This window comes from Thiobacillus sp. (assembly GCA_024235835.1).
In the GTDB taxonomy this organism is placed as follows: Bacteria; Pseudomonadota; Gammaproteobacteria; order Burkholderiales; family Thiobacillaceae; genus PFJX01.
In genome coordinates this window covers 911773-969443 of the sequence record JACKLQ010000001.1, presented here as the reverse complement: position 1 = coordinate 969443, position 57671 = coordinate 911773, and the positions used below count along the sequence as shown (strand labels likewise).

The following is a 57671-nucleotide window of genomic DNA, read 5'->3' as shown; positions in this document are numbered from 1 at the left end:
AGGTCCTCGTGGTCAATATCCAGGCGTGCCGAGGGGGAGGCGTCCCGGGTGGCATGGAGGTTTGACTTGCCTGGGCGGATGGCAAGGGGATAGCCACGTCGGAGGATGAGGTTGTTGACCAGCATCGCGGCCAGCAAAAGGGCGGCCACGTTGAGTAGGACCAACAGCAGTGTTGAGCCCGCCTGGGCGATGCTGGGCGGACCTTCAAGCACAATGAATAACGCAAGTGCGCCGCCTGCAGGGTGGAGGCAATTGAAACGGGCCATGAGCCAGATGCTGGCCGCGACCGCTACCGCGGCAGACAGTTCTGGCATGGGTATCCATGCAGCACTGGTCAGGGCCGCCAGGGCAGAAACCAGGTAACCGCCCAGCACGGACCAGGGCCTGGCCAGGGGAGCATGGGGCAAGGCGAACAGCAGGACAGCGCTGGCACCCAACGGGGCCAATATCCAGTGGGAACCCACGGGCATGGCATGCAGGGCGATGGCGCAAATCGCGATGCCCACCAGGGCGCCAAGCGCGGAGCGGAGCCGCTCGGCAGGGGACAGTGGAGGGGTGTCCGCCAGCAGAAAACGGCGGGCGATGGCGTGAAACCTGGGATGCATGTCTGGGGAAGGGGGCGGGCAGGATATTCCCGGCTCAAGCCTGTCTCTTCTCCACCACCCATACCGCCGCCTCCACCCGGGACCGCAGGTTGAGCTTGCGCAGCAGGTGCTTGACGTGGACCTTCACTGTGCCGTCGGCGATGCCGAGTTCCCGGGCAATGAGCTTGTTGCTCTTGCCCTGGGCAATGAGGGCCAGGATGCGGCTTTCCTGGTCTGTCAGGCCGGCCTCGTCCACCGGTTTTGGCAAGGCGTCCTCCCGCAGGGAATGGGCCAGCTTGCGGGTCAGGCGCTCGGTGAGGGTGACCTGGCCGGAGGCGGCCTCCTTGAGTTTGCCCAGCAGGTCCTCGGGTTCCATTTCCTTCAGCAGATATCCGTCGGCACCGGCCCGCAGGGCCGCTACCAGGTCGCTGGTCTCGTCGGAAACGGTGAGCATCACCACGCGGCTGTCCAGGTCCCAGGACTTGATCACCTTGAGTACCTCGATGCCGCTCATGCCTTTCATGTTCAGGTCCAGCAGGATCATGTCAGGCTTCAAGGTCTGGGCAATTTCCAGGCCTTCCTCGCCAGAGGAGGCTTCGCCCACCACCTCGAAGTCGCCGGTCATGTGCACCAGTTGCAGCACGGCCCTGCGGAACATGGGATGGTCGTCGATCACCAGGAGGGTTTGGGGGGTATCGGGTCTCATGCTTCGAATCTCCGGAGTGGCGCGGTGGTACTGGTGTTGTTGGCGCGGCGGCTGGTGGGCCTGAAGGAAAGAGTGACCCGGGTGCCACCTTGGGTGCGGGGTGTGACGGCAATCACGCCGGCCAGGGTGCGGGCCCTTTCCTCCATGATGGTCATGCCGTAGTGGTGCACGTCCGCGCTTTTCTCGATACCCACGCCGTCATCCTTGACAGTTACCTGAACCTCTCCCTCTTCCTGGCAGGCCAGGCTGATCCATGCGTGGCGGGCTTGAGCGTGGTTGAGCACGTTGGACAGGGCCTCCCGCACGATATGCAGGACATGGATCTCTTCATTGGGGGAGAGGGGACAGCCGTCAAGGTCGATGGTCAGGTCGATGGCCAACTCGCCGCGCTCGATAAATTCCTCCACGGTCTGGCGCAGGGCGGAGGACAGGTCCTGGCCTTCCATCTTGAGGCGGAACGTGGTGAGCAGTTCCCGCAATTGGCGGTAGGCGCTGCTCATGCCTTCCCGCAATTCCAGCAGCACCTGATCCGCCTCGCCGCGCTTGGATGGGTCTTTCAGGGTCAGTTGCAGGCGGCTGACCTGGATGCGCATGTAGGCCAGGGACTGGGCCAGGGAGTCGTGCAGCTCACGGGCGATAACCGCCCGTTCCTCTAGGAGGGCCACGCGGCGGTTCTGCTCGATGCGCCGCTCCGCGCCGATGGCTACCCCGATGTGGCGGGACAGGGCCTCCAGCAACTGGATTTGCCAGGCCTCCAGCTGGCGGCCTTCCGGGATGTCCAGGATGAGTACGCCGTACTGTTTTTCCGCATCCGCCAGGGGCAGGGTGAGGCGGCGGTGGAAATCGCTGACAATGCTGAAGCGGGTCTGGTCCGCGCCATGGCACCACAGGCATTCGGCCTTGTCGCAGGGGCTGGCCTCGCCGTTCTGCATGGTGCTGGCCACCGCCACGCCGCTGCCGCCGCCCTGATCACCCAGACAGATGATGCCGTGGCCCAGGCCCAGCAACTGCTCGATGTCCCTCAGCAGGGCCAGGTAGACGGCCTTGCCTGGGGGGGCGCCATGGAGTCGGGCGATGGAGTGGTAGAGCAGTTCCAGGGATTGGTTGCTGCGGGTGAGCTCCGAGGTCTTTTGCTGCACGCGGGACTCCAGGTCCTGGTAGAGCTTGGAGAGGTCTTCCGCCATGAGGTTGAAGGCCCGTCCCAGTTCGCCCAGCTCGTCCTCCCCCGTGTGCTCGGTGCGGGCAGTCAGGTCGCCATGGCCCACGCTGGCGGCCAGGGCCAGGAGTTTGCGCAAGGGCTGCACCAGCTGGGTATGAATGAGCCATATGGTGAGCAGCACCACCAGCACGGTGATGAGGAGGGCACCCCCCAGCACCATGCGCATGACCAGGATCTTGGCCTCGGTGGAGTCCTCCATCTGCTTCACCAGTTGGTTGATGCGGCCAACGAATAGGGAGGTGTCCCGCAGCAGTCTGTCCCGTTCGGCACCATCGGCTGGCAAGGCAGCGCCCTCCGCCACCCCCATGAAGCGGGGCCGGAAGCTTGTCCGCCATTCATCCCGTATCTGGCCATAAGTGTGGTTGACGACTGATTCGCCCACCCGGGGAAGCATGGACCTGATGGCCGGGTCGTCCAGGGTCTCATCAAACCTGTGGATGGTTTCCTTGAGTTGCCACCGGGCATGGCCGTTGCCGCCCGGGGGTACTGCCACGTACTGGGCGGCCATCTTCCAGGCCTGCATACGCAGGCTGCCGGCACGGTTGATGGCCTCGCCGCTACCCTGGGTGGATTCCGCCACCAGGCCCGAAACCGACATTCCAAGCAGCGCCAGCATGGCGATGGCGGCGATGGCGCCACCCATGCGCAGCAGCAGGGAGCGGCTCAGGGCCTTGCGTGAAGGCAGCCGGAGCACTTGCCTGGCCTTGGTAAACATGCGGTGCCTATGTCCTTTCATGGGCCGGAGGAAGACCAACTCGATCTGATTACCCCTTTTACCCCCCTGTGAAGATATGGGAATACCCACGTTGCCTCCAAGGGGGTGGCCAGGGATATGGGCCTTCTTGGGAGCCCATAGATAACAACAACTTAGGCCGATACCACCATACCCACTTATGGGTAATCGCCCGTTGATTTGGCCGGGAAGCCCCTCTGGCGTGGGGTTTCAGGCTACATAAACTGCGGATCGATGAATTTCGGACATCGAGGTTTTCGATCCAAGGGATATGGCATGACACCTGTCGCCCAGAAGCAGCTTTCAGTCCTGGTCATGAGCACGCTGGCCTTCACCGTGTGCTTTGCCGTGTGGATGATGTTTGCCGTCATCGGCATTCCCATCAAGACTCAGTTGGGACTCAACGAGACCCAGTTCGGCATCCTGGTGGCCACGCCGGTGCTCACGGGTTCCCTTATCCGCCTGCCCCTGGGCATGTGGACTGACAAGTTCGGTGGCCGCATCGTCTTCTTCGCCCTGATGCTGGCCACGGTGGTGCCCATCTGGCTCATCGAGTTCGCCACCGAGTTCTGGCACTTCCTTACCATCGGCCTCTTCGTGGGCCTGGCAGGCGGCTCCTTCTCGGTGGGCATCGCCTACTGCGCCCGCTGGTATGAGAAGTCGCGCCAGGGCATGGCCATGGGCGTGTTCGGCGCGGGCAACTCCGGCGCGGCCCTCACCAAGCTGGTGGCGCCGGCCATTGTCGTGGCCTACGGCTGGACCATGGTGCCCCAGGTGTATGCCGCCGCCATGCTGGTGACGGCCATCCTGTTCTGGTTCTTCACCTACGACGATCCCGCCCACCGGGTGCCCGGCCACATCACCGTGCGCGAACAGCTCCAGGCTCTGAAGGACCCTGCGGTGTGGAAGTACTGTCAGTACTACTCCATCGTATTCGGGGGCTATGTGGCCCTGGCCTTGTGGATGACCAAGTACTACGTCAGCGAGTACGGCTTCGATCTCAAGACCGCGGCTTTCCTGGCGGCCTGCTTCTCCCTGCCTGGTGGCGTGCTGCGGGCCGTGGGGGGCTGGATGTCGGACAAGTGGGGTGCCCACCGCGTCACCTGGTGGGTGCTGTGGGTGTCCTGGATCTGCCTGTTCATCATGTCCTACCCCCAGACCGAGTTTACAGTGAAGACCGTTTCCGGCCCGGTGACCTACAACATCCACCTCGGCCCGGAAATATTCACCGCCCTGCTGTTCACCGTGGGCGTGGCCTTCGCTTTCGGCAAGGCATCGGTGTTCAAGTACATCTCCGACGAGTACCCCCACAACATCGGCGTCATCTCCGGAATCGTGGGGCTCATGGGCGGCATGGGTGGCTTCCTGCTGCCCATCATGTTCGGCGCCCTGGTGGACCTCACCGGCATCCGATCCTCAGCCTTCATGCTCATGTACGGCGTGGTCTGGGTATCCCTGATCTGGATGTACACCACCGAGGTCCGCAAGATGGACCTGATCAAGAAGCCACGCGTTGCAGTGGACACCATGGAATGAGCGCCGTGCATCCGTTCCTTCCCGTCATTTGTTGCCCGAGTGAGGCCACCGGGCAAGTCCGGATCCTTCGGCTCGGTGATGTGCCATATCCGGGCTCGCCAAGCTTCGCCTGGCAGCGTTCCTCCACCCCCCATACCAACCCGCTACGGAGTCCCCAATGAGTGTAAATATCGAAAAATGGGACGTGGAGGACCAGAAGTTCTGGGAATCCACGGGCAAGAACATCGCCAACCGCAACCTGTGGATTTCCATTCCCAGTCTGCTGCTCGGATTCGCCATCTGGCTGATGTGGGGCATCATCACCGTGCAGATGCTGAACCTGGGCTTCCCCTTCACCAAGGATGACATGTTCGGCCTCACCGCCATCGCGGGCTTGTCCGGTGCCACCCTGCGCATCCCGTCCTCGTTTTTCATTCGCCTCTCCGGCGGTCGCAACACCATCTTCCTGACCACCGCGTTGCTGATGATTCCGGCCATCGGCACCGGTATCGCATTGCAGGACAAGACCACGCCTTTGTGGGTGTTCCAGTTGATGGCGCTGCTCTCCGGCATTGGCGGCGGCAACTTCGCCTGCTCCATGTCCAACATCAGCACCTTCTTCCCCAAGCGCCTGCAGGGTACGGCCCTGGGCCTGAACGCGGGTCTGGGCAACTTCGGCGTCACCACCATGCAGATACTGATTCCCCTGGTGATGACCGCCGGCATCTTCGGCGCCTTCGCCGGCGGCTCCATGGAACTGGTCAAGGATTCCGGCTGGATCATGGGCAAGATCGTCGCCGGCACGCCCACCTGGATTCAGAACGCCGGCTGGGTGTGGATGCTGGCCCTGATTCCGCTGGCTTTCCTGGGCTTCTTCGGCATGAACAACCTGAAGCCGATTTCGCCCGCCATCGGTTCCACGCTCAGCGCCTTCATCAAGATTCTGTGGCTGTACGGCCTGGCCGCCAGCGTCGCGGCAGTGGGTCTGTACCTTTACCTGCCGGTGAAGGCAGGCGGCCTGGAATTGCTCAACATGTGGGTGGCGCTGCCGCTGATCATGATCAGCACCCTGTTGCTGATGCGCCTATTCGCCATCGGTGAAATGAAGGCGGGCATCCAGAAGCAGTTCGCCATCTTCTCCAACAAGCACACCTGGTCGATGACCGCGCTGTATGTTGTGACCTTCGGCTCCTTCATCGGATTTTCCGCCGCCGTGCCGCTGGCCATCACGGTGATCTTCGGTGATACCCATGTGCTGGATGCCGCCACCCAGACCTGGGTCCACACCAAGAACCCCAATGCGCCTTCCGCGCTGACCTATGCCTGGATCGGCCCCTTCGTCGGTGCCCTGATCCGTCCTGTAGGCGGATGGATTTCCGACAAGGTGGGCGGCTCCATCGTCACCCAGATCATTTCCGTGGTCATGGTGGTGGCATCCGCCTACGCCGGCCACGTCATGATGCAGTCATATCAGTCGGCTACCCCGGAGATGTACTTCACCCAGTTCATGGTGGTGTTCGTCGTGCTGTTCGCTGCTTCCGGCATCGGCAACGGCTCCACCTTCCGCACCGTGGGGGTGATCTTTGATCGCGCCCAGGCCGGCCCCGTGCTGGGCTGGACCTCCGCCGTGGCCGCCTACGGTTCCTTCATCGCCCCCGTGGTCATCGGCGGCCAGTTGAAGGCCGGCACGCCGGAAAACGCCATGTATGGCTTCGCCCTCTTCTACGCCCTGTGCCTGGTGCTGAACTGGTGGTTCTACCTGCGCAAGGGGTCGGAGATCCGGAACCCCTGAGGAATGAGGAACGGGGAATGGGGGATGGGAATTAACCCACTCTCAGTTCCCCCATCCCCCATCCCCCATCACCCATCCCAAGGAGTCAAGCAATGAGTCACTTTCTGGACCGACTGACCTACTTCACCCATCCCCGGGAGCCTTTCTCCAACGGCCACGGCACCATGACCATCGAGGACCGCAAGTGGGAGGATGCCTATCGCAACCGCTGGCGCCACGACAAGGTGGTGCGCTCCACCCACGGCGTGAACTGCACCGGCGGCTGTTCCTGGAAGATCTTCGTGAAGAACGGCCTGGTGTCCTTCGAGATGCAGCAGACGGACTATCCCCGCACCCGGGACGACCTGCCCAACCATGAGCCCCGGGGCTGCCAGCGGGGCGCCTCCTTCTCCTGGTACCTGTACTCGCCCCACCGCATCAAGTACCCCATGATCCGGGGCCGCCTGCTGGATCTGTACCGGGCCGAGCGCAAGTCGGGCAAGGACCCGGTGGAAGCCTGGGCCGCCATCCAGGCCGACAACGCCAAGCGCGACAAGTATGTGCGGGTGCGGGGCCTGGGCGGCTTCGTGCGCACCACCTGGGACGAGGTGCTGGAGATCACCGCCGCCGCCAACGTGCATACCATCCAGAAATGGGGCCCGGACCGTATCTACGGCTTCTCCCCCATCCCGGCCATGTCCATGATCTCCTACGCCGCCGGCAGCCGTTACCTCAGCCTCATCGGCGGCTACTGCGGCTCCTTCTACGACTGGTACTGCGACCTGCCCGCCGCCAGCCCCCAGACCTGGGGCGAGCAGACCGACGTGCCCGAGGCGGCGGACTGGTACAACTCCACGTACCTGATCATCACCGGCGCCAACCTGCCCATGACCCGGACGCCGGACGCCCACTTCGCCATCGAGACCCGCTACAAGGGCACCAAGATCGTGTCCATGGCGCCAGACTACGCCGAATACGTGAAGTTCGCCGACCTGTGGATGCCCGTGCGCCAGGGTACGGACTCCGCCGCCTTCCTGGCCATGGGCCATGTGGCTTTGAAGGAGTTCTACATCGAGCAGCAGAACCCCTACTTCCAGGAATACGCCCGCAAGTACACCGACATGCCCATGCAGGTGGTGCTGCGCAAGCACGGCGAGGGTTATGTGACGGACCGCAACCTGCGGGCCTCCGACCTGGGCGGCATGAACGAGACCAACAACCCGGAATGGAAGACCATCGTCTGGGACGAGTTTTCCGGCGGCTTCGTGGTGCCCAACGGTTCCATCGGTTTCCGCTGGGGCGAGGAGGGCAAGTGGAACCTGCTGGAGAAGCAGTCCGATGGCGCCAACATGTGCGCCGAGCTCACCTGCCAGGGCAAGACCGGCAGCGAGGTGGTGTCCGTGGGCTTCCCCCACTTCAACCCGGACGAGCCTGAGCTGCTGTTCCGCAACGTGCCCGCCCGCAAGATCAAGCTGGCGGACGGGAGCGAGGCCTATGTGGCCTCCGTGTTCGACCTGACCATCGCCCAGTACGGCATCGACCGGGGCCTGGGCGGCGGCAACGTGGCCAAGTCCTACGGCCAGGCCGATGTGGCCTATACCCCCGCCTGGGCCGCCAAGGTCACCGGCGTGAAGGCCGCCGACATCGAGCGCACCGGCCGGGAGTTCGCCGACAACGCCGCCAAGACCAAGGGCAAATCCATGGTCATCATGGGCGCGGCCATCAACCACTGGTACCACAACGACATGTCCTACCGCAGCATCATGAACCTGCTGCACATCTGCGGTTGCGTGGGCCAGACGGGCGGCGGCTGGGCCCACTACGTAGGCCAGGAGAAGCTGCGGCCCCAGGCGGGCTGGGCGCCCATCGCCTTCGGCCTGGACTGGAACCGTCCGCCCCGGCAGATGAACTCCACCTCCTACTGGTACTTCCACACGGACCAGTGGCGCTACGAGGCGGTGAAGGCGGACGAGCTGCTGTCTCCCGCCGGCAAGAACCGCAACAAGGGCTATTCCCTGGCCGACTACAACGTGGCCGCCACCCGCATGGGCTGGTTGCCATCCGCGCCCCACTTCAACCGCAACCCCCTGGACCTGGTGGCGGATGCCGAGAAGAACGGCGCCACCGACGAGGCCGGCGTGGCCAAGCACGTGGTGGAACAGCTCAAGTCCGGCGCCCTGGACGTGGCCTTCGCCGACCCGGACAACCCGGTGAACTGGCCCCGCAACCTCATCGTCTGGCGCGCCAACCTCATCGGCACCTCCGCCAAGGGCCACGAGTACTTCCTCAAGCACCTGCTGGGGGCCCAGAACGGCGTCCTGCAGGAGGGCGGCGACGGCAAGGACAACAAGGAGGTGAAGTGGCACGAGCAGGGCCCCACCGGCAAGCTGGACCTGATGGTGGACATCAACTTCCGCCTCAATTCCACCGGCGCCTACTCGGACATCATCCTGCCCACCGCCACCTGGTACGAGAAGCATGACCTCAACACCACGGACATGCATCCCTTCATCCACCCCCTCTCCGAGGCGGTGAGCCCGGGCTGGGAGTCCAAGTCCGACTGGCAGATCTTCAAGGCCCTGGCCAAGAAGTTCTCCGGCCTGGCGGGCAAGCACCTGGGCGTGAAACGTGACCTGGTGGCCCTGCCCATGCAGCACGACTCCCCCTTCGAGATGGCCCAGCCCCTGGGCCAGGTGAAGGACTGGAAGAAAGGCGAGTGCGAACCCGTCCCCGGCAAGACCATGCCCCTGTTGAAGGTGGTGGAGCGGGACTTCGCCAGCACCTACAGCAAGTTCATCGGCCTTGGCCCCCTCATGGTCAAGATCGGCAACAACGTCAAGGGTATCGACTGGAACACCGAGCAGGAATACAAGGAGCTGGCCAGCCTCAACCGCACCGTCACCGAGCCCGGCGTCTCCCTGGGCATGCCCAGCCTGGAGGAGGACATTGCCGTGTGCGATTCGGTGATGCGCATGGCGCCGGAGACCAACGGCGAGGTGGCCCACAAGTCCTGGTCGGCCTTGAGCAAGAAGACCGGTATCGACCACCACCACCTGTATGCCGGCCGCCACGAGGACAAGATCACCTTCCGCGACATCCAGGCCCAGCCGCGCAAGATCATCACCGCGCCCACCTGGTCCGGGATCGAGTCGGAGCACGTGTCCTACACCGCCGGCTACACCAACATCCACGAGCACATCCCGTTCCGCACCCTCACGGGCCGTGCCCACTTCTACCAGGACCACGAGTGGTTCCTGGACTTCGGCGAGGGCTTCTGCGTGTTCAAGCCGCCCGTCGACATGAAGGCCAACGAGAAGGTGCCGGCCGGCGTGCTGAAGAAGCCTCACCTGAAGTTGTCCTGGATCACCCCCCACTCCAAGTGGGGCATCCACTCCACCTACCAGGACAACCTGCGCATGCTGAACCTGTTCCGCGGCGGCCCCTACGTGTGGATCTCCGAGGACGACGCCAAGAGCGTTGGGATTGCGGACAACGACTGGGTGGAGGCCATCAATGCCAACGGCGCCACCATGGCCCGGGCGGTGGTGAGCCAGCGGGTGCCCAGGGGCATGGCCATGATGTACCACGCCCAGGAGAAGAACGTGAACGTGCCCGGTTCACCTTCCACCGGCAAGCGCGGCGGCATCCTCAACTCCGTCACCCGGGTCATCGTCAAGCCCACCAACATGGTGGGTGGCTACGTGCAGCTGGCCTATGGCTTCAACTACTACGGCACCGTGGGCTGCCAGCGGGACGAGGTGGTGGTGCTGCACCGGATTGAGGACCAGAGCATCGACTGGCTGGAGCGGCCGCTGACCCCGGAGCGGGAAGGGCAGCGCAACCCGCCTGGTATCGGTCCGAAATGAGCGGTCAGAAGTGATGTCTTCCGCCTTCCCCGGAAGGGGAGGGGAGTTAAAGGGTTCAACCGCCGAGGTTTCAAAAGCGACGGGTCTCATGGCTGGGTCACAACGCCAGCGGGCCTCGGTGGTTAACACAATGAGTCGTAGGGCGGGTTGGCGAAGCGCAACCCGCCGCCATGCAAACGGCGGATTACGGCAGTGCCTGATCCGCCCTACGAGTTAGGAGATTGATATGAAAGTTCGTGCGCAATTCGCCTTCGTATTCAACCTGGACAAGTGCATCGGTTGCCACACCTGTTCAGTGACCTGCAAGAACGTGTGGACCAACCGCAAGGGTGTGGAATACGCCTGGTTCAACAACGTGGAATCCAAGCCCGGCATCGGCTATCCCAAGCAGTGGGAGAACCAGGAGATCTGGCGCGGCGGCTGGGAGCTGAAGAACGGCAAGCTGCAACTGAAGTCCGGCTCCAAGCTGGACCGCCTGCTGAACATCTTCGCCAACCCGGACATGCCGGAGATCGACGACTACTACGAGCCGTTCACCTTCGACTACGCCCGTCTGCAGAACGCGCCCCTGTCCGAAGCGGCCCCCACGGCCCGGCCCGTGTCCCAGATCACCGGCGAGAAGATGGAGAAGATCACCTGGGGTCCCAACTGGGAGGACGACCTGGCCGGCGAGTTCGAGAAGCGAGCCAAGGACCGCAACATGCGCGACCTGGAGAAGGAAATCTACAAGCAGTTCGAGAACACCTTCCACATGTACCTGCCGCGCATCTGCAACCACTGCATCAACCCGGCCTGCGTCGCCTCCTGCCCCTCCGGCTCGCTCTACAAGCGCGAGGAAGACGGCATCGTGCTGGTGGACCAGGACAAGTGCCGCGGCTGGCGCATGTGCATCAGCTCCTGCCCTTACAAGAAGGTGTTCTACAACTGGGAATCCGGCAAGGCGGAAAAGTGCATCGGCTGCTATCCCCGCGTGGAATCCGGCATGCCCACCGTGTGCTCGGAATCTTGCGTCGGCCGCATCCGCTACAACGGCATCATGCTGTACGACGCCGACAAGATCGAAGCCCTGGCCTCGGTCCCCAACGAACAGGATCTCTACCAGGCCCAGCTGGACATCTTCCTCGACCCCAATGATCCCAAGGTCATCGAGCAGGCCCGCATCGACGGCATCCCCGATGACTGGATGGAAGCGGCGCGCAAGTCTCCCATCTACAAGATGGCGGTGGAATGGAAGATCGCCTTCCCCATGCACCCGGAATTCCGCACCCTGCCCATGGTGTGGTACGTGCCGCCCCTGTCGCCGGTGCAGTCCCACATCGACCAGGGCGCCCTGTCTTCCGACCCGGGCAGCGTCATACCGCCGGTGGAAAACCTGCGCATGCCGGTGAAATACCTGGCCAACCTGCTTACCGCAGGCAAGGAGGCGCCCATCGTCTCGGCCCTGAAGCGAATGATCGCCATGCGCGCCTACCAGCGCTCGGTGCACGTGGAAGGCACGCCGGACACCCGCGCCCTGGACGAGATCGGCATGAGCGTGGACATGGCCCTGGAGATGTACCGCTACCTGGCCATCGCCAACTACGAGGACCGCTTCGTCATCCCCACGGGTCACCAGGAAGTGAGCCTGGAGGACTTCTACGCCTTCCAGGGCCAGAACGGCTTCAGCTTCGGCAATGACTCGTCGCCCGGCATCTCCCCCAACTCCCTGTTCCCCGAGCGGCGCAAGGAGACGGTGGAGTCCCTGCAACCGGCCCCATCCGCCGACGAGCGTTGATAAGGAGAAACGTCATGTTCTACAAACTGCTTTCCAAATTGCTCGAGTACCCGAGCCCGGAACTCACGGCCGCGCTGCCCCAGCTGCATGGCGTCCTGCGCCAGGGTTTCGAGGCCACGGAATGGGTGGTGCTGGAACGCTTCATGCGCCGCCTGGCGGACCAGGATCTGACCGAGTCCCAGGCGGCCTATGTGCAGACCTTCGACCTCACGCCGGAGCACGCCCTGCACCTGACCCACCATCTGTTCGGTGACGACAAGAACCGGGGGCCCGCCCTCATCGACCTCACCGAGTACTACAAGCAATACGGCCTGGAGATCGCCGCCAACGACGGCAGTCCCCACGAGTTGCCGGACCACCTACCCCTGTTGCTGGAGTTCGCCGCCCAGCTGGAGGCCGAGGAGGCGCGCATGTTCCTGTCCCAGTGGAGCAAGGTGCTGAACCAGCTGGCCGCCAACCTGGAAAAGGCCGAAAGCCCCTACGCACCCCTGGTGCGACTGGTGGAACAACGCAGCCAACTGGCCCAGCCCGTGGCTGAAGCCGCTGCCTGAATCTGGAGACCATCATGAATATCGACCTGCACACCATCCTCTATGGGGTCTATCCCTACCTTGCCCTGGCCACCTTCGCCCTGGGCAGCTGGATCCGCTTCGACCACGAGCAATACACGTGGAAGAGCGATTCCAGCCAGTTGCTGTCCAAGCAGTACATGCGCTTTGCCAGCAACGTGTTCCACATCGGCATGCTGGGTATCTTCTTCGGACACCTGGTGGGCATGCTCACGCCCCACGCGGTCTTCCAGGCCCTGGGTATTACCGATGAGGCCCACCAGGGTATCGCCATCTTCGCCGGCGGCATCTTCGGCCTGATGGTGATCTTCGGCGGCACCATCTTGTGGATGCGGCGCATGTTCAACAAGCGGGTGCGGGCCGCCAGCCGGTGGATGGACATCAACATCCTGGGCTGGCTGATCCTGACCGCCTGCGTGGGCTTTTCCACCATCTTCTGGTCCTTCGGCCATGCGGAGCACAAGGATTTCACGGTAATGATCCGGCTCACCGAATACGTCCAGAGCGTGGTCATCCTGCAACCCAATCCCGAGCTGCTGCGCCCGCTGGATACGGTTTACAAGCTGCACATCTTCCTGGGCCTGTCAGTCTTCCTGTTCTTCCCCTTTACCCGTCTCGTGCATGTCTGGAGCGCGCCCGTGGGCTACCTGTTCCGTGCCTACCAGATCGTACGGGCAAAGCGGGCTTGAGGAGCCCCTGGTAAGTGACTTTACCGCCGTGCGTGTAACATTTATTCCGTGCCTTCCTCAGCGATGCGTCCCGCATGTTTTCACGGAATGCGCACGGCGGGTTTTATTTAAAAACATGAGGATATGATCATGTATGAGATGCCAAAAATTCATTACCGGGACGATGCGGTGAATACCACCAACCCCTACGCCATCTATACCCGCAAGCTCATGGTGGATGGCAAGGAGGTGTTGACCGATCCGGAAGGCTACATCCTGAACATGGACGAATGGAGCGAGAACTATGCGGTAGCCCTGGCGGCCCAGGAGGGGCTGACCTTGACGGATGAGCATTGGGAAGTGATCCGTTTCATCCGCGAGTATTACGAGGAGCACGGCGTTCAGTCACCAGTAAGGGATATGGTGAAGCATTTCCGTCAATATTGGGGGCCGGAACGGGGTAACAGCCGTTATCTCCATGACATCTTTCCCATGGGAGGGCCCCAGAAGCAGGGCAATCGCATGGCCGGCATCCGCAAGACCAAGGGGGAACACTGAGGCAGGATCAAGGGGCAAGGGCGGCGTTTGGGGCCTGCAGGCACAGGGAAAGCAAACGGTTGCTGTAGGTTGATCAGGCTGGCTTGCCCCTTGCCCCTTGCCCCTGACATTAATCAAGGCAAGACCCAGTAATCCACTCGACTATCCAGGCTCCTCCACTGACTGAATCCCAAGGCATTTCCATGAACATCAACATCCCCGTCCAGCCCATCGTCCACAACCACAACCGCCCCGACGGCATCTACGGCTTCGACGCCCGTGGCATCGCCAAGCGCTTCCGCCATGCCGCCATCTTCGGCGCCCTGGACTCCCTCCAGCCCGGCGAGCGCATGCGTTTCATCAACGACCACAACCCCATCCCCCTGCTGCAGCAGATGCTTGCCCGCTACGGCGACCGGGTGGAAATCAACTATCTGGAGCAGGGCGAGGATGGCGTGATGATCGACTTTGTCGTCAAGGCCGTCTGAAGGAGTAAGCTACGAAACATGATGTTGTCCGATCGCGTGCACACCTTCGGCCAGTGGCTCAAACACAAGCATGGAGAGCGTGTGCACAAGATCGCCCTGGATGCGGGCTTTACCTGCCCCAACCGGGACGGCAGCAAGGGCATCGGCGGTTGCACCTTTTGCAACAACGCCTCCTTCAGCCCCAACGGGCGCCAGCCAGCCCCCCTCCATGACCAGCTGGCTTCCGGCCGCCGGGGCATCGCCCGGCGCACCAGGGCACGCAAGTACATGGCCTACTTCCAGGCCTATACCAACACCTACGCCCACGTGGATTCCCTCAAGAGCATGTACGACCAGGCCATGGCCCTGGAAGGCATGATCGGCCTTTCCGTGGGCACCCGGCCGGACTGCGTGCCTCCCGCCGTGCTGGACCTCCTGGCGTCTTATCAGCACCAGGGGCTGGAAGTCTGGTTGGAACTGGGCCTGCAGTCCGCCTTCGATGAAAGCCTGAAGCGGGTTAACCGGGGGCACGGCCTGCAGGAGTACATCCACACCTGCAAAGCGGCCCGTGCCCGTGGAATTCCCGTTTGCACCCACCTCATCGCCGGAATGCCCGGCGAGGCGGCCTGGCATAGCCTGGAGACCCTGGACATCGTCATGGACATCGGCACCGACGGCTTGAAGCTCCATCCCCTCCACGTGGTGAAGGGCACCCAGCTCGCCAACGAGTGGCGGCGGGGGGAGTATGTCCCCCTCAGTCTTGAGGAATACGTGCAGATTGCCGCCGACCTCATCGAGCGTACCCCCCACGATGTGATCTACCACCGGGTCACCGGCACCGCCCCCGCGCAACTGCTGCTTGCGCCAACCTGGTGCAGCCAGAAGTGGCCCGTGGTGAATGCCATCGTGGCCGAGCTGGAACGGCGGGGCACACGCCAGGGCAGTGCTCTTTCTGGACACAAAAGCGGACTAGAAGGTGTTTATAACGACGATATGCCCGAGCCGGAACCCGAATCTTTCATCGATCTATGAAGCCCCTGCTTGAACTCATCTGCCCCGCTGGCAGCCTGCCGGCCCTGAAGGCCGCCGTGGACAACGGCGCCGACGGCGTCTATCTGGGCCTAAAGGACAACACCAACGCCCGCAACTTCTCGGGCCTGAACTTCGACAACAAGGCCCTGGCCGAGGGCATCCGCTACGCCCATGCCAAGGGCGCCAAGGTGCTCATGGCCCTGAACACCTACCCCCAGCCCGCCACCCTGGCCCGCTGGCATGCCGCCGTGGACACCGCCGCCACCTCTGGCGTGGACGCCATCATCCTGGCGGACCCGGGCCTCATGGCCTACGCCCGCAAGACCCATCCGGAACTGCGCCTGCATCTCTCCGTGCAGGGCTCCGCCACCAGCTACGAGGCGGTGAACTTCTACCGCGAGCGCTTCGGCATCCAGCGTGCCGTGCTGCCCCGGGTGCTGTCCCTGGCCCAGGTGGAGAACGTGGTGCAGCACACGGACGTGGAGATCGAACTGTTCGGCTTCGGCGGCCTGTGCGTCATGGTGGAGGGTCGCTGCCTGCTGTCCTCCTACGCCTGCGGCGATTCCCCCAACACCTTCGGCGCCTGCTCCCCGGGCCACGCCGTGCGCTGGGAGCAGACCCCCCAGGGCATGGAGACCCGCCTCAACGGCGTGCTCATCGACCGCTATGCCGACAACGAGAAGGCGGGCTACCCCACCCTGTGCAAGGGCCGCTTCGAGGTCCAGGGCGAGACCTACTACGCCCTGGAGGAACCCACCAGCCTGAACAGCATGGAAATGCTGCCGGAGATGGCCCGCTTAGGGATAGCCGCCATCAAGATCGAGGGCCGCCAGCGCAGTCCCGCCTATGTGGCCCAGGTCACAAAGGTCTGGCGGGCCGCCATCGACGCGGTGAAGCGCAACGCCGACAGCTTCAAGCCCAATCCCGCCTGGATGGCGGAACTCAACAAGGTCTCCGAGGGCAGCATGCACACCCTGGGTGCCTATTACCGGCCTTGGAAATGACTGTTAGTGAAGGGGGAAGGGTCCGCGCCTCCGGCGCTCAAGGGGGAAGGGTGAAACCCCCGCCCCACGCACCCTTTACCCTTCCCCCTTCCCCCTTTACTGAATCATGAAGATTTCCCTCGGCCCGCTCCTCTACTACTGGTCCCGGGAAGACACCCTGGCCTTCTACGAGGCCGCCGCCGGCTGGCCCGTGGACATCGTCTACCTTGGCGAGACCGTGTGCTCCCGCCGCCACCTGCTGCGCCTGGCGGACTACCTGGACCTGGCGGAGAAGCTGGCCGCCGCGGGCAAGGAGGTGGTGATTTCCACCCAGACCCTCATCGAATCGGAATCCGACCTGAAGGCCCTGCGCAAGCTGGTGGCCGATGAGCGTTTTTCAGCCGAGGCCAACGAATGGGGCGCAGTGCGCCTGCTGGCGGAGGCGGGCCGGCCCTTCGTCGCCGGGCCCACCCTCAACGCCTACAACCCGGATACCCTGGCCATGCTGGCGGACATGGGCGCCAAGCGCTGGGTGCCCCCCGTGGAAATGCCCCGGGATATGCTGGCCGCCATGCTGGGCTCCGAGGCCTATCCCGCCGGCTTGGAAACCGAGTTGTTCAGCTACGGCCGTCTGCCCCTGGCTTTCTCCGCCCGCTGCTTCACCGCCCGCCATTACAACCTGCAGAAGGACGACTGCCAGTTCAAATGCCTGGACCACCCGGACGGCCTCACCCTGCGCAGCCGGGAAGGGGAGGACTTTCTCACCCTCAACGGCATCCAGACCCAGTCCGCCAAGGTCATGAACCTGGCGCACAGGCTGGATGAACTGCGCGATACCGGTGTGGACGTGCTGCGGCTCTCGCCCCAGGCCCGCCAGATGGGCCGGGTGGTTGAGGTGTTCCGCGCCCTGCTGGACGGCAACATCGCCACGCCGGACGCCACCAAGAAACTCGACCGCTTCATGCCCGGCCAGCCTTGCGATGGCTACTGGCTGGGTGAGGCTGGCATGGCTTACCAAGGAGCTTGATGATGCAACTGCCTGCTTTCCTGCCTAGCGCGTTTCCTCGTGCACTCCCTCGTGCGCTCACCGGCAAGTTCCCCGGTCAGTTTCCCAAGCCCTTGGCCCGGATCATCACCAGGCTGCCCCCCTGGCCCGCCTCACGCGCCTTCGCCGCCGCATGCAACCTGGCGGCCTGGCCCGCCTTGCGGGACCTGGACTGGGACCATCTGCGGGGGCGGCGCTTCTGCGTGATGGTGAAGGACATGGGCCTGCGCCTGTATTTTTCCGTGGGTCCTGGCGGCTTCCACGCCGAGCCCAACGGTCAGGCGGACGTGACTTTCACAGCCACCACCCAGGACTTCGCCCGCCTGGCCCTGCGCCTGGAAGACCCTGACACCCTGTTCTTCAACCGCCGCCTGCTCATCGAGGGCGATACCGACCTGGGCCTCACGGTGAAGAACATGCTGGACTCGGTCGAACTGGAAGTCCTGGCGGAAAAGATGCCCGGACCCCTGGGCATGCTGACGCTACGCCTGCGCCAAATGTCATTGAAACCCTGAGGGCCTCGTATCCCCGAGGCCCGTGAACCACTAACGACGCAGCCCATCAGCCCCAACGCCCCAGAGGAAGAGCACCATGATCACCGACCGTATCGACGCCATCACCAAGATCCCGCTGGAATACCAGAAGGCCGAGTTGCCCGCGCCCAAGAGCGTGAAGATCGAGATATCGCCCCGCTGCAACTACCGCTGCGGCTTCTGCGCCCTGCGCACCCGGGAGAAGCAGCCCAAGTGGGACATGGATTTCAACCTGTTCAAGCGCATCACCAGGGAGATGCGCGACGCCGGCGTGGAGGAGATCGGGGTGTTCTACCTGGGCGAATCCTTCATGAACCCCCGCCTCCTGGTGGACTGCATCAAGTATCTGAAGTCCGAGATCGGCATGCCTTACGTTTTCCTCACTTCCAATGCCTCCATGTCATTCCCCGAGGCCGTGGACGCCTGCATGGAGGCGGGGCTGGACTCCCTCAAGTGGTCCTGCAACGCGGCGGACGAGGAGCAGTTCAAGAAGATCATGGCCGTGTCGGGCAAGCTGTTCTACCGTGCCCTGGATAACATCAAGTCCACCTGGGAAATCCGCCAGGAAAAGGGCTACAAGACCGGCCTGTACGCCTCGTCGATCCATTACGACGGCGAACAGCTCGCCAAGATGGAAGCCCTGCTCAACGAGCGCGTGCGGCCCTACGTGGACCAGCACTACTGGCTGCCCCTGTATTCCATGGGCGCCTTCGCCACCCAGCGGGAAGAGGAACTGGGCTACCGCCCCACCGCCGGCAACCAGGGTCGCCTGGAGGCCCTGCGGGAGCCTTTGCCCTGCTGGTCCGCCTTCACCGAAGGCCATGTCACCGCGGAAGGCATGCTCTCGGCCTGCTGCTTCGACGCCAACTCCAAGTGGACCATGGGAGACCTGAACAAGCAGTCCTTCATGGAAGCCTGGAACTCCCCCGCCTTCGTGGCCCTGCGGGCCGCCCACCTGAAGCGGGACGTGACGGGCACCGTGTGCGAATCCTGCATCGCCTATTGATGAACCGGCACCCCGGGGCCGCCGCAGCACGGGGGCCGTCGGGTGGGCTACGCTGGTAGCGTGATCATCCTGCTGCCCGCCCCATCGTGAAGAAGCCCCAGAAGTTCCCCCTGCACCCCAAGCACCCCGAGCGCATCTGCTGGGGCTGCGACAAATACTGCCCGGCGGACGACCTCCAGTGCGACAACGGCTCCGGCCGCACCGAGCACCCCATGGAAGTCCTGGGGGAGGACTGGTACACGTGGGAGGCCTGGGGGTTCGATGCCGTGGATGAGGTAGACAAGGCCAAGCTGGTGAAGCCCTGAAGCCTGGCAGGCACCCTGGTTGCAACACCAGCGCTGTCCCGAATCACCCATCGTACCTGATAGGGCAACCCCAAGTCCCTGAGCTGGAACTTGGGCAACACCGAACCGGCAACAGGCAGCACCTGTTGGGCAAGCCGTCAGACATGGTCGCGGTGAAAAAAGCCAGGCCCATATTACTTTCGTCAAATTGAACCGGCTTGGTTCGCTGGGTATTTTATCGACCACATATTAGTGGTCCCAGAATAATGGCGGCCCGGTAAGGGAAGGCAAATCATGCAGAGACGATGGGTGTATCTGGTGGTGACGCTGGCCATGGCGCCCCTGCTGGCCGCCTGCGACCAGATCCAACAGGGCAAGCGCATCCTGGAAGGCGTGGAAAAAGCCCTTAAAGACCCCGACACCACCACCCTGGTCTGGGACGAGGAGGTCAAGCTCCATGACGGCAGGGTCATCCTCATCAAGCGGCGGGAGGCCTCGGGGGGCGGTGGTTTCCCTGTCTCCGGCATGAACCCGCGGGGTCTCGTCCAGTACTACGAGTTCTGCTACCCCGAGATGGGGGTGTACTGGAAGTCCAAGGGCGGTCCCCGTTACCAGCCGGAAATCCTCGACATTGTGGATGGCAAGGTCTACGTCAAGGTGCCCATCAGTGGTTCGGAGACATGCATGTTCCACGATTACCCGGCCACCAACGCCATCTACTTCGTCTGGGAAAACGGGGGCTGGAAGAAGATTCCCTACGAGCAGTTCCCCAAGGAAATCCGCCGCACCAACCTGCTATTGAGCGCCTGGGGTCGGTACCCCGCGGGGGATGTGCGCGGCCGCTTGTCCGTGGAAATGAAGGAAGGCCGGGACAGCATCTACGTCGCCATGAAACAGACTAACGGGCGGATCCAGAGTCTGACGGACTATCCACACAGGCAAGGTGCTTGTGAAAAGCGCAGGGGCAGCAAGACAGAGACCACCAACACCTCGGAAGTCTTTCTTCCTCCCACTCCTGATCTTTGCCAACTGCCTGAACTGTGGAATTGGGAACCATGACTTCCAGCATCGAATATGCCCTGATGGCTTCCAACGCCTACGCGGTGAAAGACTTAGTCACGAGCGAAAACAACGCCATACCGATACCCAATGGCTGGGTAGATATGGAAGCAGACCGCATCAACAATGACTCCGGCTTTACCGCCCGCGCCTACCGCAACACCGGCACAGGCGAGATCGTCATCGCCTACACCGGCACCACCTTCGAAGGCAACCTGGTGGACAAGACCAAGGACTGGATGCTGGCCAACATCCCCGCCGGCACGGGGGCCTTCCTGGCGCCCCAGGTCACGGATGCCGCCATGTTCTATCTGGATGTCCTCAACGCCAACCCGGGTGCCAGTATCAGTTTCACCGGTCACAGCCTGGGCGGTGGTCTGGCCTCTCTCATGGCGGTGTTCTTCGACCGGCCGGCCACGGTGTTCGACGAAGCCCCCTTCGAGAAGACGGCGGATTCCTTGGAACGCGTCGAGGAATTGAAAAAGGCGTTGCTGGAAGCGCATTACACCCTACCCGCCGCCTTCGCCAACTACGATGCCTACGCCTATCTCAACGTAAACGGTGCTTTCATTCCCAGCCCTACCCGCAGGGACCGGGACGACAAGGTTACCCATTACTACGTCCGGGATGAGGTTCTCTCCCTGATGCAGACGTTTACCGGCCAAGCGGCATTACTGGGTATCGGCGTACTCAATCAGGGCCAACTGCTGACTCTGGCTGCGAACGTTCACCCCATCTACGGCAAGCAATACTACCTGGAAGGCAACGCCACCAGCGGCAACGGCTGGGGCTGGCCGGGCTTCGACGGAAACCCGGTGGACATGCATTCTATGGCACTGCTGGACGCCTTCCTCATGTCTCCGGCATTCCTTGCCGCCAGTCGGGCCCGGCCGGAATTGCTACAGGCGCTGTTTACCTCGGAGTTCAACTACGCGCAACAAAGCGCCGACTACAATCTCCTGAGCCTGCTGGTACGGCGCCAGGTCGCCGGGGAAAAACCACTGGAAACCCTGGTTGCCGATATCGGTCGCGTCCGCGATGAACTGGCAAGCCCGGGCATCGCTGGCCCCGACATCGGCTACATCCTGACGTATTTGGCCCTGAGCCTGTATTACGCCCAGGGGTTTGGACGTGAAACGGGCGCAGAGAGCGGCATCTTCCAGCAGGTGTTCACCCCCCTGGACGGTGGCATCCAGATCAACCGCGATCCGGCCCAGGAGGAGTTGACGGTCCACGGATTCGCCAATCTGGAAGCTTGGCTTCGGGGGCAAGTTGATCTGGCGGCCTACTCCCTGGCCGGCATCGAGCGATATTACTTGTCGGATGGCCGCAGCATGCATGCCACCACCCCCAATGACGCCCGCAATGACTTCATGCTGGGCGGAAACAAGGCCGACGTCCTCTTGGGTGGTGATGGCGATGACTTTTTGTTCGGTGAAGGTGGCGCAGATTGGCTGGAAGGCGGCAAGGGTAACGATGTCCTGGCCGGTGGGTGGGGTCAGGACATCTATCGGTGGCGAACCGGCGACGGCCAGGACAAGATTATCGATGTGGACGGTGGCTGGCTCTACATCAACGATGGCCTCTACGACCTCAATGCCGCCGGCGTCTTCAACCGGCAAAAGGACGCGGCAGGCAATGTCCTGAATGTATGGACTCGTACCCTCCCAGGTGGCACCGTTCTCACGCTCACCCACAACTCGCCTTGGACCCTGGTGCTACCGGATGGCGGCACGCTCCAGTTGGGCGAGGCCCAGGAAGACTTCCAACCTGGCGACTTCGGTATCCGCCTGGTGGAAGACCCCGCTTTTCCGCAAACAACGCTGACCATTACCGGAGACTTGTCTCCCGTGGACCAGGACCCTGTACAGGGCGGTGTGCAGCCCGGCTACGATGTCCTGGACAACATCATCACCGATCCCCGGCAAGCCGATCCCGGCCGGGCCGACATCCTTTATGACAGCGTGGGAGACGACCTTGTCCTGGGGCTGGGCGGTGATGACATTTTGTTTGCTCATCGCGGTGGCCACGATCGACTCGAAGGTGGCGACGGTAACGACATGGTCGATGCGGGGACTGGCGATGACACCGCCCTCGGCAATGCGGGGCAGGATTTGATCTACGGTTTATCCGGCAATGACAGGCTGTTTGCCGGAGACGAACAGGATCTGGATACGGCCCTGATGGCCGGGGAGGGCCAGGCCGGCACCGGCCTGAAGGGCGACCTGCTTGGTGGCGGGGAAGGGGAAGACTGCCTGGTGGGAGAGGCAGGCGATGATGCCCTGGCGGGAGGCGCGGGCGAGGATCGCCTTCTGGGTGGGGGCGGCGATGACATGCTCGCCGGGGATGAAGACCTGACAGGCGCCACCCTTGGCTGGACCCTCACCCGCCTCATCGACCTGGATGCCAACGTTAACACGACCTATGAACGTCAATTCACCAATGCCACCGCGATGGAGTCCGCCAACGGCGGTGCAGATGTCCTCTACGGCGGCGCGGGTGAGGATTGGCTGCTGGGCCAGCAGGGCGATGACATACTGGATGGTGGCAGCGGAGGGGACGTGCTCTTCGGCGGCGCTGACGACGATGTGCTGTTGGGCCAGGGAGGTGATGATGACCTGATCGGCGACGATGCCATGCTCCCGGCGTTTCAGCACGGGGGCGATTTTCTCGACGGCGGCGAGGGAAATGACAAGCTCCTGGGTGGTGGTGGCGCGGATAGACTCGAGGGGGGCGAGGGTGATGACAGGCTCTGGGGGCAGGCCGGCGAGGATCATCTTGATGGGGATGGGGGCCAGGACTGGCTCATGGGTGATGACCTTGGCTTGCCCGGCGAGCAACACGGAGCCGATGCGCTCACAGGTGGCACGGGCGATGACTTCCTGTTCGGACAAGGCGGGGCGGACCAACTGCAAGGCGGGCAGGGCAATGACTATGTGCAAGGGGACGATGGAGGCCTGGCGGGTGAATACCACGGCGATGACCAACTGGAGGGTGGTGCCGGTGATGACAGTCTGATCGGCGATGGCGGTAGCGATGCCCTAGAAGGCGGAGATGGCGCGGATCTTCTGTACGGCGACAATGCGCCCAACCAGCCTCTGGCTGAAGACTTCCAGGGTAACGACACCCTGACTGGCGGCGAGGGCGATGACCTGCTTCTCGGGGGTGGCGGGAACGATGTCCTCCATGGTGGCGCTGGCCAGGACGGCCTGGATGGGGGCGCGGGCGACGATGTATATCTGTTCGATCCGGAGGACAGCCCGCTGCTCAATGGTATAGCCGAGAGCGTCAGCGACTTCGCTGGGAATGACCGCATCGAATTCGGTCCCGGTGTCAGTCCCGACGATGTCGAACTGCTGAAGTTCGACCAGGATATGGCACTCGGATTCGGCAGTGCCGACTGGCTCTACATCCGGGAGGGCTTTTCCGGTTCCATCGAGAATTTCGGCTTTTCCGACGGCACTCGCCTGAGCTGGATGCAACTCGTTGGTCGGGCCTATGGCGCCTCGGCCAATGCCTCGACTGCAGACCGGGACGCAGTGATGGTGGGCGGCTCTGTCAACGACGCGCTCACAGCCACCGGCGGAGGCGCCACGTTCTCCGGGGGCCAGGGCAATGACACGCTCACCGGGGCGGGTGGCGGCAACACCTATTTGTACAGCCTGGGTGATGGCACAGACTGGATCAATGACACGGGCGGGCAACTGGATGCTGATGGCAACCCGAACCCCAACGTACTCAGGTTCGGTGAAGGCATCTCTGAGGTCGTTCTGACGTTGAAGCGTGGACCCCTGGTGATCCAGGTTGGGCCTGATTCCAATGACACGATCTACCTGAACAATTTCCGGAACTGGGATGTGCACGCTAGAAGGGCCATCGACCGATTCGAGTTCTTCGACGGGACATCGTTGACTTATGAGGAACTGCTGGCCAAGGGTTTTGTCGTGCAGGGCTCGGACGAATACGACTCCATCTGGGGTACGAATGTCGATGATTGGATCGAGGGTGGAGCAAGCGGTGATAGCTTGGTCGGAAATCCAGGAAACGACACCCTGCATGGCGGCCTTGGCAACGACACCCTGTCCGACAACCAAGGCAGTGACACATTCCTCTTCTCTCTGGGTGGAGGGGTGGACACCATCAATGTGGCTTCTGGCCCGGAGGATACCGATGTGCTCAGGTTTGGCGCGGGAATTTCGCCAGCCGACATCTCCCCGGCCGGCAGCGGCAAGGACTTGGAACTGCGCCATGCCAACGGTACGGACAAGGTCATCATCCAGAACTGGTTTGACGCTACCCAGGGCGAGCACAGGCTGGACCGTGTCGAGTTCGCGGACGGCACGCTATGGGGCGAAGCCCGGCTGAGCGATGCGGTGTTGAACCTGACCGGGTCGGCAGCCGACGATCTATTGGCGGGTTCGGAGCGCGACGAGGTCTTCAATGGCGCCGGTGGGAATGACACGCTTGATGGCGGTGAAGGCAATGACACCTACCTGTTCGATCCTGGGGGTGGTTCGGACACCGTCATCGAAAAACTTGGGGATGTCACCAAGGATGTCCTGAGGTTCGGCCCTGGTATAACCCCTGCGGACATCACGTACGTCCGCATTGGGGATGACCTTGAATTCAGGCATGTCGACGGCGTCGACAAGGTGGTCGTCGCCGACTGGTTCCTAACGAGCAAGGCGCTTTATCAGCTTGATGTCGTCGAGTTCGCGGACGGAACTCTCTGGACCCAGGCTGAAATCAATGCCGAATTCGTAACCATTATTGGAACGGACGGGAATGACACCCTCGAGGGCACCGGCCTCGATGAAGTCATCAGCGGTCTGGCTGGCAACGACGATCTGATCGGCCAATACGGTAGTGACACCCTGAACGGCGGTGATGGCAACGATACCCTGGAGGGTGGGGCGGGCTATGACACTTACCTGTTCGAGTTGGGGGGCGGTCAGGACGTCATCCAAGAGACGCCGGAGGCATACCACTCCCATGGCGTGCTGAAGTTCGGCGAAGGCATCCTGGTATCCGACATTACTGTCCTCCGTGACTGGGAGAATTTGGTATTCATTCACAGGAACGGTACTGACATGGTCACTGCCGTTGGCTGGTTCCGGTATGACCCGTCGCCCTTCGTATACAACTATTACTACCAGCTCGAAAGCGTGGATTTCGCCGATGGTACACAGTGGACAAAAGGCCACCTCAACGCTTTGGGCATGACCATCTCCGGCACCTCAGGGAACGAGTCGCTCTATGGCACTGGCTACAATGAAACCCTCCATGGCCTGGCAGGCAACGACACCCTTGCTGGCGACGAGGGAAACGATACTCTTCATGGCGGCGACGGTGACGACCATCTTTATGGTGGGGAAGGGGATGACCTCATCTCGGGTGGAAAAGACAATGACACCCTGCTCGACGGGCTGGGTAATGACACCTTCGTGTTCAACCTTGGCGAGGGCGTTGACACCATCAGTGTGAGCCATGGCCAGTATTACACCGATGTACTCAAGCTTGGCCCGGGTATACGGTCTGACGACGTTGCAGCGGTTGTTTCCGGCAACAACCTGGAGCTCACCCTTGCCGGTGGGGAAGATAAGATCGTATTCGCCAATTGGTTTCTCGGTTCCACCGGGTACTACCAGCTCGACCGGCTGGAATTTGCCGATGGAACCCAGTGGAACCAGGCGAAGATCAATTCCTTGCCATACACCCTGACCGGCACTGTGGTGGACGATTTACTGATCGGTTCTAGCCCTGATGAAACCCTATATGGCCTTGAAGGAAACGATACCCTCGATGGCGGCGGCGGTGCCGATGGGATGGCCGGTGGAAAGGGTGACGACACCTACATCGTGGACAATCCGGGTGACGTGGCATCGGAAAGTTCCGGCGAAGGCTTCGACACCGTACAAAGCTCCATCGGCTTCACCTTGAGCGCCAATCTGGAAAACCTTGCGTTGACTGGAGGATTGGCCATTGATGGAACGGGCAACGAGCTGGCCAATACACTGGGCGGAAACGATGCCGCCAACACGTTGTTCGGCCTTGCTGGTAATGACACCCTGCGGGGGGGCATGGGTATCGACACCCTGGTCGGCGGTCTGGGCAGCGATGTCTACATGGTGGACCGGCCGGAGGATGTCGTAACCGAGCTCGCCAATGAAGGTACGGATACCGTCAAGGCAGACTTCACCTACGTCCTGGGAGATAACCTGGAAAAACTAGCCTTGACCGGCTCTGCGGCCGTCTTCGGCACCGGTAACTCCCTCAACAACGGTCTCACCGGAAACCGAGGTGCCAACACGCTCCGGGGACTTGGCGGCAACGACACCCTCAATGGCGGCATAGGGGCCGACACCATGATCGGCGGCATGGGCAACGACATCTTTGTCGTCGACGTCGTATCGGATCTGGTTGTCGAAAATCCGGGTAAGGGCTCTGATCTGGTGAAGTCCGCAACGACTTACACACTTCCGGCGAATATTGAAAACCTGATCCTTACCGGCAAAGGGGCCATCAACGGTGCCGGCAACAAACATGACAACGATTTGATTGGCAACACAGCCGGCAACATGCTGAAAGGCCTGGGTGGGAGGGATACCCTGAACGGCGGGGCCGGAAAAGACACCCTCGTCGGTGGCAGCGGCAGCGATGTCTATCTCTTGAACCTGGGCAATGGCTCCGACACCGTGCGTGAGAACGATTCCACTGTTGGCAACACGGACACCGCACGCTTCGGCCCAGGCGTCGGCCATGACCAGATCTGGTTCCGGAAGGTCGGCAACCACATGGAAGCCTCTGTTATCGGCACTACAGACAGGCTCGTTCTGCAAAACTGGTATCGCGGCGCGGCCTATCGTACGGAGCGGTTCGTATCCGGCGACGGCCAGGTCTTGCTGGACAACCAGGTGGATGCGTTGGTTTCTGCCATGGCCGCGTTCGCGCCGCCGGCAGCGGGAAGCACCAACCTTCCGGACCACTACCGTACTGCTCTGGAGCCCGTGCTGGCAGTCAACTGGCAGTAACCGTTGTTATAGAACAGCAGCCCCGGGCATGGACTTGGAGCGCACACAGGGAAGACAGCATGCGAGCTCAAGGCGAAGCCCCCGCCGGGGCAGTTCCACAAGGTTCACCCGACCCTGGCCTGGCCTGCCTGGTGATGCTGGCCCGCTTCCACGGCGTGTTGGCAGAACCAGCCCAGTTGGCCCATGAATTCGGCGAAGGTGGCCCCTTCGGCGTCACGCAAATAATGCTGGCAGCCAAGAAGCTGGGTCTCAAGGCCAGGCATGTAAAGACGGATATTGGCCGCGTGATCACCACACCCCTGCCCGCCCTGGCCATGGATGGACTGGGCGGCTTCTTCATTCTGGCCAAGGCGGAAGGCGAACAGGTCCTCATACATGATCCAGGCATGGCCAGGCCCCAGACCCTGTCGATGGCCGAACTGGAGTCCCGCTGGACTGGCGAGTTGATCCTGCTCGCCTCCCGAGCCTCCCTTGCTGGGGATCTGGCCCGTTTCGACTTCACCTGGTTCGTCCCAGCCATCGTCAAGTACCGCCGGCTGCTGGGGGAGATTCTGCTGGTGTCCCTGGTACTCAACCTTTTCGCCCTGGTCACCCCCTTGTTTTTCCAGGTGGTCATGGACAAGGTGCTGGTGCACCGGGGACTCACTACGCTGGACGTTATTGCCCTCGGACTCTTGGTCGTATCCATCTTCGAGGTGGTGCTTTCCGGGTTGCGTACATATGTGTTTTCCCACACCACCAGCCGTATCGACGTGGAATTGGGGGCTCGTCTGTTTCGCCACCTGCTCCAACTGCCCATGGCCTACTTCCAGGTCCGACGCGTCGGCGATTCGGTTGCGCGTGTGCGAGAACTGGAGAACATCCGCCAGTTCTTGACCGGCAATGCCATCACCGTGGTGTTGGATATCTGCTTTTCCCTCATCTTCCTGGTTGTCATGCTGTTCTATAGCGGTTGGCTCACACTGATAGTGCTGGCCTCCCTGCCCCTGTACCTGCTGCTTTCCATGATCATCACGCCCCTGTTGCGGGCCCGGTTGCACGAGAAATTCAACCGGGGTGCCGAGAACCAGGCCTTCCTTGTGGAGGCCATCGCCGGCATAGACACCCTCAAGTCCATGGCGGTGGAACCCCAGATGACCAGGCAATGGGACAATCAGCTGGCCGGCTATGTGACCGCCGGTTTTCGCGCCGCCAAGCTCTCCAACCTGGCCCATGAAGGCGTCAACCTGGTGGGAAAACTGGTTACCGTGGCCACCCTGTGGCTGGGGGCCCGGTTGGTGATCGACGGGAACCTGACAGTGGGCCAACTCATCGCCTTCAACATGCTTGCAGGGCGGGTGGCCCAGCCCATCATGCGCCTGGCCCAGCTATGGAGTGATTTCCAGCAGACAGGTATCTCCATGCAGCGTCTGGGGGACATCCTCAACACACGCACCGAGGTGGCAGGCAGCAAATCACCGCTGCCAGCCCTCTCGGGTCGCATCGAACTGGACCAGGTGTCCTTTCGCTACCGTCCCGATGGGCCCGAGGTGCTGAGAGGTGTCAGTCTGGTGGTGGAACCCGGCGAGATCATCGGCATCGTTGGCCGCTCCGGTTCCGGCAAGAGCACACTAGCGAAGCTGGTGCAGCGCCTGTATGTGCCGGAAAGCGGCCGGATGCTGGTGGATGGCGTGGACCTGGCCCTGGCGGACGCCGCCTCCCTGCGCCGCCAGATCGGCGTGGTGTTGCAGGAGAACGTGCTGTTCAACCGCTCCATCCGCGAGAACATCGCCCTGGCGGACCCGGGTGCCCCTCTGGAGTCGGTAATGGAGGCAGCTCGGCTGGCCGGTGCCCACGACTTCATCCTGGAACTACCGGATGGCTATGACACTCTGGTGGGGGAACATGGCTCCACCCTGTCCGGGGGGCAGCGCCAGCGCATTGCCATCGCCCGGGCCCTCATCACCCAGCCACGCATCCTAATCCTGGACGAGGCCACCAGTGCCCTGGACTACGAGTCGGAGCGCATCATCCAGCAGAACATGCAGGCCATCTGCCGGGGGCGCACGGTGATCATCATCGCCCACCGCCTCACGGCGGTAAGAAAAGCGGACCGCATCGTCGTCCTGGATAGAGGCCAGGTTGTGGAGTCAGGCAGCCACGCAGAGCTGCTGCAACGCGAGGCAGGTCAATACAGCCGGCTCTACCGCTTGCAGCACGCCTGAGGCATGAAGACGAACATCGCTGCCACCCTGGACCTGCTTGGCCGCTACGCACGGGTACTGCGCCATGCCTGGCGCGGGAGGAAGCGACTGGATGGCCCGTCTCTGCATGGTCACGAGACGGAATTCCTGCCGGCAGCCCTGGCACTGCGGGATACGCCGGTACACCCCGCCCCACGCATCGCCATGGGACTTATCGTATTTTTCGCCCTCTTGACCCTGCTATGGGCCGTATTCGGCAAGCTTGACATCGTTGCCAGTGCACGGGGAAAAATCATTCCGGACGATCGTGCCAAGGTCATTCAGCCCCTGGAGACGTCAGCGGTACGAGGCATCCACGTGCGGGACGGTCAACGGGTGAGGGCAGGGGACTTGCTCATCGAGCTGGATTCCACCCAAGCCCGGGCAGATAGTGCACGGCTGGCCGCCGATCTGGAAATTTCCAGATTGGAGGCCGCCAGGGCCCGCGCCCTTCTGGCCGCACTGGAGAATGGGCAGCGCCCCCGCCTGGTACCCCCGGACGGCGCAGATGCCAATCGCCTGGATGATGCCAGACGCCATTTGGCTGGCCACTTCGGGGAATTGCAAGCCCGGCTGGACCAACTGGATGCGGAAATCGCCCGCCGGGAGGCCGAATTGACCGCCACCTCTGAAATCGTTGCCAAGCTTGCTCGAACCGTTCCCATCGCAAGGCAGAGGGCATGGGACTACCAGGGCCTGCTGGATAAGAATTTTGTCTCCCGCCATGGCTTCCTGGATAAGGAACAGGAGCGTATTGAAATGGAGGGGGACCTGGCCTCCCAGCAGGCAAAACTGGTGGAGATTCGTGCGGCCTTGCTGGAAGGCAAGCGGCAAAAAACGGCACTGGTAGCGGCAACCCGACGCGCAACGCTGGATGCCTTGAATGAAGCGGAACGAAGTGTGAATGGATTGTCACAGGAGTTGCGCAAGGCAGAGCACAGGGATAGCTGCATGCGCTTGCTGGCACCCGTGGAAGGGACAGTGCAACAACTCGCAGTGCATACGGTTGGAGGAGTGGTCACGCCGGCCCAACCGTTGCTGGTGATCGTGCCTGGCGACAGTGCGTTGGAGGTTGAAGTCTTCCTGGAAAACAAAGACACAGGTTTCGTGCATGCAGGGCAGGAATCAGAGGTAAAGGTGGAGACTTTTCCCTTCACCAAGTACGGCACAATTCTGGGCGAGGTTATTCATGTGTCCAGTGATGCCATCCCGGACGAGAAAATGGGGTTGGTCTATTCGGCCAGGGTGAGGTTGAAGCGCGCTTCTTTGAACGTGGATGGCAAGCAGGTAAAACTGACCCCTGGCATGGCCGTCACCGCGGAGATCAAGACCGGCCAGCGCCGCGTCATCGAGTATTTCCTGAGCCCGCTGCTGCAATATGGCAACGAAAGCCTGAGGGAGCGGTGAGGTGGCCTGGTCAAGGCTCTTCCTTGGATGGGGCGGCGCCTTCCGGTATCATTCCGCATCCCTGCATTAGGTATTTTTATGCCTCGCTACGTCTTCGTTACCGGTGGTGTCGTGTCCTCCCTCGGAAAGGGCATTGCCGCCGCGTCCCTGGGGGCCATCCTGGAGTCCCGGGGCCTCACCGTCACCCACCTGAAGCTGGATCCCTACATCAACGTGGACCCGGGCACCATGAGCCCGTTCCAGCATGGTGAGGTGTTCGTCACCGAGGACGGGGCCGAGACGGACCTGGACCTGGGCCATTACGAGCGCTTCACCCGGGCCAAGATGTCCAAGCGCAACAACTTCACCACCGGCCAGATCTACGAGGCGGTGATCAAGAAGGAGCGCCGGGGCGAGTACCTGGGCAAGACCGTGCAGGTCATTCCCCACATCACCGACGAGATCAAGGCCTCCATCAAGCGGGGCGCGGGCGAGGCGGACGTGGCCATCGTGGAGATCGGCGGCACCGTGGGCGACATCGAATCCCTGCCGTTCCTGGAGGCCATCCGCCAGATGGGCATCGAGGAGGGCAAGACGGGCTGCTGCTACATCCACCTGACCCTGCTGCCCTACATCCCCACGGCCGGCGAACTGAAGACCAAGCCTACCCAGCATTCGGTCAAGGAACTGCGCGAGATCGGTATCCAGCCCGACGTGCTGCTGTGCCGGGCGGACCGCTCCATCCCGGCGGAAGAGCGGCGCAAGATCGCCCTGTTCTGCAACGTCATGCCCGAGGCGGTGATCGAGGCCCTGGACGCGGATTCCATCTACAAGATTCCCGCCATGCTGCACGACCAGATGCTGGACGAGATCGTCTGCCACAAGCTGGGGCTCCTGGCCCGGGCGGCTGACCTGTCCGTGTGGAAGCGGCTCATCGACGCCCTGGAGCACCCGGAGCATGAGGTGGACATTGCCTTCGTGGGCAAGTACGTGGACCTGACCGAGTCCTACAAGTCCCTTACCGAGGCCCTGACCCACGCCGGCATCCACACCCGCAGCCGGGTGAAGATCCACTACATCGATTCCGAGACCATCGAGCGGGACGGCTGCGGCAGCCTGGCGGCCATGGATGCCATCCTGGTGCCCGGCGGCTTCGGCAAGCGGGGCACCGAGGGCAAGATCTGCGCCATCCGCTTCGCCCGGGAGCACAAGCTGCCCTACCTGGGCATCTGCCTGGGCATGCAGCTGGCGGTGGTGGAATATGCCCGGGACGTGGCCGGCATGGGCGGTGCCCATTCCACCGAATTCGAGAAGGACACGCCATTCCCGGTCATCGGCCTCATCACCGAATGGCAGGACCGAAGCGGCAAGCTGGAGAAGCGGGACGAGAAGTCCGACCTGGGCGGCACCATGCGCCTGGGCGGCCAGGTCTGCCAGCTCAAGGAAGGCAGCCTGGCGAGGGACATTTACGGCAAGGCCGAGATCACCGAACGCCATCGCCACCGTTATGAAGTGAACAACGACCTGCTCCAGGCGCTGGAGGCAAAGGGCCTGGTGGTGGCCGGCCGTGCTCCCGTCACCGATCTGTGCGAAATGGTGGAACTGCCCCGGGATGTTCATCCCTGGTTCGTGGGCTGCCAGTTCCACCCCGAGTTCACGTCCAATCCCCGGGACGGACACCCCCTGTTCAAGGCCTTCGTGGAAGCAGCATTGGCCCAGTCCAAGAGCAAGGAGGCTCAATCATGAAACTCTGCGGCTTCGAGGTCGGCCTCGACCATCCCCTGTTCCTCATCGCCGGGCCCTGCGTCATCGAGTCCGAGCAGATGGCCCTGGACACCGCCGGCCAGATCAAGGAGATCTGCGCCGAGGTGGGCGTCAACTTCATCTACAAGTCCTCCTACGACAAGGCCAACCGTTCCTCCGGCGGCTCCTTCCGGGGCCTGGGCATGGACGAGGGCCTGCGCATCCTGTCCGAGGTGAAGAAGCAACTGGGCCTGCCGGTCATCACCGACGTGCATACCGAGGCGGAGATTCCCGCCGTGGCCGCCGTGGTGGACGTGCTCCAGACCCCCGCCTTCCTGTGCCGCCAGACGGACTTCATCCAGGCCTGCGCCGCCTCGGGCAAGCCGGTGAACATCAAGAAGGGCCAGTTTCTGGCCCCGGGCGACATGAAGAACGTGGTGGCCAAGGCCAAGGCGGCCAACGGCGGCGCCGACACCATCATGGTGTGCGAGCGGGGCGTGTCCTTCGGCTACAACACCCTCATCTCCGACATGCGCGGCCTGGCCATCATGCGGGAGACGGGGTGCCCGGTGGTTTTCGACGCCACCCATTCCGTGCAGCAGCCCGGCGGCCAGGGCGACCGTTCCGGCGGCCAGCGGGAGTTCGTGCCTGTTTTGGCCCGGGCAGCGGTGGCCAGCGGCATTTCCGGCCTGTTCGCCGAGACCCATCCTGACCCGGCCAAGGCCCTGTCCGACGGCCCCAACGCCTGGCCCCTGCATCTGATGAAAGAATTGCTGTTCACACTCAAGGAGATTGATGCCTTGGTGAAGCAAAAGGGCTTTATCGAAGCCCGTGTATGAGGTTGCTGTGCCCCCGGTTCGGAAAAACAGCCCGAGCCGCCCCCACGAGGGGGCCATTTGTTCATGGGGCGGCCCGGCAAACAACTTGTGAGGCGGTAAACAGCCGCCGTGTTGAGAAGAAAGAAGGAAGATGAGCGCTATCGTTGATGTCATCGCCCGCGAAATCCTGGATTCCCGCGGCAATCCCACCGTTGAAGCCGACGTGCTTCTGGAATCCGGCGTGCTGGGCCGCGCCGCCGTGCCCTCCGGCGCCTCCACCGGCAGCCGCGAGGCCATCGAACTGCGCGATGGCGACAAGGCCCGTTACCTGGGCAAGGGCGTGCTCAAGGCCGTGGAGAACGTGAACACCGAGATCGCCGAGGCCATCCTGGGCCTGGACGTGGAAGAGCAGCACCTCATCGACGCCACCATGATTGACCTGGACGGCACCGAGAACAAATCCCGCCTGGGGGCCAACGCCATGCTGGCCGTGTCCCTGGCCTGCGCCCGGGCGGCCGCCGAGGACGCCCGCCTGCCCCTGTACCGCTACCTGGGCGGCGCCGGTCCCATGCACCTGCCGGTGCCCATGATGAACATCGTCAACGGCGGCGCCCACGCCAACAACAGCGTGGACATGCAGGAATTCATGATCATCCCCGCCGGCGCCAAGTCCTTCCGCGAGGCCCTGCGCTGCGGCGCCGAGATATTCCACACCCTGAAGAAGTTGTTGGACAAGGCCGGCCACCCCACCACCGTGGGTGACGAGGGCGGCTTTGCTCCCAACTTCAAGTCCAACGAGGAAGCCCTGAAGTTCATCGTCGAGGCCATCGGCGCCGCTGGTTATACGCCGGGCTCCGACGTGCTCATCGGCCTGGACTGCGCCGCCTCCGAGTTCTACAAGGACGGCCGCTACGTGCTGGAGTCCGAGGGACTGAAGCTCACCTCCGCCGAGTTCACCGACTATCTGGCCGCGTGGGTGGACAAATACCCCATTGTCAGCATCGAGGACGGCATGGCGGAGGGCGACTGGGAGGGCTGGGCCGCCCACACGGCCAAGCTTGGGAAACGCATCCAGATCGTGGGCGACGACCTGTTCGTCACCAACCCCAGGATCCTGCGCGAGGGCATTGCCAAGGGCATCTGCAACTCCATCCTCATCAAGGTGAACCAGATCGGCACCCTGTCGGAGACCTTCGACGCCATCGAGACCGCCAAGCGGGCCGGCTACACCTCCGTCATCTCCCACCGCTCCGGCGAGACCGAGGACGCCTTCATCGCCGACCTGGCCGTGGGCAGCAACGCCCTGCAGATCAAGACCGGCTCCCTGTCCCGGTCCGATCGCATCGCCAAGTACAACCAGCTCCTGCGCATCGAGGAAGAACTGGCCGAGCGGGCCCGTTATCCCGGCAAGGAAGCGTTCCACCAGCTGCGCTGAGCATACGAGGTAGCCGCTAATTGCGATGAAGGGTCTGGCCTGGGTGATCACCTCTCTCATTGTCCTGCTGCAGTACCCCCTGTGGGTGGGCAAGGGCAGCTGGTTCCGTGTGTGGGAACTCGAGAGGGAGATCGCCGCCCAGAAGACCGCCAACCAGGCCCTGGAGATGCGCAACCTCCAGTTGGCGGCGGAGGCCCAGGACCTGCATTCCGGCTACGATGCCCTGGAGGAACGCGCCCGCTATGAACTGGGCATGGTGCGTTCCAACGAGGTCTTTTTCCACGTGGTGGAACCCGGCACCATTCCCCGGGCAGAGGTGAAGCGCCCATGATGACCACACTCCAGATCGTTCTGGCCATCGTCGGTGTCGTCCTGATCGGCGCCATCGTCGTCTACAATCTCCTGCAGGAACGCCGCTTCCGGCGGGATGCGGAGCGCATGTTCTCGCACCGGCGCGAAGACATCATGCTGGGCGAATCCGTTCGCGCCGAAGTGGAGGGCGACGAGCCCCGTTCCCGTGTCTCCTTCGGCGCGGAGGAGCCCGAAGCCCCCGAGGTGGCCCACGCCCTGAAGGACGTGGACATGGACTTTGCGCCCATGAGCCTGGAACGTGAAGGCAGCGATGCCAGCGAGTCCCGGGTCGATGAGTCCGGAGCGGCGGACGCTGCGGGGCCTGGGGGTGCAGTGGAGGCTGGCTTGCCGGATGAGCCGGAGGATATCCCCCCCGTACCTTCCCCGAAAGCAGTCCAGGAGCCCCTCGTGGAGCCTATGCCGCAACCCGTGCCCGGCGTACGGCCCCCGCCTGCGGAGCCGCCGGAGGCAAGCTGGAGGCCCCAGGCTGTCACCCAGGTTGTCAGCGATACGGAACTGGATGAGGCGGAGCACGCCCCCAGGACCAGCGGCCTGGACGTGGATACGGAATACGTGGCCCGCGTCCGTTTCGCCACCCCTTCCGCCGCCAATTTTGGCCCCATGCTTACCACCCTGCGCCGCATCGGCAAACCGGTGCGGGCCTTCGGCAAGCGCCTGGACGGTGTGTGGGAACCCCTCACCAGCCACCCCCGGGTCAGCTACGACCTGGTGGAGATCGGCCTGCAGCTGGCGGACCGCAACGGTGCCGTGAGCCACGACCAGTTGGACTCCTTCTGCCGGGCCCTCTACGGCTTCGCGGCGGAGGAGGGCGGTGCCGTGAGCTGTCCAGACAAGCAGGACGCCCTCCAGGCGGCCAAGTCCCTGGACATGCTTTGCATGGAAGTGGACGTGCTCATAGGCCTCAACATCATCGCTTCCGACGCGCGCCCCTTCACCAGCGAGGTCATCAACAAGGAGGCCCTGGAGGCCAGGATGACCCTGGAGGCAGACGGCACCTACCATGCCAAGGACCTTTTCGGTCATACCCTGTTCACCCTGGCCAACCAGCAGGACCAGCCCTTCCCACGGGACGGCCGGGGCCTCACGGTCCATGGCCTTACTCTGCTGTTCGACGTGCCCCGGGTAGCCGACGGCCTGGCGGTGTTCGACCGTATGACCCGCTTTGGTTTCGACCTGGCCTGGCGCCTGGAAGGCCGCCTGGTGGACGACAACGGCCGCCCCGTCACCGAGGACAACCTGAACCGGGACCGGGCCCGCCTGGCCTCTTTCTACGGCCGCATGGAGGCGCGGAGCATTCCGGCCGGCGGTGAACGGGCCCTCAGACTGTTCGTCTGATGGGAAGTGGGGAAGAACGGCGTGCCCGTGAACTTCGCGCCCTGATCGACGAGGCCAACTACCGCTACTACGTCCTCGACGCCCCCACGATTCCCGACAGCGAATACGACCGCCTGTTGCGGGAGCTCCAGGAGCTGGAATCGCGGCATCCCGAACTGGTCACGCCGGATTCCCCCACCCAGCGCGTCGGCGCTGCCCCCCTCAAGGATTTCGATCAAGTCACGCATGCGGTGCCCATGCTGTCCCTCAACAATGCCTTTTCCGAGGCGGAAGTGGCAGCCTTCGACCGACGTGTACGGGAAGGCCTGGAACGGGAAGCCCAGGAAATCGAATACGCCGTGGAGCCCAAGTTCGACGGCCTGGCCATCACCCTGCGCTATGAGGACGGCTTGTTCGTGCGTGGCGCCACCCGGGGAGACGGCTACACCGGCGAGGACGTGAGCACCAACCTGCGTACCGTGCGGGCCATTCCCATGCGCCTGGCTGGCGAACAGGTTCCCCAGGCGCTTGAAGTGCGGGGCGAGGTGCTCATGCTGCGCAAGGACTTCGAGCGACTCAATGACCAGGCCCGGGCCATGGGCGAGAAGACCTTCGCCAACCCCCGCAACGCCGCCGCCGGCAGCCTGCGCCAACTGGATTCCCGCATCACCGCCCAGCGCCGCCTGTCCTTCTTCGCCTATGGCATCGGGCAGGTGGAGGGGGTGGAAATGCCGGACACCCACAGCGCCATCATGGACTGGCTGGCCCGCCTGCATTTTCCCGTGGCGCCCCAGCGCGGCACGGCAAAGGGCGTCTCCGGCCTGATGGCCTTCTTCGACAAGCTGGGAGCCAGCCGGGAAACCCTGCCCTACGAGATCGACGGCGCCGTCTACAAAGTCAACCGCCTGGCCGACCAGACAACCTTGGGCTATGTGGCCAGGGCCCCCCGTTTCGCCCTGGCCCACAAGTACCCGGCCCAGGAGGAACTCACCGAGGTGCTGGCCATTGACGTACAGGTGGGCCGTACCGGTGCCCTGACCCCCGTGGCCCGGCTGAAGCCGGTGTTCGTGGGCGGCGTCACCGTCACCAACGCCACCCTCCACAACGAGGACGAGGCGCGGCGCAAGGACGTGCGGGTGGGTGACACCGTAATCGTGCGCCGGGCCGGGGACGTGATCCCCGAGGTGGTGGGCATCCTGCCGGAACGCCGTCCCATGAAGGATTTGGTGGAGCCGGCTAACCCGCCCTTCATGATGCCCGCCACCTGCCCGGAGTGCGGCGCCCCCGTGCTTCGCCTGGAAGGTGAGGCCGCCGCACGCTGTACCAACGGCCTGGCCTGCCCGGCCCAACGCAAGCAGGCGGTGATCCACTTCGCTTCACGCCGGGCCATGGACATCGAGGGCCTGGGGGACAAGCTGGTGGAACAGTTGGTGGACAGGGGGCTGGTGGCCACGCCCGCCGACATCTACGACCTGACCCACGAGCATCTGGCCGGACTGGAGCGCATGGCTGACAAGTCGGCCAGCAATTTAATCGCCGCCATCGATGCCAGCCGGGGTCGTCCCCTGGCCCGTTTCGTATTCGCCCTGGGCATCCGCCACGTGGGGGAGCAGACCGCCAAGGATCTGGCGCGCCATTTCGGCAGCCTGGAAGCCCTGATGGGGGCAGACGAGGAAGCCTTGCTGGCGGTGCCCGACGTGGGCCCCGTGGTGGCGGCCTCCATCGCCGCTTTCTTCAAGGAATCCCATAACCGTGCCGTAATTGAAGCATTGGGCCATGTCCACGCCTGGCAGGATGGGGAGGCGCGGCCTGTGGTCGCAGGCCCGCTCTCCGGCAAGATCCTGGTGCTCACCGGCACACTGCCCACCCTGACCAGGGACGAGGCCAAGGCCATGATCGAAGCGGCCGGCGGCAAGGCGGCGGGCAGCGTTTCCAAAAAGACGGACTACGTGGTCGCCGGGTCCGAGGCGGGAAGCAAGCTCGCCAAGGCCCAGGAACTGGGCATCGCCATTCTGGACGAAGACGGCTTGCTGGAATTGCTGAAAGATTCGGGAGTTTGAAATGCAAAAAGTTACCAAGGCTGTTTTTCCCGTAGCCGGCATGGGCACCCGCTTCCTGCCCGCCACCAAGGCCAATCCCAAGGAAATGCTGCCGGTGGTGGACAAGCCCCTGATCCAGTACGCGGTGGAAGAGGCGGTGGAGGCGGGCATCACCGATCTGATCTTCATCAACGGCCGCAACAAGCGGGCCATTCCCGACCACTTCGACAAGGCCTACGAGCTCGAGTCGGAACTGGAGGCCAAGGGCAAGGCCAAGCTTCTGGAGATCGTGCGCAACATCATCCCGGACCACGTCAACTGCATCTACATCCGCCAGTCCCAGGCTTTGGGCCTGGGCCATGCGGTGCTGTGCGCCGAGCCGGCGGTGATGAACGAGCCCTTCGCCGTCATCCTGGCGGACGACCTCATCGACGCCCGCCCCGGCGTCACCCGCCAGATGGTGGAGCAGTATTCCTACTTCAACTGTTCCCTGGTGGGGGTGCAGGACGTGGCGCCGGAGGAGACGGACCAGTACGGCATCGTCGTCAGCCAGCCCATGGAGGGCCGCCTGTCCCGCATCAGCGCCATGGTGGAAAAACCCAGGCCGGAAGAGGCCCCATCCACCCTTGGCGTGGTGGGGCGCTACGTCTTCACGCCGCGCATCTTCGAGCACCTGCGCCACACCGGCCGGGGCAGCGGCGGCGAGATCCAGCTCACCGACGGCATCGTCAGCCTGCTCAAGGAGCAGCAGGTGCTGGCCTACGAGTACGAGGGCAAACGCTACGATTGCGGCAGCAAGCTGGGCTACCTCCAGGCCACGGTGGAATACGCCCTCAAGCACCCGGAGTTGGCGGGGGATTTCTCTGCCTGGCTGGACGAACTGCAGGCCAGCCGTCACAGGGACTGAACAATCGGTTTGTTATTATCCGGATGTGTTTGTCCGTCATCATTCCGGGCATAGAGATAACGGAGGAGTGAATCAATGAAAAAGGTTACGAAAGCCGTGTTTCCTGCAGCCGGCATGGGCACCCGCTTCCTGCCCGCCACCAAGGCCAACCCCAAGGAGATGCTGCCCATCGTCGACAAGCCGCTGATCCAGTATGCGGCGGAAGAGGCCGCCGCCGCCGGCATCACGGACCTGATCTTCATCATCGGCCGCACCAAGCGGGCCATCGCCGACCATTTCGACAAGGCCTATGAACTGGAAGTGGAACTGGAGACCCGGGGTAAGCTCAAGGCCCTGGCGGACCTGCGCGGCACCCTGCCGCCCAACGTGAACTACATATTCATCCGCCAGGCCGAGGCCCTTGGCCTGGGCCATGCGGTGCTCTGCGCCCAGCCGGCGGTGAACGATGAGCCCTTCGCCGTCATCCTGGCGGATGACCTCATCGATGGCGAGCCCGGCGCCACCAAGCAGATGTGCGACCTCTACGACTACTACCAGTGCTCCCTGGTGGGGGTGCAGCACGTGGATCCCCAGGAAACGGGCTCCTACGGCATCGTTGCCGCTTCGTCCATGGCGGAGCGCCTGTCCCGGGTGAACAGCATCGTGGAAAAACCCAAGCCGGCGGATGCCCCCTCGAACCTGGCGGTGGTGGGGCGCTATATCCTCACGCCCCGCATCTTCCACCACCTGCGCCATATCGAGCGGGGTTCCGGCGGCGAGTTGCAGCTCACCGACGCCATCGCCGCGCTGCTGAACGAGCAGCAGGTGCTGGCCTACGAGTTCACCGGCACCCGCTACGACTGCGGCACCAAGCTGGGCTACCTGGAAGCCACGGTGGAATTCGCCCTCAAGCACCCGGAGCTGGCCGTGGAATTCAGGTCCTACCTGGAAAAGCGCTTCTGCGCGAACTGCGATCCCCTGAGAACCTGAAGCCCCGGGTATCACCAGGTGCGCCGGCGGCTGCAACGGCCCCGGTGGCCTGACGAGGTGGCATGGTTGTTGATCGGCGAATAGACATGACAGGCGGGGATTTCAGCAATGAGGTGCGCAAGCACAAGTCCCTGGTGGTGCGCTGGATATTCGCCATCCTGGGGGCCGTCTTCCTGGCCCTGGGCGTGGCGGGCATCTTCCTGCCGGTGCTGCCCACGACACCATTCCTCCTGCTGTCCGCCGCCTGTTTTGCCCGGGCTTCCAGTCGCATCTACCACTGGCTGCTCCATCACCGGTACCTGGGGCCCATCATCCTGGAGTGGCGCCTTCACCGAAGCATGCCCTATCGCGCCAAGCGCATGGCCCTGCTGCTGATCGTCCTCAGCTTCAGCACTTCCATCCTGTTCTTCGTGACCTACTGGCAGGCCCAACTGGCCATGGGACTGGCCGGCCTGGTCCTGTTCGCCTGGGTCTACCGCATACCTTCCCGGGATGGCCCGGGCACCCCCAAGGATCGGACCGGCGGGGTTTGACGCGTCAGCGGTAGCTGGCCGCCACGGCTTCCTCCACCAGCACCCGCAACTGCTCCCTGCCGAAGCTGGGCATGGGGCGGCCATTGACGAAGAATTCAGGCGTCTTCTCCACGTTCAAGGCCTTGGCGTCTTCCATGTCCTGGGCGATGACGGCCCCGATCTCGGAAGCGTCCATGTCCTGACGCAGCCTCTCCAGGTCCAGGCCCAGGCCGTCCAGATGGGGCCAGACCCGGTCCGCCTGCACACTGTGGTTCTGGACCCAGTCGTCCTGGGCCGCGTAAAGGGCCTCCAGGGTCTCCCAGTATTTGCCCTGCTTGCGGGCCGCCTCCAGGATACGGACCACCTGTTCTGAGCCGTTGTGGAACGGGGTGTAGCGCATGGCCAGCCGGATCTGGCCGGGATGGGCGGACATCAGTTCATGCACGAAGGGAAAGAAGTTGCGGCAGGTTTCGCAGGCCGGGTCGAAGAACTCCACGATGACCACCCTGGCCTCCGCTGGCCCATAGGTGGGGGAATGCATGCGCAGCAGGTTGGCCTGGTTCAGGGCCGTATGCTGGACGGTTTCTTCCTGCTTGGCGTCGGTATAGAGCCGGCTGGCCATGAAAAAGCCCAGCAGGAGAATGGCGGCAGCGATGGCGAAGATGATCTTTTGCTTCATGGGTCAGCCTTTGTACGAGATAGGGCCAGCAGGGCGACGAGGCAGGAAAAAGCCAGCAATGACATCAGGGGCAGGTCGAGGAATCCGAACCACTGCAGGGTGACCTCGCCACAGGGGACTCCCTTGGTGCAGGGGCGGATGGTCTCGGGGATGATGCCCAGCACCAGCAGCCAGTGGAACAGGGCGAAGCCCCAGCCCACCACGGCCAGGAGCAGGGCATAGCGCACCACCCGCAGGTCCAGGGGGAACAGGCCCAGGGGGATCAGGAGCACCAGGGGGAACATGAAGACGCGCTGCCACCAGCACAGTTCGCAGGGAGCCAGCCCCATCACCTCGCTGAAGAACAGGGCGCCCAGGGCGGAAGCCGCGGCCACCAGCCAGGCTAGAAAGAGCTTGTTCCAGGTGCCGGAGAAGGACTTATCCAACACTCAGGCGCCTTCCGGATAATGGACGAGTTGCCCCCGCACCTGGCGACTGTCGGGGCCCATCAGGTAGAGCAGGGTGGCGGCCACGTCGTCGCAGGTGGGCAGTTCGCTCTTGTCCTCCCCAGGATGGGTTTTCGTCCGCTGGGGCGAATGCATGGGGCCGGGGATGAGGAGATTGATGCGCTGGGAGGCATTCGACCACTCGTCCGCCTGGACCCGGAAATAGGCCTCCAGGGCGGCCTTGGAGACGGCAAACCCGCCCCAGTAGGCCTTGGGCGCGTGGCCGTGGGTCTCTCCCACCAGGATCACGGAGGCTTCGCCTGATTTCTCCAGATAAGGCTCCAGAGTGCGGTTGAGGGCGGCGGGAGCGGCGGCGTTGACCCGGAACAGTTCGATCCAGTCCGCCAGGTTTTCCTGTTTCAGGGGCTGCAGGGCCTCGAAGTCCGTGGCGCAGTGGCAAATGCCGTCCAGGCGGCCGAACTGGTAGCCGATGGCCTGGGACAGGCTTTCGAAGGCGGCATCGGTGGCGGCCGCCAGGTCCATGGGGAAAATGGCCGGCTGGGGGCCGCCCGCATCGGTGATCTCGTCGTAGACCTTTTCCAGCTTGTTCACCGAGCGGCCCAGGAGGATCACGGTGGCGCCGTGCCTGGCGAAGGCCAGGGCTGCGCTGCGGCCCAGGCCCTGGCCCGCGCCGGTGACGAGGATGATGCGGCCCTGGAGCAGGTCGGATGTGGGGGTGATGTCGTTCATGCCAAGTAGACAGAGGGTGGATTATTGACGCGGTATTTTCCCATCCCTCATGCCTCATTCCCCATCCCCAGGATCAGGCGCGCGCAATTTACGCCGCTGCGCACGGCCCCTTCAAGGGTGGCCGGGTAGGGTCCCTCCGTATAGTCTCCGGCCAGGAAGAGCCCCGGCAGGGCCGTGGCATTGGCCGGCCGCTCCATGCCCGGGTTACAGGCATAGGTGGCCCGTTTTTCCGTGATCGTCTTCCAGGACAGCAGGCGGGGCAGTGGGCCCAGGACCTTTTCCAGTTGTTTCAGGTAGGTATCCAGCAGCGCCTCGGGTCCCAGGTCCAGATGGGGGCCCTCGGCGCTTTCCACGATGCTGACCACCCCGGGGGCGATGTCGTTGCGCTCGAAGGCCCAGGGGGCCTGGCCCGGTCCCAGGCCCAGCATGGGGAAGGGGAAGGCGGGCGCGGCTTCGAAGCGCAGCCACAGGGTGAGGATGGGCTGCCAGGTGAAGCGGGCCAGGTCAGCGCGGACATCGGCCAGTTCCGGCAGGTTCTCCGTGAGGGCGCTGACCTGGCTGGGGTGGGTGGCCAGCACCACCGTGTGGAACAGCTCCTCCGGGCCATCCAGGTGCAGGCCACGGCTCTTGTCGCGCAGGCCTTCCACCCGGGTGGAGAGGCGGATTTCCGCCCCCGACCGGCGCAGGAAAGCCACGGCTGCAGCCGGCAACAGATGGCCCAGGTCGGCGCGGTTGAACACCAGGTCGCTTCCTTCCCGGGCACCCATGAGGCTGTCCCGCAGCACGTTGCAGAACACCTGGGCGGAAGCCTGGGCCAGGGGGGTGTTGAGGGCCGCGATGCAGATGGGGCCCCAGAGCCTGTCCACCAGGGCGGCGGGCTGGTACCGAAGGAGCGTCGATGCGGCCACGTCCCGATCCAGCCGGAAGCCCTTGCGCTTCAGGCCCTGCATGAACAGGACGGCGGCGATTTTCTCGCTCCAGGAGAGGCCCTTGGCCCGGAACAGACCGGCGGCCAGGTGCAGGGGCGGCGGCAGCCTGGGCAAGGCGAGGCGGAAGCCGGGCACCCGCAGGTCCAGGGGATGGTGTTCGACGAGGTCCCGGGTGCCCAGGCGTTCCAGCAGGGCCAGGGTTTCCCGGTAGGCGCCCACCATCAGGTGCTGGCCGTTGTCCACGGTGAGGTTGTCCCACACCACGGCCCGGGCCCGCCCCCCCAGTTGGCGGGCGGATTCGAACAGGGTCACGGGTACTTCGGCTTCGGCCAGGGTGACGGCGCAGGCCAGCCCGGCCCAGCCGCCGCCCACGATGGCGACGGGTGAACGGTTCACCCGTTGATCCAGCCCGTGCATCGCGTCGGCCCCGCCAAGGCGGGGGCCCAGAACAAACACTGGATTCCCGCCTTCGCGGCAATGACGGGGGCGGAGAATTGTCGGGCCAGCTTGATCACCCCTCTCATGCCGTCATCCAGGTCTTCCAAGCCAGCCACAGTTTGCGCAGGGGGGTGAGGGCGTAGCGCCGGTCCAGCACCTGGCAGCCGTCGGCGCGGATCTCCTTCAGCAGGGTGCGGTAGATGGCGGCCATGATGAGGCCGGGACGCTGGGCCCGGCGGTCCGCCGCCGGCAGCAGGGCCAGGGCCTCGTCGTATGTGGCCAGGGCCCGCTCGCACTGGAAAGCCATGAACTTGCTGAAGGCCGCGCTGTATCGGGCCTGGAGCAGGTCGTCCTCCTTCACGCCGAAGCGGGCCAGCTCGTCCTGGGGCAGGTAGATGCGGCCCCGGCGGGCGTCCTCCCCCACGTCGCGGATGATGTTGGTGAGCTGGAAGGCCAGGCCCAGCTTGTTGGCATATTTCAGGGTGGAACGATCAAGGGAGGAGGTGTCGCCTTGGCCGAAGATCAGGGCCGCCACTTCCCCCACCACCCCCGCTACCCGGTGGCAGTAGAGGTTGAGCTGCTTGAAGTCGGCGTAGCGCACCAGGCCAAGGTCCATTTCCATGCCGTCGATGACCGCCTCGAAGGACTCCTGGGGCAGGCGGAAGGCTGTGATGGCTTCCGCCAGGGCCTGGGTGACCGGGTGGCCGGGCTTGCCGGAGTAAAGATTGCCGATCTCCTCGCGCCACCAGGCCAGCTTGGCGCGGGCCACCTGGGGGTCGTGGCATTCGTCGGCGATGTCGTCCGCTTCCCGGCAGAAGGCGTAGAAGGCGGTGATGGCCCGGCGCCGGTCCGGGGGCAGGAAGCGGAAGGCGTAATAGAAGCTGGAGCCGCTGGCGGCGGCTTTCTCCTGGCAATAGGCGTGGGGATCAGTGGCCACAGCTGGTACCGCCGCCAGTGCCACAGCTGCCGCCGCTGCATCCGCCACCGGTTTGGGGACGCTTGGCGGGTATCAGGGCCTTCCAGGCCATGCCCAGCCAGTCCCGGGTGGTGAGGGTGGGGCGTTGTTTGAACACGTCGCCCTTGCTGTCATGGAGCTTTTCCAGGATGCGGGCGCCTCCCAGGATGATGAGGCGCATCTCCAGGCCCATGCGGCCGGGCAGGGCCCGGCCCAGTGGCGCGCCGGCCTGGAGCATCTTCCTGGCCCGCTCGATCTGGGACTTCATGAACTGCTGCCACAGGGCATCCATGCGGCCCTCGGCGATCTGCCTTTCGGTGACGCCGAACCGGGCCATCTCGTCCTGGGGCAGGTAGACGCGGCCCTTTTGCCAATCCACGGCGATGTCCTGGAGAAAGTTGATCAGTTGCAGGGCGGAACAAACGCCGTCGGACCAGGCCTGGTGTTTTGCGTCGGTGCCCCCGTACAGGGCCAGCAGCAGCCGGCCGATGGGATTGGCGGAACGGCGGCAGTAGCCCATGACCTCGCCGAAATCCGCGTAGCGGGTCTTGGTGCAGTCCTGCTGGAAGGCGGACAGCAGGTCGTGGAACAGGGGGAAGGGCAGCTTGTGGGCGCGAATGTGGGGCGCCAGTGCCTGGAACACCGGATGGTCAACGGTTTCGCCCCGCTCCAGGGCCTCCAGGTGGGCGTGATATTCGGCCAGCCGGGCCAGGCGCCACTCGGCTGGGTGGTCGCCCTCGTCGGCGAAGTCGTCCGCCGTGCGGGCGAAGGCATAGATGGCCTTCACCGGGGCCCGCAGGCGGGCGGGAAGGGCGATGGAGGCCACGGGGAAATTTTCGTAATGGCCGACGGTCTGGGTGGGGGTGTGCATGGCGTGTAGTTTACTGGTCAGCAGCGCTTGCCTGGTATTTGAGGAATGGGAGTCGCGCAGGGACGCCCCAAATCGCCACGGTCCTGAAGATGCAGGAATGATGTGATTGCAAGGATACGAAGCCGATGCGGCAATCCAGTGAATTCCAAATGCGTTCGATTCCGGTCAATGAGGCAGAATGAGCCCGATGAGGAGACATGCGGATGGTTGGGACTAGACGTCTGATCGGATGGTTCATCCTGGCCCTGGCATTGGCCGGGGCGGGGTATTGGCTTTGGAGCCGGCCCGCAGGGAATGGGAAAGTCAAGAAGGACAAGCCGCCCGTGCCCGTCCTGGTGGCCAGGGCCGAGGCCCATGACATGCCCGTGACACTGGAACTGGTGGGGCGGGCCGAGGCCTACGAAAGCGTCACCCTCATGGCCCGGGTGGACGGCCAGGTGGTGGCGGTGGACTTCGCCGAAGGCCAGCATGTGCGCGGTGGGCAGGTGCTGGTGCGCCTGGAGGATGGGGATTTCGTCGCCCGGCAGCGCCAGGCCGAGGCCAACCTGGCCCGGGACCAGGCCAACCTGGGCAAGGCCCGGGCGGACGTGACCCGTTATGCCGCCCTGAAAGACCAGGGCTTCGTCTCGTCAGAAAAGGTGGACGAGGTGCGCGCCCTGCTGGCTGCCGCCGAGGCCACGGTAAGAGCGGACCAGGCTGCGGTGGACCTGGCCAGGCTTCAATGGGGCTACACGGTGATTCGCGCGCCTTTCGATGGCGTGGTGGGCGCGCGCCTGGTCCATCCAGGCACGGCGGTAAAGGTGAACGACACCCAATTGGCCGTGGTGAACCGGGTCCAGCCCCTGCATGTGGGTTTCGCCGTGCCGGAAAAGTACCTGGGCCCGTTGCGCAACCGCCTGGGCCAGGGCGCCCTCAAGGTGACGGTGGGGGTGCCGGGGGAGGCCGGTCCCGTTGTGGAGGGTTCGGTGCGCTTCCTGGACAACGCCGTGGACGCCGCCACGGGCACCATCCGGATGAAGGCAGTGCTGGCCAACCAGGACGAAAGACTTACGCCGGGGCAGTTCCTGGATGTGAACCTGGTATTGGAGACGCTCAGGGATGTGGTGACAGTGCCCGCGGAAGCCGTGCAGCAGGGGCCCGAGGGCAGCTTCGTCTATGTGGTGCAGCCGGACCAGACCGCCAGGCAGCAGCCGGTGAAGCTGGCCCTGACCCGGGACGGCCGGGCCGCCCTCAGGGAAGGCCTGGCGGCGGGGGATACGGTGGTGACCGACGGCCACTCCCGCCTGACGCCCAGGTCCAAGGTGAAGATCAAGGAGCCCAATGGTGCAGTGCCCGGGCCGAAGTGAGCGGATGCCCTTGGATCGGGTGTGCGGCTGGATCGCCGCGTCAGCCTCGCCTTCTCGCAATGACGCCATCGCCAGGCCCGCAGGGCCGTGGCGATCCAGTGAGCATCTTGCCTGGACTCCGGCCCGGGCCAAGCTGACCGCTCCCTCGCGGATCTAGCCATGCAGCTGCCCGAACTCTGCATCCGCCGCCCCGTCATGACCACGCTGCTCATGGCGGCGTTCCTGGTGTTCGGCATCCTGGCCTACCGTTTCCTGCCGGTATCGGAATTGCCCAACGTGGACTTCCCCACCATCAACGTCTCCGCCAGCCTGCCCGGGGCCTCGCCGGAGACCATGGCGGCGGCGGTGGCCACGCCCCTGGAGGCCCAGTTCTCCACCATCGCCGGGGTGGGCAACATGACCTCGGTGAGCGCCCAGGGCAGCACCAGCATCACCATCCAGTTCAGCCTGGACCGGGATATCGACGCCGCCGCCCAGGACGTGCAGTCCGCCATCGCCGCCGCCCAGCGCAAGTTACCGGCGGACATGCCCACGCCGCCCTCCTTCCGCAAGGTGAACCCGGCGGACCAGCCCATCTTCTACCTGGCCATGCACTCCCCCGGCCTGCCCATGCAGGCGGTGAACGAGTTCGCAGAGACCCAGCTGGCCCAGCGCATTTCCACTATCCCCGGCGTGGCCCAGGTGCTCATCTACGGCGCCCAGAAATACGCGGTGCGCATCCAGGCGGACCCCCGCCAGCTGGCGGCCCGGGGCATCGGCCTCGACGAACTCCAGGCGGCCATCAAGGCAGCCAACGTGAACCAGCCCACGGGCACCCTGGACGGGCCCTTGCAGAGCATCGCCATCAAGACCGACGGCCAGCTGGAAACGGCCGCGGCCTACCGGCCCCTGGTGGTGGCCTGGCGCAACGGCGCGCCGGTACGCCTGGAAGAAGTGGCCACGGCCGTGGACGGCATCGAGGACAACAAGCGTTCCAACTGGCTGTGGAACCAGGCGGGCAGCAAGCGTTCCATCATCCTGGCCATCCAGCGCCAGCCCGGGGCCAACACGGTCCAGACCGTGGAGGCCATCAAGGCCGTGCTGCCCGCGTTCCAGGAGAAACTCCCCGCCTCGGTGAGCCTGGAGGTGATGTACGACCGCAGCCTCTCCATCCGGGATTCGGTGCTGGACGTGCAGTTCACCCTCATCCTGGCGGGGTGCCTGGTGGTGCTGGTGATTCTGCTGTTCCTGCGCAACCTGTCCGCCACCGCAATTCCCGCTGTGGCCCTGCCCATCTCCGTCATCGGCACCTTCGCGGTGATGTGGGCCCTGGGCTACAGCCTGGACAACCTCTCCCTGCTGGCCCTGACCCTGGCCGTGGGCTTTGTTGTGGACGACGCCATCGTCATGCTGGAGAACATCATGCGCCACGTGGAGGCGGGGGAGCCTCCCTTCCGGGCCGCCATACAGGGGGCCCGGGAGATCGGCTTCACCATCGTCTCCATGACCCTGTCCCTGGTGGCGGTGTTCATCCCCGTGATGTTCATGGGCGGCATCATCGGCCGCCTGTTGCACGAGTTCGCGGTGACCATCTCCGCCGCCATCCTGGTGTCCGGTTTCGTCTCCCTGACCCTGACGCCCATGCTGGCCAGCCGCTACATCAGGCCGGAGGCGGGGAAGAAGCACGGCCAGGTGTACCGTGCCCTGGAAAGGGTGTTCGAAGCCATGCTGGGGGCCTATCGGGTAAGTCTGGGCTGGGCCATGGCCCACTCAGGAGTGATCCTCCTGGTGTTCTTCGGCACCGTGGTGGCCAGCGTGTGGATGTATGTAGCCATACCCAAGGACTTCCTGCCCAGCGGCGACACCGGCCGCATCCTGGCCTACACTGAAGGCGCCCAGAACACCTCCTTCGCCGCCATGGTGGAGCGCCAGCGCCAGGTGGCGGCCATCGCCGCCCGGGAGCCGGACATCGCCACCTTCATGTCGGTGGTGGGGGCGGGAGGCTCCCGCATCACGGCCAACAGCGGCATCATGCTCTTCACCCTTAAGCCCAGGTCGGAACGCAAGCTCTCGCCGGACGAGCTCATCGAAAAGCTGCGTCCCAGGCTGAATTCCGTGCCGGGCGTCAAGGTCTCTCTGCAGAACCCGCCCCCCATACGCGTCACGGCCCAGATCACCGCGGCCCAGTACCAGTACACCCTGCAATCCACGGACCTGGCGGAGCTGTACCACTGGACCGACGTGATGCTGGAACGCATGCGCCACCTGCCAGGCTTCGAGGACGTGAACAGCAACCTCAACGACAAGAGCCCCGCCATCGCCCTGGACATCGACCGGGACAGGCTGGTGGCCCTGGGCCTGACCTATGGCCAGGTGGAGGACGCCCTGCAGTCCGCCTTCAGCGGGCGGCAAATCTCCACCATTTATGGCAACGCCAACCAGTACCAGGTGATCCTGGAGCTGGCGCCGGAGTTCCTGGCGGACCCCGACACCCTGTCGCGGCTGCACGTGCGTGCCAGCAGCGGCCAACTGGTGCCCCTGGATGCCGTGGCCCGCATCACCCGCAGGTCCCAGGCCCTCACCATCAACCACCTGGGCCAGCTCCCGGCGGTGACCATATCCTTCAACCTGCAGTCCGGAGTGTCCCTGGGAGAAGCGGTGGAGCGTATCCGGGCGGTGGAGCGGGAACTGCGCCTGCCCGCCTCCCTGAACACCGGCATGCAGGGTGCGGCCCAGGCCTTCGAGGAATCCCAGAAGGGGCTGGGCCTGTTGCTGCTGGTGGCGGTGCTGGTGGTCTACCTGGTGCTGGGCATCCTGTATGAGAGCTTCATCCATCCCCTGACCATCCTCTCCGGCCTGCCCTCCGCCGGCCTGGGGGCCCTGGCCACCCTCATGCTGTTCCAGGTGGACCTGAGCCTCTACGCCTTCGTGGGGGTCATCATGCTGGTGGGCATCGTCAAGAAGAACGCCATCATGATGATCGACTTCGCCCTGGAGCGTCAGCGCAAGGCGGGCATGGATCCGGCGGAAGCCATCCGCCAGGCCTGCCTGGTGCGATTCCGCCCCATCATGATGACCACCCTGGCGGCCCTGGCCGGCACCCTGCCCATCGCCGTGGCCTACGGCGCCGGCGGCGAGATCCGCCAGCCCCTGGGCCTGGCGGTGATTGGCGGCCTGGTGGTGTCCCAACTGCTCACCCTGTACATCACGCCGGTGATTTACCTTGCTCTGGAGCGTTTTGTGCGTTTTGGTGCAAAAGCAGGTGAATCTGGCAGGGGGTCGGCCATTAATAGCGACACAATCTAGGTCTTTTGCACGGGGCAAATCGTCCAATTTGGTGCGTGATAAAATCCGTGCTTTATTGGCTTTGCGGAAGTGGCGGAATTGGTAGACGCACTGGATTTAGGTTCCAGCGCCGCAAGGTGTGCAGGTTCGAGTCCTGTCTTCCGCACCATGGCCTGTTTATTGCTGCACATTCGTATGTACAAGGAAAATTCATGACTGCAACCGTAGAAACCCTGGATGGCCTGACCCGTCGCGTGAACCTGACCCTGAACCAGGAGCAGGTGGAGACTGAGGTGAAGAAGCGCCTGGCCCGCATTGCCAAGACCGTGCGCATGGATGGCTTCCGCCCCGGCAAGGCTCCCATGAGCATCGTCGCCGCCCGCTACGGCGGCGAAGTGCGTGGCGAGGTGCTGAGCGACGCTCTCCAGGGCGCCTTCAGCGACGCCATGAACGACAACAAGCTGGCCGTGGCCGGGTATCCCCGCTTTGCCGCCGGCGAGGCGGGCGCCTTCACTGCCACCTTCGAGGTGTTCCCGGAGATTGCCCTGGGTGACGTATCCCAGATCAAGGTGACCCGTCCCGTGGTGGAAGTGGGCGATGCCGACGTGGACCGCACCCTGGACGTGCTGCGCAAGCAGCGCATCCAGTACCACGCCGTGGACCGGGAAGCCCGGGAAGGCGACCGGGTGCACATCGACTATCTGGGCAGGATCGACGGCGAGCCCTTCCAGGGCGGCGAGGCCAAGGACTTCCCGGTGATCCTGGGCGAGGGCCGCACCCTGAAGGACTTCGAGGGCAGCCTGGCGGGGATGAAGGCCGGCGAGACCAAGAGCTTCGACGTGGCCTTCCCCGAGGACTACTTTGCCAAGGAACTGGCCGGCAAGACCGCCACCTTCGAGGCCACCATGAAGTCCGTGCACGAGTCCCACCTGCCCGAAGTGGACGACACCTTTGCCCAGAGCATGGGCGTGCACGAGGGCGGCGTGGCCAAACTGCGTGAAGAGATCGCCAGCAACCTGAGCCGGGAGGCCAAGCGCCGCATCCTGGCCAAGGTGAAGGAGCAGGTGCTCAACGGCCTGCTGGAGACCACGCCCTTCGAAGTGCCTTCGAACCTGGTGGCCATGGAGCGCCATGCCCTGCACGAGAAGGCTGTCAACGACCTGAAGGCCCGGGGCATGAAAGAGTCGGACATCAAGATGAACGACGACATCTTCGAGCCCCAGGCAAAGCGCCGCGTTTCCCTCGGTCTGCTCATGGACCACATCGTCACCAGCCAGGGCATCACCGCCCAGGACGACCAGGTGCGCGTCCTGGTGGACGAGTTTGCCCAGAGCTACGAGGACCCCGCCGAGGTGGTGGCCTGGTACTACCAGGACCCGTCCCGCCTGAAGGAGGCCAAGGCCCTGGTCATGGAAGAAAACATCGTTTCGTGGGTGCTGGACAAGGCCCAGGTGACCGACGAACCCGCAACCCTTGAAAAACTGATGGGGAACGCTTGATGAGCAGCATCCTGATGCAAAATGGCTTTAACACCAGCGGTTGGACCCAGGAGCCTTCCGACCTGGGCTACATCCCCATGGTCATCGAGCAGAGCGGCCGGGGAGAGCGGGCCTACGATATCTATTCCCGCCTGCTCAAGGAGCGTGTGGTGTTCATGGTGGGGCCGGTCAACGACATGACAGCCAACCTGGTGGTGGCCCAGTTGCTGTTCCTGGAGTCCGAGAACCCGGACAAGGACATCCACCTGTACATCAATTCCCCCGGCGGCTCCATCACTGCCGGCATGGGCATCTACGACACCATGCGCTTCATCAAGCCGGACGTGAGCACCCTGTGCGTGGGCCAGGCCGCCAGTATGGGCGCGTTCCTGTTGTCCGCCGGCGCCAAGGGCAAGCGCTACGTGCTGCCCAACTCCCGCGTCATGATCCATCAGCCCCTGGGGGGCTTCCAGGGCCAGGCCACGGACATCGAGATCCACGCCAAGGAGATCCTGTACCTGAAGCAGCGGCTCAACACCCTGCTGGCGGAGCATACCGGCCAAACGCTGGAGACCATCGAGCGGGATACGGAGCGGGATAACTTCATGAGCGCCGAGTCTTCCGTGTCTTACGGCCTGGCCGACAAAGTGCTGGTCAGCCGGAACGATGGGTTGTAAACTTGAGTAAAACTATCGGGTATTGGTCATAGGACGTGAAAATGGCGGACAAACAGGGCGACGACAAACTCCTTTACTGCTCCTTCTGCGGCAAGAGCCAGCATGAGGTGCGCAAGCTCATCGCCGGCCCGTCGGTGTTCATCTGCGACGAGTGCGTGGACCTGTGCAACGACATCATCCGCGAGGACATCAGCAAGGATCCCGAAAAGACCAGCGGCGAGAAACTGCCTACGCCTCTGGAGATTCGAGACGTGCTGGATCAGTACGTCATCGGCCAGTACCTGGCCAAGAAGGCCCTGGCGGTGGCGGTGTACAACCACTACAAGCGCCTGCGCCAGCCCGGTGGCTCAGGCAAGGAAGAAGAGGTTGAACTGGCCAAGAGCAACATCCTGCTCATCGGCCCCACCGGATCCGGCAAGACCCTGCTGGCCCAGACCCTGGCCCGCCTGCTCAACGTGCCCTTCGTCATGACCGACGCCACCACCCTGACCGAAGCCGGCTACGTGGGCGAGGATGTGGAGAACATCATCCAGAAGCTCTTGCAGAAGTGCGACTACGACGTGGAGAAGGCCAAGAACGGCATCGTCTACATCGACGAGATCGACAAGATCTCCCGCAAGTCCGACAACCCCTCCATTACCCGGGACGTGTCCGGCGAGGGCGTGCAGCAGGCCCTGCTGAAGTTGATCGAGGGCACCGTGGCCTCCATCCCTCCCCAGGGCGGGCGCAAGCACCCGAACCAGGAGTACATCCAGGTGGACACCACCAATATCCTGTTCATCGTGGGCGGCGCCTTCAGCGGCCTGGAACGGGTGATACGGAACCGCACCGAGAAATCGGGCATCGGTTTCGGCGCCGAGGTGAAGTCCAAGGACAACCGCAAGGACATCGGCGAAGTGTTCAAGATGGTGGAGCCCGAGGACCTGATCAAGTACGGCCTGATTCCCGAGTTCGTCGGCCGCCTGCCGGTCATAGCCACCCTGGAGGAACTGGACGAAAAGGCCCTGGTGAAGATCCTCACCGAGCCCAAGAACGCTCTGGTCAAGCAGTTCCAGAAACTCTTCAAGATGGAAGGCGCGGACCTGGAGTTCCGCGAGGAGGCCCTGCTGGCCATCGCCACCCGGGCCCTCAAGCGCAAGACCGGCGCCCGGGGCCTGCGCTCCATCATCGAGCATTCCCTGCTGGACATCATGTTCGAGTTGCCGGGCATGAAGGACGTGAACAAGGTGGTGGTGGACGAGAAGGCCATCAGCGGTGAAGGCAAGCCTTTGCTGATGTACGCCGAACAGGCCAAGGCCGCGGGCTGAAGGATTTGCCCTGTTTGCGGTGAATACGCTGCGCTTGTACCCACCATGGCTTGGCTGCGCCAGTTCTGACTAGGGTGGATAGGGCGGTTGTGTCGCATCCACCAAGGCTTTGCCCAGTTCTTTAGACGTTTGGCCGCCCCGCCGGCTTGAAATACAGGCCGGCGGCCTGAGATAGCTTACTCACGTGTGCACGGGCCTGATTGCCCGTCGGAGATTCTAATGAGCCAAACCGCGTTGTTCCTGGAACCCGTTTCCCTGCCCCTGTTGCCCCTGCGGGACGTGGTGGTGTTTCCCCACATGGTAATTCCCCTCTTCGTGGGGCGCCCCAAGTCCATAAAGGCCCTGGAGACCGCCATGGAAGGCGGCAAGCACATCCTACTGGTAGCCCAGAAATCCGCCGCCAAGGATGAGCCTTCATTTGATGACCTTTACCGAGTGGGCGCCATCGCCAGCATTCTGCAGATGCTTAAATTGCCGGACGGCACAGTGAAGGTGCTGGTGGAGGGCAACCAGCGGGTGCACGTGGACGAGTTCATCGACGAGGACACCCATTTCGTGGGTCGCGCCACGCCCCTGGAAGAGAACCTGGGGGACGACTCCGAGATCGAGGCCATGCGCCGCGCCCTGCTGGCCCAGTTCGACAACTACGTCAAGCTGAACAAGAAGATTCCCCCCGAGATCCTGGCCTCCCTGGCCGGCATCGATGATGCAGGCCGCCTCACCGACACCATCGCCGCCCATCTACCCCTGAAGCTGGAGCAGAAGCAGGCCATCCTGGAGATGTCAGACCTGAAGGCCCGCCTGGACCACCTCATGGGCTTCATGGAAACGGAGATTGACATCCTCCAGGTGGAGAAGCGCATCCGCGGCCGGGTCAAGCGCCAGATGGAGAAGAGCCAGCGGGAGTACTACCTGAACGAGCAGGTGAAGGCTATCCAGAAGGAACTGGGCGAGATCGAGGAAGGCGCCGAGCTGGACGAGCTGGAGAAGAAGATCAAGGCCGCCCACATGTCCAAGGAGGCCCTCAAGAAGGCCGAGGCGGAGCTGAAGAAGCTGAAGATGATGTCACCCATGTCAGCCGAGGCCACCGTGGTGCGCACCTATATCGACACCCTCATCAACCTTCCCTGGCGCAAGAAGACCAAGATCAGCAAGGACCTGGATGCCGCTCAGGTGACCCTGGACACGGATCACTACGGCCTGGAAAAGGTGAAGGAGCGCATCGTCGAGTACCTGGCGGTACAGCAGCGCGTGGACAAGCTGAAAGGTCCCATCCTGTGCCTGGTGGGTCCGCCCGGCGTGGGCAAGACCTCCCTGGGCCAGTCCATCGCCAAGGCCACCAACCGCAAGTTCGTGCGCATGGCCCTGGGCGGCGTGCGGGACGAGGCTGAGATTCGCGGCCACCGCCGCACCTACATCGGCTCCCTGCCGGGCAAGGTGTTGCAGAGCCTGTCCAAGGTGGGTGTGAAGAACCCGCTTTTCCTGCTGGACGAGGTGGACAAGATGGGTCAGGACTTCCGCGGCGACCCGTCTTCCGCCCTGCTGGAGGTGCTTGACCCGGAACAGAACCACACCTTCCAGGACCACTACGTGGAAGTGGACTACGACCTCTCCGACGTGATGTTCGTGGCCACCGCCAATTCCATGAACATTCCCGCGCCATTGCTCGACCGCATGGAGGTGATCCGTCTCTCCGGCTACACCGAGGACGAGAAGGTCAACATCGCCCAGCGCTATCTGCTGCCAAAGCAGATGAAGAACAACGGCCTGAAGGAAGAGGAATTGGCCGTGTCCGAGGGAGCGCTGCGGGACATCCTGCGCTATTACACCCGGGAATCAGGCGTGCGGGGCCTGGAGCGGGAGATCTCCAAGATCTGCCGCAAGGCCGTGACGGCCCAGGCCCTGAAGAAAGCCAGGGGCAAGATCAACGTGACGCCCAAGAACCTGGAAAAGTACCTCGGAGTGCGTCGCTATTCCTACGGCATCGCCGAAAAGGAAAACCAGGTGGGCCAGGTCACAGGCCTGGCGTGGACCGAGGTTGGGGGTGAACTGCTCACCATCGAGACCACCACCATGCCCGGCAAGGGCGGCATAACCCGTACCGGACAACTTGGCGACGTGATGAAGGAGTCCATCGAAGCGGCCCGCACCGTGGTACGCAGCCGGGCGAGCAAACTGGGCATTGCCGCCGATGCGTTCGAAAAGCGAGACATGCATATCCACATGCCCGAGGGCGCCACCCCCAAGGACGGGCCCTCCGCCGGCATAGCCATCACCACCGCCATGGTGTCTTCCCTCACGGGTATCCCGGTGCGTTGCGACGTGGCCATGACCGGTGAGATCACCCTGCGGGGCGAGGTGCTGCCCATAGGCGGCCTGAAGGAAAAACTGCTGGCAGCCCATCGCGGCGGCATCAAGAAGGTGCTGATACCCCAGGAAAACGTGAAGGATCTTGCCGAGATTCCAGACAACATCAAGAACCGCCTGGACATCCAGCCCGTGAAGTGGATCGAGCAGGTGCTGGAAGCCGCCCTGGAGCGAGTTCCCGAGCCATTGACGGAAGAAGAGGCGGTGGAGGGCCAGGCCAAGGTCAAGTCCACCGACGAGGCTCCCGCGGTCATCAAGCACTAAACCCTAGAGGGCGGGTGAGTCATGTGCCCGCCCGAGCATAATTCCTTGGGGGTTGTAACACCGCGCCCCGTATTGATATAACGAATAGACCGTGATTGGCCCGTTTACGGACAATTAATAAAGGAGACGTGTGGTGAACAAATCAGACCTGATCGAAGCCGTCGCGGCCCAGGCCGACATCTCCAAGGCGGCCGCCGGCCGGGCCCTGGATGCGGCCATGGATGCAGTCAAGAAGGCCCTGAAAAAAGGCGAGATGGTCACCCTGGTGGGTTTCGGTTCCTTCTATGTGGGCAAGCGCGCGGCCCGTGCCGGGCGCAATCCGCGCACGGGCGCCACCATCAAATTGAAGGCTGCAAAAATTCCTAAATTTAGGGCTGGAAAAGCGCTGAAAGATACTGTACAGTAGCGATCTTTCTGCGGGTGTGAGTGGGTTTCCCGGCACGCTTCGTAGGGTGCTTAGCTCAGTTGGTAGAGCGTCGCCCTTACAAGGCGAATGTCGGCGGTTCGACCCCGTCAGCACCCACCAGAAAACAATATAAGCAATAACAGCAGTACCAGGTTTTAGGAGTGGTAGTTCAGTCGGTTAGAATACCGGCCTGTCACGCCGGGGGTCGCGGGTTCGAGTCCCGTCCACTCCGCCAACACCTCAAAGGCGAACGTGAGTTCGCCTTTTTTTTTGTGGTTGCCATTTCAGGTTTCACCGTCAACAGAGATACGCCATCAGCCATGTTAGAAGCAATCCGCGAACGCGCCCAAGGTTGGATCGCCAAGGTCATTCTGGCCTTGCTCATCGTCCCTTTCGCACTTTGGGGCATCGATTCC

Annotated in this window: 44 protein-coding genes and 3 tRNA genes (2 of these 47 only partly in view); 38 read left to right on the top strand and 9 right to left on the bottom strand. The window is 63.5% G+C overall.

Annotated features, from left to right (window positions below):
• The 3 genes in view from H6935_04670 to H6935_04660 are tightly spaced (at most 34 nt apart) and all read right to left on the bottom strand, a layout consistent with a single transcriptional unit that may run on beyond the window.
• Positions 1-605: the 5' portion of an HPP family protein gene (locus H6935_04670; protein ID MCP5277639.1), read on the bottom strand. Its footprint begins 559 nt before the window's first position; the window shows 605 of its 1164 coding nt (coding positions 1-605); its start codon is at positions 603-605; its stop codon lies beyond the left edge, outside the window.
• 34 nt (positions 606-639) lie between these two features.
• On the bottom strand, positions 640-1290 hold the full coding sequence (gene narL, locus H6935_04665; GenBank protein MCP5277638.1) for a two-component system response regulator NarL: 651 nt from the start codon (positions 1288-1290) through the stop codon (positions 640-642).
• Positions 1287-3224 carry a type IV pili methyl-accepting chemotaxis transducer N-terminal domain-containing protein gene (locus tag H6935_04660; protein ID MCP5277637.1) on the bottom strand — a complete coding sequence of 646 codons (1938 nt, stop codon included), beginning with the start codon at positions 3222-3224 and terminating at the stop codon, positions 1287-1289. The genes narL and H6935_04660 overlap by 4 nt, the downstream gene beginning before the upstream one ends.
• 294 nt (positions 3225-3518) lie before the next feature.
• On the opposite strand from H6935_04660, the gene H6935_04655 reads away from it, so the two are divergent.
• The 27 genes from H6935_04655 (at position 3519) to H6935_04525 (ending at position 41120) form a co-directional block, all read left to right on the top strand.
• The gene (locus H6935_04655; protein ID MCP5277636.1) at positions 3519-4778 is read left to right on the top strand and encodes a NarK/NasA family nitrate transporter; all 1260 of its coding nucleotides are present in this window, start codon (positions 3519-3521) and stop codon (positions 4776-4778) included.
• Between the two features lie 157 nt (positions 4779-4935).
• Positions 4936-6549, top strand: coding sequence for an antiporter (locus H6935_04650; GenBank protein ID MCP5277635.1), 1614 nt, complete (start codon positions 4936-4938; stop codon positions 6547-6549).
• 92 nt (positions 6550-6641) lie between these two features.
• Positions 6642-10394: a nitrate reductase subunit alpha gene (locus tag H6935_04645; protein ID MCP5277634.1), complete on the top strand. Its 3753-nt coding sequence runs from the start codon at positions 6642-6644 to the stop codon at positions 10392-10394.
• Positions 10395-10620: 226 nt separating this feature from the next.
• Entirely contained in the window at positions 10621-12168 is a 1548-nt protein-coding gene (gene narH, locus H6935_04640) for a nitrate reductase subunit beta (protein ID MCP5277633.1), read from the top strand.
• A gap of 14 nt (positions 12169-12182) precedes the next feature.
• A complete protein-coding gene (gene narJ / locus H6935_04635; protein ID MCP5277632.1) occupies positions 12183-12719 on the top strand; it encodes a nitrate reductase molybdenum cofactor assembly chaperone in 537 nt (178 codons plus the stop codon).
• Between the two features lie 20 nt (positions 12720-12739).
• Entirely contained in the window at positions 12740-13426 is a 687-nt protein-coding gene (gene narI, locus H6935_04630) for a respiratory nitrate reductase subunit gamma (GenBank protein ID MCP5277631.1), read from the top strand.
• A gap of 138 nt (positions 13427-13564) precedes the next feature.
• The gene (locus tag H6935_04625; GenBank protein ID MCP5277630.1) at positions 13565-13963 is read left to right on the top strand and encodes a TusE/DsrC/DsvC family sulfur relay protein; all 399 of its coding nucleotides are present in this window, start codon (positions 13565-13567) and stop codon (positions 13961-13963) included.
• 182 nt (positions 13964-14145) lie between these two features.
• Entirely contained in the window at positions 14146-14430 is a 285-nt protein-coding gene (locus H6935_04620) for a DUF2249 domain-containing protein (GenBank protein ID MCP5277629.1), read from the top strand.
• Between the two features lie 18 nt (positions 14431-14448).
• Entirely contained in the window at positions 14449-15441 is a 993-nt protein-coding gene (locus H6935_04615) for a TIGR01212 family radical SAM protein (protein MCP5277628.1), read from the top strand.
• Positions 15438-16445, top strand: a complete 1008-nt coding sequence (locus H6935_04610) for a U32 family peptidase (protein MCP5277627.1) — start codon at positions 15438-15440, stop codon at positions 16443-16445. The genes H6935_04615 and H6935_04610 overlap by 4 nt, the downstream gene beginning before the upstream one ends.
• A gap of 106 nt (positions 16446-16551) precedes the next feature.
• On the top strand, positions 16552-17451 hold the full coding sequence (locus H6935_04605) for a U32 family peptidase (protein ID MCP5277626.1): 900 nt from the start codon (positions 16552-16554) through the stop codon (positions 17449-17451).
• 2 nt (positions 17452-17453) lie between these two features.
• Positions 17454-17984, top strand: a complete 531-nt coding sequence (locus H6935_04600; GenBank protein ID MCP5277625.1) for an SCP2 sterol-binding domain-containing protein — start codon at positions 17454-17456, stop codon at positions 17982-17984.
• Positions 17985-18060: 76 nt separating this feature from the next.
• Complete coding sequence (locus H6935_04595) at positions 18061-19008, top strand: radical SAM protein (GenBank protein ID MCP5277624.1); 948 nt, start codon at positions 18061-18063, stop codon at positions 19006-19008.
• A gap of 86 nt (positions 19009-19094) precedes the next feature.
• Positions 19095-19313 (top strand): DUF3079 domain-containing protein, encoded by a 219-nt coding sequence (locus H6935_04590; protein ID MCP5277623.1) that lies wholly within the window; start codon positions 19095-19097, stop codon positions 19311-19313.
• 273 nt (positions 19314-19586) lie between these two features.
• The gene (locus H6935_04585; GenBank protein ID MCP5277622.1) at positions 19587-20351 is read left to right on the top strand and encodes a hypothetical protein; all 765 of its coding nucleotides are present in this window, start codon (positions 19587-19589) and stop codon (positions 20349-20351) included.
• On the top strand, positions 20348-27382 hold the full coding sequence (locus tag H6935_04580) for a hypothetical protein (protein ID MCP5277621.1): 7035 nt from the start codon (positions 20348-20350) through the stop codon (positions 27380-27382). Before H6935_04585 ends, H6935_04580 begins: the two co-directional genes overlap by 4 nt.
• 59 nt (positions 27383-27441) lie before the next feature.
• A complete protein-coding gene (locus H6935_04575) occupies positions 27442-29586 on the top strand; it encodes a type I secretion system permease/ATPase (GenBank protein ID MCP5277620.1) in 2145 nt (714 codons plus the stop codon).
• Positions 29587-29589: 3 nt separating this feature from the next.
• Complete coding sequence (locus tag H6935_04570) at positions 29590-31011, top strand: HlyD family type I secretion periplasmic adaptor subunit (protein ID MCP5277619.1); 1422 nt, start codon at positions 29590-29592, stop codon at positions 31009-31011.
• 78 nt (positions 31012-31089) lie between these two features.
• Entirely contained in the window at positions 31090-32736 is a 1647-nt protein-coding gene (locus tag H6935_04565; protein MCP5277618.1) for a CTP synthase, read from the top strand.
• On the top strand, positions 32733-33572 hold the full coding sequence (gene kdsA / locus H6935_04560) for a 3-deoxy-8-phosphooctulonate synthase (protein ID MCP5277617.1): 840 nt from the start codon (positions 32733-32735) through the stop codon (positions 33570-33572). Before H6935_04565 ends, kdsA begins: the two co-directional genes overlap by 4 nt.
• 130 nt (positions 33573-33702) lie before the next feature.
• Complete coding sequence (gene eno / locus H6935_04555) at positions 33703-34986, top strand: phosphopyruvate hydratase (GenBank protein MCP5277616.1); 1284 nt, start codon at positions 33703-33705, stop codon at positions 34984-34986.
• Between the two features lie 25 nt (positions 34987-35011).
• Entirely contained in the window at positions 35012-35317 is a 306-nt protein-coding gene (ftsB, locus tag H6935_04550) for a cell division protein FtsB (GenBank protein ID MCP5277615.1), read from the top strand.
• The gene (locus H6935_04545) at positions 35314-36693 is read left to right on the top strand and encodes a hypothetical protein (GenBank protein MCP5277614.1); all 1380 of its coding nucleotides are present in this window, start codon (positions 35314-35316) and stop codon (positions 36691-36693) included. Before ftsB ends, H6935_04545 begins: the two co-directional genes overlap by 4 nt.
• On the top strand, positions 36693-38732 hold the full coding sequence (gene ligA, locus H6935_04540; GenBank protein MCP5277613.1) for an NAD-dependent DNA ligase LigA: 2040 nt from the start codon (positions 36693-36695) through the stop codon (positions 38730-38732). Before H6935_04545 ends, ligA begins: the two co-directional genes overlap by 1 nt.
• A gap of 1 nt (position 38733) precedes the next feature.
• Positions 38734-39618, top strand: a complete 885-nt coding sequence (gene galU / locus H6935_04535; protein ID MCP5277612.1) for a UTP--glucose-1-phosphate uridylyltransferase GalU — start codon at positions 38734-38736, stop codon at positions 39616-39618.
• Between the two features lie 75 nt (positions 39619-39693).
• On the top strand, positions 39694-40587 hold the full coding sequence (galU, locus tag H6935_04530) for a UTP--glucose-1-phosphate uridylyltransferase GalU (GenBank protein ID MCP5277611.1): 894 nt from the start codon (positions 39694-39696) through the stop codon (positions 40585-40587).
• 86 nt (positions 40588-40673) lie between these two features.
• Complete coding sequence (locus H6935_04525; GenBank protein ID MCP5277610.1) at positions 40674-41120, top strand: YbaN family protein; 447 nt, start codon at positions 40674-40676, stop codon at positions 41118-41120.
• Between the two features lie 4 nt (positions 41121-41124).
• Here H6935_04525 and H6935_04520 read toward each other — a convergent pair whose 3' ends face one another.
• The 6 genes from H6935_04520 to hpnC form a co-directional block, all read right to left on the bottom strand.
• The gene (locus H6935_04520) at positions 41125-41778 is read right to left on the bottom strand and encodes a thioredoxin domain-containing protein (GenBank protein ID MCP5277609.1); all 654 of its coding nucleotides are present in this window, start codon (positions 41776-41778) and stop codon (positions 41125-41127) included.
• Positions 41775-42206, bottom strand: coding sequence for a disulfide bond formation protein B (locus tag H6935_04515; protein ID MCP5277608.1), 432 nt, complete (start codon positions 42204-42206; stop codon positions 41775-41777). Before H6935_04515 ends, H6935_04520 begins: the two co-directional genes overlap by 4 nt.
• Positions 42207-42953: an SDR family NAD(P)-dependent oxidoreductase gene (locus H6935_04510; GenBank protein ID MCP5277607.1), complete on the bottom strand. Its 747-nt coding sequence runs from the start codon at positions 42951-42953 to the stop codon at positions 42207-42209. It abuts the gene before it with no gap.
• Positions 42954-43000: 47 nt separating this feature from the next.
• Positions 43001-44278 carry an FAD-dependent oxidoreductase gene (locus H6935_04505; protein ID MCP5277606.1) on the bottom strand — a complete coding sequence of 426 codons (1278 nt, stop codon included), beginning with the start codon at positions 44276-44278 and terminating at the stop codon, positions 43001-43003.
• A 124-nt stretch (positions 44279-44402) separates the two neighbouring features.
• Entirely contained in the window at positions 44403-45257 is an 855-nt protein-coding gene (gene hpnD, locus H6935_04500; protein MCP5277605.1) for a presqualene diphosphate synthase HpnD, read from the bottom strand.
• A complete protein-coding gene (gene hpnC / locus H6935_04495; GenBank protein ID MCP5277604.1) occupies positions 45247-46146 on the bottom strand; it encodes a squalene synthase HpnC in 900 nt (299 codons plus the stop codon). Before hpnC ends, hpnD begins: the two co-directional genes overlap by 11 nt.
• A 203-nt stretch (positions 46147-46349) precedes the next feature.
• Here hpnC and H6935_04490 point away from each other — a divergent pair, with 203 nt between their 5' ends.
• The 11 genes from H6935_04490 to H6935_04440 form a co-directional block, all read left to right on the top strand.
• Positions 46350-47492, top strand: coding sequence for an efflux RND transporter periplasmic adaptor subunit (locus tag H6935_04490; protein MCP5277603.1), 1143 nt, complete (start codon positions 46350-46352; stop codon positions 47490-47492).
• Positions 47493-47651: 159 nt separating this feature from the next.
• The gene (locus tag H6935_04485) at positions 47652-50777 is read left to right on the top strand and encodes an efflux RND transporter permease subunit (GenBank protein MCP5277602.1); all 3126 of its coding nucleotides are present in this window, start codon (positions 47652-47654) and stop codon (positions 50775-50777) included.
• A gap of 63 nt (positions 50778-50840) precedes the next feature.
• A tRNA-Leu gene (locus tag H6935_04480) sits at positions 50841-50925 on the top strand.
• A gap of 43 nt (positions 50926-50968) precedes the next feature.
• Positions 50969-52255, top strand: a complete 1287-nt coding sequence (locus H6935_04475) for a trigger factor (protein MCP5277601.1) — start codon at positions 50969-50971, stop codon at positions 52253-52255.
• 14 nt (positions 52256-52269) lie between these two features.
• Positions 52270-52911 (top strand): ATP-dependent Clp endopeptidase proteolytic subunit ClpP, encoded by a 642-nt coding sequence (clpP, locus tag H6935_04470; GenBank protein ID MCP5277600.1) that lies wholly within the window; start codon positions 52270-52272, stop codon positions 52909-52911.
• A 41-nt stretch (positions 52912-52952) separates the two neighbouring features.
• Positions 52953-54218, top strand: a complete 1266-nt coding sequence (gene clpX / locus H6935_04465) for an ATP-dependent Clp protease ATP-binding subunit ClpX (protein ID MCP5277599.1) — start codon at positions 52953-52955, stop codon at positions 54216-54218.
• A gap of 219 nt (positions 54219-54437) precedes the next feature.
• Positions 54438-56849, top strand: a complete 2412-nt coding sequence (lon, locus tag H6935_04460; GenBank protein ID MCP5277598.1) for an endopeptidase La — start codon at positions 54438-54440, stop codon at positions 56847-56849.
• Between the two features lie 133 nt (positions 56850-56982).
• The gene (locus H6935_04455) at positions 56983-57255 is read left to right on the top strand and encodes an HU family DNA-binding protein (protein ID MCP5277597.1); all 273 of its coding nucleotides are present in this window, start codon (positions 56983-56985) and stop codon (positions 57253-57255) included.
• 44 nt (positions 57256-57299) lie between these two features.
• Positions 57300-57375: transfer RNA gene (locus H6935_04450), tRNA-Val, on the top strand.
• Between the two features lie 38 nt (positions 57376-57413).
• Positions 57414-57490, top strand: a tRNA-Asp gene (locus H6935_04445).
• Between the two features lie 85 nt (positions 57491-57575).
• A protein-coding gene (locus tag H6935_04440; GenBank protein ID MCP5277596.1) for a SurA N-terminal domain-containing protein crosses the window boundary here: on the top strand, positions 57576-57671 show its beginning. The gene runs 1770 nt beyond the window's last position; only the first 96 of its 1866 coding nucleotides appear in the window; the start codon lies at positions 57576-57578; the stop codon falls past the right edge of the window.

Coding starts and splice junctions, on each gene's coding strand:
- galU (MCP5277611.1), top strand. CDS start 39,694: ATGAAAAAGGTTACGAAAGCCGTGTTTCCTGCAGCCGGCATGGGCACC.
- H6935_04645 (MCP5277634.1), top strand. CDS start 6,642: ATGAGTCACTTTCTGGACCGACTGACCTACTTCACCCATCCCCGGGAG.
- H6935_04485 (MCP5277602.1), top strand. CDS start 47,652: ATGCAGCTGCCCGAACTCTGCATCCGCCGCCCCGTCATGACCACGCTG.
- clpP (MCP5277600.1), top strand. CDS start 52,270: ATGCAAAATGGCTTTAACACCAGCGGTTGGACCCAGGAGCCTTCCGAC.
- H6935_04575 (MCP5277620.1), top strand. CDS start 27,442: ATGCGAGCTCAAGGCGAAGCCCCCGCCGGGGCAGTTCCACAAGGTTCA.
- kdsA (MCP5277617.1), top strand. CDS start 32,733: ATGAAACTCTGCGGCTTCGAGGTCGGCCTCGACCATCCCCTGTTCCTC.
- H6935_04620 (MCP5277629.1), top strand. CDS start 14,146: ATGAACATCAACATCCCCGTCCAGCCCATCGTCCACAACCACAACCGC.
- H6935_04615 (MCP5277628.1), top strand. CDS start 14,449: ATGATGTTGTCCGATCGCGTGCACACCTTCGGCCAGTGGCTCAAACAC.
- H6935_04490 (MCP5277603.1), top strand. CDS start 46,350: ATGGTTGGGACTAGACGTCTGATCGGATGGTTCATCCTGGCCCTGGCA.
- narL (MCP5277638.1), bottom strand. CDS start 1,290: ATGAGACCCGATACCCCCCAAACCCTCCTGGTGATCGACGACCATCCC.
- H6935_04520 (MCP5277609.1), bottom strand. CDS start 41,778: ATGAAGCAAAAGATCATCTTCGCCATCGCTGCCGCCATTCTCCTGCTG.
- ligA (MCP5277613.1), top strand. CDS start 36,693: ATGGGAAGTGGGGAAGAACGGCGTGCCCGTGAACTTCGCGCCCTGATC.
- H6935_04595 (MCP5277624.1), top strand. CDS start 18,061: ATGATCACCGACCGTATCGACGCCATCACCAAGATCCCGCTGGAATAC.
- narJ (MCP5277632.1), top strand. CDS start 12,183: ATGTTCTACAAACTGCTTTCCAAATTGCTCGAGTACCCGAGCCCGGAA.
- H6935_04525 (MCP5277610.1), top strand. CDS start 40,674: ATGACAGGCGGGGATTTCAGCAATGAGGTGCGCAAGCACAAGTCCCTG.
- H6935_04600 (MCP5277625.1), top strand. CDS start 17,454: ATGCAACTGCCTGCTTTCCTGCCTAGCGCGTTTCCTCGTGCACTCCCT.
- H6935_04610 (MCP5277627.1), top strand. CDS start 15,438: ATGAAGCCCCTGCTTGAACTCATCTGCCCCGCTGGCAGCCTGCCGGCC.
- H6935_04605 (MCP5277626.1), top strand. CDS start 16,552: ATGAAGATTTCCCTCGGCCCGCTCCTCTACTACTGGTCCCGGGAAGAC.
- lon (MCP5277598.1), top strand. CDS start 54,438: ATGAGCCAAACCGCGTTGTTCCTGGAACCCGTTTCCCTGCCCCTGTTG.
- H6935_04580 (MCP5277621.1), top strand. CDS start 20,348: ATGACTTCCAGCATCGAATATGCCCTGATGGCTTCCAACGCCTACGCG.
- H6935_04625 (MCP5277630.1), top strand. CDS start 13,565: ATGCCAAAAATTCATTACCGGGACGATGCGGTGAATACCACCAACCCC.
- H6935_04585 (MCP5277622.1), top strand. CDS start 19,587: ATGCAGAGACGATGGGTGTATCTGGTGGTGACGCTGGCCATGGCGCCC.
- H6935_04650 (MCP5277635.1), top strand. CDS start 4,936: ATGAGTGTAAATATCGAAAAATGGGACGTGGAGGACCAGAAGTTCTGG.
- galU (MCP5277612.1), top strand. CDS start 38,734: ATGCAAAAAGTTACCAAGGCTGTTTTTCCCGTAGCCGGCATGGGCACC.
- H6935_04565 (MCP5277618.1), top strand. CDS start 31,090: ATGCCTCGCTACGTCTTCGTTACCGGTGGTGTCGTGTCCTCCCTCGGA.
- H6935_04660 (MCP5277637.1), bottom strand. CDS start 3,224: ATGTTTACCAAGGCCAGGCAAGTGCTCCGGCTGCCTTCACGCAAGGCC.
- H6935_04475 (MCP5277601.1), top strand. CDS start 50,969: ATGACTGCAACCGTAGAAACCCTGGATGGCCTGACCCGTCGCGTGAAC.
- clpX (MCP5277599.1), top strand. CDS start 52,953: ATGGCGGACAAACAGGGCGACGACAAACTCCTTTACTGCTCCTTCTGC.
- narH (MCP5277633.1), top strand. CDS start 10,621: ATGAAAGTTCGTGCGCAATTCGCCTTCGTATTCAACCTGGACAAGTGC.
- H6935_04510 (MCP5277607.1), bottom strand. CDS start 42,953: ATGAACGACATCACCCCCACATCCGACCTGCTCCAGGGCCGCATCATC.
- hpnC (MCP5277604.1), bottom strand. CDS start 46,146: ATGCACACCCCCACCCAGACCGTCGGCCATTACGAAAATTTCCCCGTG.
- ftsB (MCP5277615.1), top strand. CDS start 35,012: ATGAAGGGTCTGGCCTGGGTGATCACCTCTCTCATTGTCCTGCTGCAG.
- eno (MCP5277616.1), top strand. CDS start 33,703: ATGAGCGCTATCGTTGATGTCATCGCCCGCGAAATCCTGGATTCCCGC.
- H6935_04545 (MCP5277614.1), top strand. CDS start 35,314: ATGATGACCACACTCCAGATCGTTCTGGCCATCGTCGGTGTCGTCCTG.
- H6935_04655 (MCP5277636.1), top strand. CDS start 3,519: ATGACACCTGTCGCCCAGAAGCAGCTTTCAGTCCTGGTCATGAGCACG.
- H6935_04570 (MCP5277619.1), top strand. CDS start 29,590: ATGAAGACGAACATCGCTGCCACCCTGGACCTGCTTGGCCGCTACGCA.